The organism is Geodermatophilus sp. SYSU D00663 (assembly GCF_054050655.1).
In genome coordinates this window covers 1-54,605 of the sequence record NZ_JBJGZT010000030.1, presented here as the reverse complement: position 1 = coordinate 54,605, position 54,605 = coordinate 1, and the positions used below count along the sequence as shown (strand labels likewise).

Here is a 54,605-nt window from a genome sequence, read left to right as displayed (position 1 = left end):
GTCCCCCGGGGGTCCCGCAGGACCCCCGGAGGACGAGGAGCACCCCAGGAGCGGGGCTACGCGCGGGACCGGCGGCTCACTTGCGGCCGGGCGTCCAGTCCATGCCCCAGCCGTAGGTGCGGTCGAGCACGTCCTGGCCGCCGTGCACGTAGCGCACCTCGCGGTTGACGACGAGCTGGCCGCCCTGGTTCTCGATCATCGCGATCGCGCAGATGCGGGCGCGCGGGTCGTGCTCGTCCAGGCGCACCTCGATCTGCGGCCCGTTCGCCGGGAACATCGTGACGACGGCGTCGGCCTGCCCCCAGTTCGGCACGCCCTCGTAGATGAGCGCGAACACGAGGATCCGGCGGATCAGCTGCGTGTGCTGCAGGTCGATCATCAGGTTCTCGCCGCCGCTGTTGGCGCCCGACCGGTCGTCGCCGTCCAGCCACACGATCGACCCGCCGTTGCCCAGCGTGTGCTGCCCGCGGAAGGCGTTGCCCAGCGCCTGGATGACGCCCTTGGAGCCGTCGGCGTACTCGTAGAGGCAGCCGAGGTCCAGGTCGATCGCCCCGCCGCCGGCGGCGGAGGCCAGCCGCTTGAGGAAGCCGCCGCCCCCGCCGCCGCCACCGGGCCGGGAGTTCCAGTTCAGGTTGACCCGCAGCACGCCGGTGGTGCCGGCCGTCTTCGTCAGCGAGACCGACGGCGCCGACTTGGTCAGCGACACCTTGTTCATGTTGACCCCGCCCTGCTGCGGCGGGGCCGGGGGCTGCTGCCCGTACTGCTGGCCGTACGGGTCCTGCTGCGGCGGCTGGCCGTACGGGGGCTGACCCGGGGGCGGGTACGGCGGCTGGCCCTGCGGCGGGTACGGGGGCTGCCCCTGGTACGGCGGCTGCCCGTACGGCTGGCCCGGCGGCGGGTACGGCGGCTGCCCGGGCGGCGGGTACTGGCCCGGCGGCGGGTAGGGCGGCTGCCCCTGGTGCGGCGGCTGGCCGTAGGGCTGCCCCGGCGGCGGCTGCGGGGGCTGGTACGGCGGCGGCTGCGGCGGCGCCGGAGGGGTCTCCGGCTGCGGCGGCGGGGACTTCGGGCGCTTCGTGTAGTCGACCAAGGGAGGCCTCCCCGCAGGTTCGCCCGACCGGGCCGACCTGCGCTCTGAGCGGCGGACACGTCCTCCTGACCCTATGCGGCGCCGCTACCCTCCGGCCCATGCCGCGCGGTGTCCCCTCGCCCTCCCCTGCCGTGTACGGGATCGACCTGGGCACCACGTACAGCTGCCTGGCGCAGGTCGACGACGACGGCGCCGCGCGGGTCGTCCCCCTCCTCGACGGCGCCCCGACGCTGCCCAGCGTCGTGCTGTTCGTCGGCCCCGACGACTACGTCACCGGCGAGCGCGCCCGCGTCCTGGCCCGCGCCCGGCCCGACGACGTCTGCACGCTGGTCAAGCGGCGCATGGGCGACAGCACGTGGCGGTTCGTCAGCCACGGCCGGTCCTGGTCGGCGCCCGCGGTCAGCAGCCTGGTGCTCAAGGCGCTGGTCAGCGAGACGAGCTTCTCCACGCAGGGCCCGGTGCAGGACGTCGTCATCACCGTGCCCGCCTACTTCGGCGACGAGGAGCGGCGGGCCACCCGGCTGGCCGGCGAGTACGCGGGCCTCACCGTCCTCGACGTCATCAACGAGCCGACGGCGGCCGCGCTGGCCTACGGCTTCGCCCGCCTCGACGGCGGCGGGCCGGCCGGGCACCTCGAGGAGGTCGCGCTCGTCTACGACCTCGGCGGCGGCACCGTCGACGTCGCGGTCGTGGAGCTGGCCGACCGGCGGCTGGCCGTGGTCGCCACCGACGGCGACCACGAGCTCGGCGGCGCCGACTGGGACGAGAAGCTCGCCGTCCACCTGTCGCGCGCCTTCCTCGCCGCCCACCCCGACGCCGAGGACCCGCTCGACGACGGCGCCGGCGGCCAGGCGCTGGTGCTCGCCGCCGAGCGGGCCAAGCGCGAGCTCAGCGTCCGCGAGTCCGTCGTCGTGCCGGTCGAGCACGACGGCCGCCGGGTGGACGTGCCGGTGACCCGCGCGGAGTTCGAGCGGCTCACCGCGGGCCTGCTCGACCGCACGATGGAGCTGACCCGCGCGGCGGTCGCGGCGGCCCGCGCCCGCGGCGTCGAGCGGATCGACCGGGTGCTGCTGGTCGGCGGCTCGACCCGGATGCCCGCCGTCGCGCGGCGGCTGACCGCCGAGCTCGGCGTGCCCGCCGAGGTGCACGACCCCGACCTCGCCGTCGCCAGGGGCGCCGCCGTCTACGGCCGCAAGAAGCAGCTGGAGCGGCTGCTCACCGCCGACCTGGTCACCCGCGGGCAGCTGCGCGACGGCACGCCGCTGGAGTACGCCGCCCCCGCCGACGTCGACGCCGCCTGTGCCCGCCTCGGCGACGCCGTGGGCCTGTCCGCGGCGCAGGTGCGGCGCACGGTGGAGATCCAGGTCCTCAACACCGTCTCCCGCGGCTTCGGCGTCCTGGCGCTGGACCGGTTCGGCGAGCCGTCGGCGGTCTTCCTCGTGCACCGCGACGACCGGCTGCCGGTGGCCGTGCGCCGCTCGTTCGGCACCGTCCACGACGACCAGCGGGTGGTCACCATCCGGGTGGTCGAGCAGGGCGGCGGCGCCGAGTCCGCCCGCCCCGAGGACGCCAAGCTGCTCGCCGAGGCCTCCATCGAGGACATCCCGCCCGGGTACCCCGCCGGCACCGAGATCCAGGTCGTGCTGCGGATGGGCTTCGACGGCATCCTCGAGCTGACCGCGCTGCACGAGGGGCTGGCCGACCGGCCGCTCACCGTGCGCGTGGAGACCGGCGCGGCGCTGAGCCAGGCCGACGTCGCCCGCGAGCGCGCGCAGGTCGGCCGGGTCCGCCGCCGGCAGGACTGACCCGTGCTGCCTCCCTTCGACGGCAACGGCTACCGCAAGCGGGTCCTCGCCGCCATCGAGCGCCGCGGCGGCCCCGATGCGACCGACCCCTTCGAGGTCTACGACCTCCCGCTGGAGGCCGCGGGATCGCTGACCGACGACGAGGTCGCCCGCCGGGTCGACGACGTCTGGGCGTTCTGGCAGAAGCAGCGCGACCACCCCAAGTACCGCGGGCTGGTGACCGCGCTGCTGCGGTCCCACGACGCGCTCGCCGCGCAGCTGCGCACCCCGGGCGGGCGGCAGTGGCTGGCCGGGCAGACCCGCGCCGAGCGGGAGCGGCGGGAGGCCGCCCGCTTCGCGGCGCTCGACGCCGCGCTGGAGCGGCTGGTCGAGCGCTTCGGCGGGGTGCCGGCCGACAAGGTCGCCGGCCTGCGCGGGATGGCCGCCGCGGCCGGGCTCGACGACGCCGCCTTCGAGGCCCGGCTGCGCGGGCACCGGCTGCTCGGCGCCGAGGCCCCGGCGGCGCCCGCGGAACCGGCCGACGCCGCGGTGGTGCTGCGGCAGGTCCGCGACGGCCTCGAGGAGCTCGGCCGGATCGAGGGCGCCCGCGTGCCCAGCCTGCACGCCCTGCTGGAGCTGCCCCCGACCGCCGACCGCGAGACGGTCCGCCGGCGCCGCGACGCCCTGCTCGTGGTCAACCGGCAGCGCCGCCCCGACCGGCGGCGGGCGCTCGTCGACGACCTGCTCGCCGCCGCCGGCACGCTGCTCGTCGACGGCGACCCCGCCGTCTACCTCGACGCCCTCGCCGACGACGTCCGCGCCGCGCTGCGCCCCCGCGTCACGGCGGCCGTGCTCGTCGAGGACCGGCTCACCCCCGCCGACGCGTACCTGCTCCTGCAGGAGGCGCAGGCCGCCGGCCTCGACCCGCAGCGCGCGGCCGCCGTCGTCACCGGGCTGGCCCGCGAGGCGGGCGCCATGGGAGACGTGCCCGCGCCGCCGCCGGCCCGCGTGCCCGGCCGCGCCGACTGGCAGGCGGAGGTGTCCGCGGCGCGCGCCGCGCTGCGGGACGGGCGGCCCGCCGCCGCCCGCCGGCACGCCGATGCAGCGCTGTCCGCGGCCGGCGAGCTCCTCCCGCCGATCCGTGCCGTGCGCGACGAGGCGGCCGAGGTCGCCGCCCGCGCCGGCGCCGCCTGGCGCGGCGTGGGCCCGGCCGTCGCCGCCCGGCGCCACGCGGCGGCCGCCGCCGCGCTCGAGCAGCTGGTCGCCACGGCCGCCGACGTCCCGGGCCCGGGCGGGGAGGACGCCGCCGAGCTGCTCCGGCGGTCGCGGGAGGCGCTGGCGCTGGCCGACGCCGTCCTCGCCCCGGCCTGCACCGGCCGGGACCGGGAGGACGCGCTGCTGGCTGCCCTCGACGCCGTCGCCGACCACCCCGCCGCCCGGGCCGAGCTCGCCGCGCTGGGCGTCGCGCCGGCCACGGACGTCGTCGTCGCCCCGGCCCCCGGCGGCGCCCGGGAGGTGCGCTGGACGGCGTCCGCCTCCCCCGGGCCGGTCGAGTACCGGGTGCTGCGGGTGCGCCCGGACGGCACCCGCCAGGTGGTGGGCACGACCACGGTCACCACCCTGGAGGACGGCGGGTACGGCGAGGTCGCCGGCTACGTCGTCGTCGCCTCCCGGCTGGGCGTCGCGGCACCCGAGGCGCACGGCGGGGACGCCCGGCCGCGGCCCCCCGCCGCCTCCCTGCCGCCGGTCACCGGCGTCGTGCTGCGGGGCGACCGGCTGCGCTGGGACTGGCCCCCGGGCTGCACCGAGGTGGTCGTCGTGCTGCGGCCGGACGCGCCGCCGGTGGGCCCCGACGACCCGGCCGGCACCCGCCGCAAGGTCACCAACTCGCGCTACGAGATCGACGGCGGGCTGCCGGTCCCGGCGGCCCCCGGGCACGTCGCGGTGTTCCCGGCGACCCGGGTGGACGGCCGGCTGGTGGTGTCCGACGAGGGGGCGCGGCTGCCGCCGGCCTGACCGCCTCCCGGCAGCCAGCGGTCCCACCAGGCGAGCAGGTGCTCGAAGCGGGCCAGCCGGTGCCGGGGCCGGCCGGAGCGGGACAGCTCGTGGCCCTCGCCGGGGAACAGCAGCAGCGCGCTGGGCACGCCCTGCCGCTGCAGCGCGACGAACAGCCGCCGGCCCTGCTCCACCGGGCAGCGTTCGTCCCGCTCGGAGTGGACGACGAGGGTGGGCGTGCGGATCGACGCCGCCTGCGCCAGCGGGCTCACCGGGTCGGTGCCCATGTACGCGTCGGCGTACCACCAGCCGATGTCGCTGGAGCCGGCGAACGACGCCGGGTCGGTCACCGCCCGCTCCACGACGGCGGCGGCGAACCGGTCGGTGCGGGTGAGCAGCAGCGCGGTGAGGAAGCCGCCGTAGGAGCCGCCGTGGACGCCGATCCGCTCCGCGTCCAGCGCCGGGTCGGCCAGCGCGGCGTCGAGGAAGGCCAGCACGTCGGCGGCGTCCCGGTCGCCCCAGGCCCCGACGACGGCGCGGGCGTGCTCCTCCCCGTAGCCGGACGAGCCGCGCGGGTTGCACTGCACGACCGCGTAGCCCGCCGACACGTACACCTGCGTCTCGTCCAGCAGCGACCAGCCGTACTGGGTGAACGGCCCGCCGTGCACCAGCAGCAGCACCGGGTGCGGGCCCGGGCCCTCCGGCGTCGTCACCCAGCCGTGCACCGGGGCGCCGTCGGGGGCCGTGGCGGTGCGCTCGGTGCCGCGGTGCAGCCGGCCGGTGGCGCCGAGCGCGGCGCCGAAGCCGGTGAGCAGCCGGCGCCGGCCGGGCGTGATCGCCACCAGCTCCCCCGCCGACCGGTCGTGCGCCACGGTGGCGACGACGACCCCGCCCCCGGCCGCGACCCCGCGCACGGTGAACGGCCCCTCGACCAGCGTCTCGGGCGCGCCGCCGTCGAGGGGCACCCGCAGCAGCGCCACCGAGCCGCGCCGCTCGACGCCGACCAGCGCCGCTCCGCCGCTGAGCACCGTCGCCGGCGTCTCGTCGCCGCGGTGGGTGTCCCGCGGGTCGAGCACGGCCTCCAGCGGGCCGCCGGCGGCCGGCACCCGGCACAGCGTCAGCCCGCGCCCGGCGACGTCGAGCCCGTCGGGGCCCAGGTCCGGGCGGGCGGTGACGTAGATCCACGTCCCGGCCGGGTCGAACGCCGGCAGCCGGCACTCGCCGCGGCCGCGGGTGACCCGGCGCGGCTCGCCGCCGCCGACCGGGACCAGCCAGACGTCGCGGACGCAGTCGCGGTCGGCTCGGGCGTGCCGCGCGGAGACGAACGCGAGCGTGCCGCCGTCGGGCGACCAGGCGACGTCGGTGTCCTCGCCGCGGCCGTCGGTGAGCTGCCGGGCCTCGGGCGGGTCGCCGGTGTCGTCGAGCGGGTCGGCGGGCAGGTCGAGGACGAACACGCAGCTGGGGCGGTCGGCGGTGTACCCGACGTCGTCGACCCGGTGGCGCAGCCGGGTGACCAGCCGCGGCGGCTCGGCCTCCGGCGGCACGTCGTCGGCGGTGCCGTAGCGGCCCTCCTCGGGCACGCGGGCCACCCAGGCCAGCCGGCGGGAGTCCGGTGACCACACCGGGGCGCCGGCGCCCAGCGGCGCGTCGGTGAGCCGGCGCGGGGCGCCGCCCGCGGTGGGCAGCAGGTGCAGCTGGGGGTGCCCGCCGGGTGCGGCCGACAGGTAGGCCAGCCAGCGGCCGTCCGGGGAGAACGCCGGAGCGGAGTCGCGGGCGCCGGAGGTCAGCGGGCGGGCCGGCGCGGAGCCGTCGGTGGGGACGGCCCACAGCTGAGCGCGGTACTCGTCGGCGTCCAGGTCGGGGCGGCTGACCGCGACCACGGCCATGCGCCCGTCCGGCGAGACGGCCGGCGTCCCCGGCGTCCGCAGCAGGGCGAGGTCGGCGGGCCGCATGGCCCACCGAGCGTAGTGCAGTCGTCACCCCCGGCCGGGGTCCCGCGCGGGACCGCGGCCGGGGAGGGCTCCGTGCTGCTGCTGGGCGCGGGCGACCAGCCGCTGGCCGAGCGAGCCGGCCTGGCTGTCGGTGAGCAGCTGGGTCTGCGACTCGACCAGCCGCAGCACCGCCGGGTCCTCCCGCGCGATCTCGGAGGACTGCAGCAGGATCGTGCCCTTGCCGGTGAAGTCGTACTGCCGCTCCTCCCCCGAGGCGCGGCCGAGCGCACCGGTGAGCGCGCCGAGGAAGCTCTGCGTCATCCACTGGGCGTCGTGGTGCACCGACGGCGCCGGGCAGTCGGCCCAGCCGAGCAGCGCCTCGGGGTCGGCCCGGAACGGCGGCTCGACGAAGATCACCGGCCCGTTGGACGAGGCGATGAACTTCCCCGTCCCGATGAGGGTGACGAAGCCCGGGACGATCGACTGCTTGAGCTCCAGGTCCTTGGAGAACGCGCAGAGGTTGCTCGCCTTGATCGTCAGGTTGCCGTCGTCGAGGTCGTAGGAGTTCAGGTCGAACCCGCGGTCCCCGATGAGCACCTTGCCGTGGCCCCGGGCGACCACCCAGTCCTGCACGTAGACCGGGCTGGAGAACCGGTGGGCCACCCACGCCTGCACCGAGGAGTACTCGCTGACGGCGTCGAACTGGACGTTGCCGTAGTACGCGAGCATCGCGCCCTTGCTCATGAACCACTCGCCGTTCAGCGCGATGCAGAACACGTAGGGGTTGACGTTGTCGTCGTCGGGCAGCGACTGCGCGGTCAGCGTGCTCGGCACGCCGGCCGGCGGCCCGGCGGGGGGCTGGCCGTACCCGGGCGGCGGGGGCTGCCCGTAGCCGGGCTGCGGCGGCTGCCCGTACCCGGGCTGCGGCTGGCCGCCGTGGGGCGGCTGCCCGTACCCGGGCTGGCCGTACCCCGGCTGTCCGTAGCCGGGCTGCGGGGGCGGGCCGTACCCGGGCTGGGGCTGGCCGCCGTAGGGGTTGCCGCCGCCGTAGGGGGTGTTCGGCGGGTAGGTCATGGTCGCCGTCCTCAGAACTTCTGCTCGCTGGCCTGCACGTACACCGTGCCGTGGCCGCTGATCTTCAACTGGAAGGCCTCGCCGGAGCCGCGGCCGACCACGTCGCGGAGGCCCACCTTGGCCGCGAGGTCCACGGAGAGCTGGCCGACGTGGCCGACGTAGGCCTGCGGGTCGACGCCGACCTGCTGCCCGTTGAGCTGCAGGGGGAAGGCGCCGCCGTGGGCGAGCAGCGCGACCGACCCGCGGCCGTGGACGTTGGTGGTGAACAGGCCCTGCCCGGTCATGGCGCCGCTGATCGCGGACCTCAGCCCGCCGGAGCCGAGGAACTGCACGCTGGTCTGCAGGTTCGCGTCGTGCGCGAGCAGCCGGTCGGCCTCGCAGACCAGCGGGGCGCCGCCGTCGAGCTCGAGGACGGTGACGTGCATGCCCTTGTAGCCGTAGAGCACCTGGCCGCTGCCCTCGGTGGCCATCATCGGGTTGGACTCCCCCGACATCGCCGCGCCGACCATGCCGCCGATGCCGCGGCCCTGGCCGTGCACCGGGCGGAAGGTGACCTGCCCGGAGTAGCCGAGCATCGCGCCGCGGCGGGCGAGCACCGGGTCGGCCGGGCCGACGTGCGCGCGCACGACCTTGCTGTTGACGGTCTCGAACGGCACGGCTCAGCGCTCCGAGGACTGGACGAGCACCAGGCCGTGCCCGGTGAAGCGGAGGGAGAAGGGCTCGCCGGAGCCCTCGCCGACGAGGGACTTCCACGAGACGCCGCTGACCAGGTTCATCGACAGCTGGCCGCGGGAGCCGACGTAGGCGTCGGGGTCGACCACCAGGTCCGTGCCGGGCGCGACCTCCAGCGCCATGACCGGGCCCTCGGACACGATCGCGACCTGGCCCTGCCCGGTGACGGTCGTGGTGGCCAGGCCCTGGCCGCTGGTCACGCCGCGCAGGCCGGAGAACTGGACGTCGAGGCGCAGGTGCTCGGTGTGGGCGAGGATGTGCTCGCTCTCCACGGTGAGCGTGTCGCCGGCGAGGTCGACGACGAGCACGTCCATCGCGTCCTTGGCGAGGTACACGCGGCCGTGCCCGGTGCAGTCCATCAGCGAGATGCTCTCGCCGGCGACGGCCCGCTTGAGGGCGGCGCGCATGCCGCCGCCCCCGCCCATCCCGGAGCTCTTGAAGTCGACGTTGCCCTCGAAGGCGACCATCGAGCCGCTGGCGGCCCGGATGCGGTCCCCGTGCAGGTCGGCGTGCAGGACGCGTTTCTGGGCGGTGAGCTGTGCCAACGACGGACCTCTCGGTGCGGGGACGGGAACCGGGCGGACCGTATCCGGCTCCCCCGCCCCGCGGTAGGCCACCCGCCGCGACGCGCGGCGGCCCCGGGGCGGGCGCCCCGGGGCCGCTGGGTGACCTGCGGTCAGCTCTGGCCGGCGGGCACCTCGTCGCGCTCGCCCGGCCGGTCGGCGGCCGCGACCTCGGCGCGCTCCCGCCGCGAGACGACGATGCTGCTGATCACGGCGGCGACGATGAACAGCAGGCCGGTGAGGCCGGTGACGTACTCGCTGATGTGGAACCGCAGCTCGAGGATCATGATCGCGGCGAGGAAGCCGATGGCCCACATCGCGCCGTGCTCCAGGTAGCGGTACTCGTCGAGGGTGCCCTTGTCGACCATGTAGATGGTCAGCGACCGCACCCAGAAGGCGCCGATGCCCAGGCCCAGCGCGATGATGAAGATGTCGCTGCTGATGGCGAACGCGCCGATGACGCCGTCGAAGGAGAACGACGCGTCGAGCACCTCGAGGTAGAGGAACGCGGCGGCACCGGCGCCCGCGACCGCCTTGGTGGCGGTGCCACCGGCACCGTTGCCCGCCGTCTGCCCGGTCGGGGTGACGTCGTCGTCCTCGTCGTCGGTCTCCGGGGCCTCCATGAGCTCGTTGAGCCCGCCGATGAGCAGGTAGGTGAACAGGCCCGCGAGCCCGGACATGAGCACCGTGGCGTACTTGTCGTCGTCGGCGATCTGCGAGCCGACGTAGATGACCGCCAGGGCGATGACGATGGCGAGGTAGGGCAGCTTGCCGGCCTTGGCCAGCGGCCGCTCCAGCCACGACAGCCAGTGGATCTCCCGCTCCTCGTCGAAGAGGAAGTTCAGGAAGATCATCAACAGGAAGATCCCGCCGAAGGTGTAGATCGCCTCGGCCGCGGCCTCGACGTTCTCGGCGTAGGCCTCCTGGTCCGACAGCGCCAGGTCCCACACCTCGGGGATGGACAGCTGCGCCGTCACCGAGACCAGGACGATCGGCAGCAGCAGCCGCATGCCGAACACGGCGATGAAGATGCCGACGTAGAGGAACAGCTTCCGCCACAGCGGGCTCATGCGGCGCAGCACCTTGGCGTTGACCACGGCGTTGTCGAAGGACAGGCAGACCTCGAGCACGCCGAGGACGGCGACGGCCAGCAGGGCCGCCGGCCCGCCGAAGAACACGGCGGTGACGAGCGCGGCCACCGTCAGACCGACGGAGAAGCCGAAGTAGCGGAGCATCAGGTGTTCCTCTCCGCCGCCCGGGGGGTCAGGCGACGACGACGACAGGGACGAGCGGGCCGGATCGGGCGGGAGGCGGGCCGGTGGTCCAACGGACCCCGGCGGGTCCCGGTTCCCGCCGGCCCGCGGCGGGGCGGCGGGAGCGGGGCGTTCAGCGGACCGGGCGGCGCCGGCCGCCCGTGCCCACGTGCGCGGTCCCGGCGTGGTATCCACGGGCCTCCGGACCGCGCAGGTGCCGGACCGCCCCGCCGGACGCGGGCCACGGCGAGGGGAGGCGGTCGTGAGCGCACCCGGCGGCACCTCCTGGTGGCGGCGCGACCGCGACGCCCCCCGGCGGGAGGCCGCGGCGGCGCGGGAGGCCGCGGCCGCGGCGATGCTGGAGCTGGACGCCGCGCTGGCCGACCTCCCGGACGCGGTCGCCGCCGCGGAGGAGGCGGGTCCGCCCGCGGGTGGGCGACGGGCTCACCACCGCATCCCCGCCCCCGACTCCTTGACCCGCGACTGGCGGGACCTCTCCACCCACGCGGACGCCGTCATCGGACACTACCTGCAGGCGCTCTCCGGCCACGACCCCGCGGCGGACGCCGAGCCGGGCGCGGCCCGCGCCGCCGCCACGGAGCTGGGCGCCGCGGCCGCCGCGCTGCGCGAGGTGCACGGCCAGGTCCAGCGCTTCCGCGACCAGTACGGCGAGGTCCTCGCCGCCGCCTCCCGCGCCCGCGCCGCGGCCGCCCGCGCGGTGTCCGCGACCCGCGACGCCGTGGCGACCGCCCGTGCGGCACTGGACGCCGCCGGCGCCGCCGGGCTGGCCGACCCCGGCCTGGACGGCGTCCTCGCCGACGCCGAGCGCCTCGCCGCCGGTGCCGCCGCCGACCTGGCCGCCCGGCGCGCCGCGCCCGCGCTGGATGCCGCCGAGAAGGGCCGCCGGGAGGCCGAGGCGGCGGCCGCGCGGGCGCGGGCGCTGCCGGAGCGGGCCGCGGAGGTCCGCCGCGGCGCCGCCTCCGTCCGCACCCGCCGCGAGGCGCTGGGCACCCGGCACGAGCGCCTGGCGCCGGTGATGAGCGAGCTGCGCCGCCGCTACCCGCTGACCGCGTGGTCCGACGTCGAGCGCGCACCGCAGCGGGCCGCCGAGGCGCTCGCCGAGGCCGACGAGGCGCTGACGGCGCTGGAGGGGGCGCTCGGCGCGCCGGTCCTCGACGTGCCCGCGGCCGCCGCGCTGCTGGCCCGGGTGCGGGCGGCCGCCGGCCGGGTCGACGACGAGGTGCGCGCCGCGACCGGGCGGCTGCAGCGGCTCGACGCCGTCGCCGCCGACCCCGGGTCGCTGCTCGGCGAGGTGCAGCGCGCCGTCGTCGACGCCCGCCGGTTCCTCGGCGGGCTGCCCGAGGAGCGGGCCCGCCGCTTCCGCCGCACGTTCGAGGACCTCGCCCGGCGGCTGCCGCCGCTGGAGGAGGCGGCCCGGGGCCGCCGCCCGGACTGGGGCGCGGTGCTGCGCGAGGCACAGTCGATCGAGGACGGCCTGGACCGGCTGGTGCGGACCGCGCGGGCGGACTAGCCCGCGCGGTCGAGCAGCCAGCGGACGATCTCCTCGCCCGCGGCGGCGCCGCTGGCCGCGGTCACCGCGACCCGCGCGCCGGTCCAGCCCTGCTCGTGCAGCTCTCCGTGCGCGGGGCGGACGGCGGCGTCGGCGGCGAGCAGCATCGGCGCGTCGAGCAGGCTGTCGCCGGCGCACAGCAGCCGCGGCGCGGGCCCGCCCCCCGCGAGCAGCCGGCGCAACCGGAGCAGCCCGGCGGCCTTGGACAGCCCGGCGGGGACGACGTACACCTTGCGGCCCTGCACCGACAGCGTCGCCCCGGCGGCGGCGACGGCCGCGCCGGTCCCGTCGAGCCAGTCCCGCGGGATCGCCTCGCGGGCGTGCGCGACCAGGTAGCAGAACAGCCCCTCGGCGGCGCGCACGGTGCGCACCCACGGTTGCCCGGCCACCGCCTCGAGCAGGCCGAGCAGCTCCGGCAGCGGCGCGGCCTGCGCGGCGGTCGCCGCCGCCCAGTCGTCCCACCCCGGGTCACGGACGCCGTCGGCGAGCAGCACCCCGCCGTTGGCGCACAGCGCGTACCGCGGGACGACGGGCAGCCGCACCCGCCCGTACTGCGCCACGGTGCGGGTGGTGACCGGGACCAGCAGCGCCCGCCCGGCCAGCTCGGCGAGCAGCCGCCACGACGCCGGCGTCGCGTGCGACAGCGGGGCGCCGTCGAGGTGCTCGACGACCTCCAGCCCCTCGGTCGTCCCCGCCGCGGCCGCCGAGTAGATGAGCGTGCGGTCGAGGTCGACGGCGGCCAGCGTCGCCGTGAGGACCGCGGTCACCGGCCCACCGGCCGGATCAGGCCGACGCAGGAGTACGGCAGGTCCGGCACCTCGACCAGCGGCACGCCGCGGGCCCGGGCCAGCGCGGCGACGTGCCGCAGGTCCTCGGCGCGGTCGGGGCGGACCAGCACCTGCCAGGGCACCCGGCGCAGCAGCACCCGCGTCGTCTCCCCCACCCCGGGCTTGACCAGGTTGACGTCGGCGATGCCGTGCTCGGCGGCGATCCGCTCCACCGCCGCCCACCCGGCCCAGGTCGGCCGGCGGTCGGCCGCGGGGACGTCGTCGGCCGGCGGCCGCGCCGGGAACGCGGCCGCGACGGTGTCGACGAACAGCGCGGAGACGTCGGCGCCGGCGAGCTCGGCGTAGTACTTCGCGCCGTGGAACATGCCGGGGCCGATGAGGTCGTCGCGCAGCACCGTCCGCGACACCAGCCCGGACACCGTGCTGTTGAGGCAGGCGCTCGGGATGAGGAAGTCGTCGCGGGTGCCGTACAGCTCGGTGCACAGGCCCGGGTCGGCGAGGACGGCGAGCCGGTCGTCGAGGGCGGCGTCCTCCGGGTGCGCGGCCCGCCAGCCGGCGACGGCCTCGGTGAGCTGCCGCTGGATCGCGCCCTTGCCGGTCCAGCCGTCGACGAAGCGCACCGCCGACGCCGGGTGCCGGGCGAGCACGTGCGCCGTCGCGACCTGGTCGATGCCGCGGCCGCGGATGATCGAGACGGTGTAGTGCGGCACCGCGACGCCGCGGGAGGCGAGGAACCAGCGGCGCAGCAGCACGCCGATCGGCGTCCCGGCGCGGGCCAGCGACACCAGCACCGGCGTCTGCCCGTGCGCGGCGGCGGCGTCCCAGACCAGCTCGCCGACCCGGGCGACGGCGTCGGCGAGCCGCCCGGCCGACTGCTCCAGCGCGGCGGTGAACAGCGCCAGGTAGTCGTCGTCGGGCTGGTACTCGACCGGCAGCATCTCCGAGTAGTGGGTGCCCGACTGGATCGCCTCCTCGCGGTCCTCGGTGCCGCGCTCCAGCGCGACCGAGGACAGGTCGGTGAGCAGCCAGGTCACCTCCTCGGGCGCGTAGGAGCCGAACCGGCCGGGGACGGCGGGCGCGAGGCCCGGCTGCACGGCGGTCACGGGGCCGGCTCCGCGAGCGGCACCGTCACCAGGTGCACGGCGCGGGTGGCGAACGGGCGCAGCGCCTGCACCATCGGCGCGCAGTCCTCCGCCGGGGCGTCCACGACCACGACCACGTCGTCGGCGCGCTGGTCGGCCCAGCGGCCGTCCGCGGGGACGGCGGCGGGGTCGGCCAGGTTGTGCACGCGGGAGACGCGGGCGGGCTCGTCGGGCGCGGGGAAGGACAGGCTGCGACGCAGGGCGTAGCCGGGGTCGTCGGCGGCGTGCACGGGGCTCCGGGTGGTCGACTGGGTGGTGACGGGGACGCCGGGCAGCCGCCCGGCCAGGCGTGCCGCGACCACGGTGGGCGCGTGCATGAGCTCCTCGGTGCCCAGCACCAGCACCCCGCGGCTGCCGGCCAGCTCCGGCGCGAGCGCGGCCGCGACGGCGTCGGCGGCGGCGGCGAGCCGGGCGCTGCCGGCGGGGGTCAGGCCGTGGCGGGCGGTGGTCGGGACGCCGGCCGGCCACAGGCCGGCGTGCGTCCGGACGGCGCCGGGCGCACCGGCCGGGACCGGCGCCGGGCCGGGCAGGGCGGCGCGGGCGGCCGCGGCCCGGTCGAGGACGTCGGCGGGCAGGGCGAGCTCCGTGGTGAGGACGGCGGCGACGTCGACCCGCACCCCCAGGGCCTGCGCGCGCCCGGCGAACGCGGCGCGGGCGGCCGGGGTGCGCGCGTCGAGCAGCGTGGCGACGACGTAGTGCTCGCGCGGCCAGCGGGCGTGCAGCTCGGCGACGGTGTTGAGCGCGGTGCGGCCGGAGGTGAGCTCGTCGTCGACCAGCACCAGCGGGCCGGGCGCGTCCAGCGTCACCGGCCCGGCCGGCTGCAGGGCGTGCGCGACCGCGTGCGAGTGCTCCTCCTCGAACGCGGCGGCCACCGGCACGCCCGGGTGCACGCGGCGGGTGGTGTGCAGGTAGGCCGCGCCGAGCCGGTCGGCGGCGGCGTGGCCGAGGCCGGTCGCCGTCTCGCAGTAGCCGATGACCAGGCCGGGTGCCTCGCCGTCCAGGACCGCGGCGACGGCGTCGCCCACCGCGGCCCCGGCACCGAGGACGGCGGCCGGTGCGACCGGCACGTGCTTGCCGAGCACGCGGGAGACGACCAGGTGCGCCCGGCGCGGGTTGTCCCGCAGCGCCAGGCCGCACAGGTCCGCGAAGCGGGCGGGGTCGGCGGCGGTGACGTCGAGCAGGCGGGAGACGGTGCCGTCGAGGCCAACGGCACCGGGGAGGGTCGCGGTCACGCGCGCTGCGCCTCCCCGCCGGCGAACACCTCGGCCAGCCGCCGCTGCCCCGCGGACAGCAGGTCGACCAGCGCGGCCTCGTCGGCGACGACGCCGTAGACCGCGGCGCGGCGGCTGATCAGCTCCGCCCACAGCGCGTGCGGGCCGATCTCGTTCATCCGCCCGTTCCCGGACACCGCGATGCCGCCCTGCCCGCGGGCCATGAGGATCTCGAGGGCGTCGTCGTACTCCGAGCGGGAGACGGTGAGCAGCGCGTTGACCACCGAGACGTGCGCCGGGTGGATGACGGTCTTGCCCAGCACGCCGTTGGCCTTGTCGAGGGTGACCTCGCGGATCAGCCCGTCGAGGTCGCCGGCGATCATCCGCTGCCGCAGACCGCCCTCGTGCTGGTCGCTGAACGGCGTCTGGCGCAGCTGCGGCTTGAACAGCCGGGGGCCCGGGATGTGCTCCCAGACCGCGCCGGTGACCACGTGCTCGCCGCCGCGGGTGAAGGTGTTGACCACGTCGGCCAGGCAGTCCCGGACGACGGCGACGTCCCAGATCGTGGTGTCGCGGTCGCGGCGCAGGCCGAACAGCCCGGACAGGTCGGTGCCACCCACCCGCAGGCACAGCACGGACTCGCGGTGCGCCTCGACCACCGCGGCCAGCGCGCCGAGCGCCTCGGCGCGGGTCTCCCGCCAGGCGAGGTCGGGCGTCTCCAGGATCGGCATGCCGTACAGCGGCTGCCCCAGCACGGCGGCGACCTCCTCGACCGCCGCGAGCATCGGCGCGAGCGTGGCGCCGGTGGCCTTGGGCAGGCTGAACCCGGTCAGCCGCGCCAGCGCCGGCCCGGCGGCGCGGGCCACCGAGCGGATCTGCTCGGGCGTGCGCACCCGCACGAACAGCAGCGGCAGCGCCGGCTGCTCCCCCTCGGCGGCGCGCCGGTCGACCCGCTGCAGCGCGGCGACGACGTTGGCCTCGGCGTCGGGGACGGCCGCGTGCGGGATGGCGTCCTCGAGGCACCAGACCATGCTCGTGGCGCCGACCGCGGCCGCGCGGGCGGCGTCGGCGTCCAGCGCCGGCCGCGTGCCCGGGCTGTAGAGCGTGGCGCCCAGGGCCAGCGCGAGCATGCCGCGCGGCGTCGCCGGGCCGACCTCGCCCGGGGGGACGGCGAACAGCTGCTCGCGCTCGCCGTCGGTCAGGTGGGAGAAGTGACGCACGGTCGGTCCCTCCTGCTGGGCGGTCACCGGAGCAGGCCCTGGGCGCGCGCCCGGCGCAGCCAGTCGGGGTACTCGGTCATGAGCCGGTCGAACAGCGCGTCGTCGCTGATCGGCCGCCGGCCCATGAGGTCGCCCTCGCTGACCGCGAAGAAGTCGGCGTTGTCGGTGTAGCGGCCCTCGAGGTCGTCCAGGCGCTGCAGGTAGCTGAACTGCCGCTCCGGGCCGATGCCCATGAACTGCCAGAACACCGGCTCGAAGGACGCCGCCTTGAGCTGCTTGGTCGCGACCGACTTGTCGCTGGGCGCGCCGTCGGTCAGGAACATGACGTAGACCGGCACCTGCGCCGGCTGCGGCTCCACCCGGTCGCGGCTGTCGCCGAAGTAGGCCTTGCGCACGGCGGCCATCGCCGCGCCGTAGCGGGTGTCGTACTCCAGCCGGTACTGCCGGGTGAGGTCGGCGATGTACTGCTGGTGGCCCTCCAGGCGCAGGCCCGGGGGCTGGTGCACGTCCTTGCCGAACAGGAAGACGTCGACGACGCCGTCGTCGTCGAAGCGCAGGCCGAGGGCGAGGACCCGCTCGGCCAGCCGCTGCACGGCGCCGGTGCGGTAGAGCTCGGCCATCGAGCCGGAGATGTCGAGGACCAGCGCGACCCGGGCGGTGTGCTCGCCGAGGCCGCGCTTCTCCAGGCTGACGCCGGCGGTCTTGACCAGCGAGAGCATCTGCGGGGCCGAGGACGACAGCTTCTTCTCGAGGTCGACCAGCCGCTTCTTCTCCATGCTGACCGGAGGAGCGGCCGGCGGCGGGGCCGCGGCGGGCGCTGCAGGGGCGGCGGCCGCGGGGGCGGGCTCGTCGTCGACGCTCACGCCGACGTCGGTGGCCATCCCGGCCAGGCCGGTGGTGAAGCCCTGCCCGACGGCGCGCACCTTCCACTCCGCGCCGCGGCGGTAGACCTCGGCGAACACCAGTGCGGTCTCGGGGCCGGCGGCGAGCTCGCAGCGGATCGCGGGCGCCGGGGCGCCGTCGGCGGCCACCTCGACGGCGAGCCCGGACAACCCGCCGAAGGTGCCCGCGCCGTCGAGGGAGGCGCCGATGACGACCTTCTCGACGTCGGCGGGCAGCGCGGCCGGGTCGATGCGGACCTGGTCGACGGTGGCGCCGCCGCGGGCGGTCTTGCCGAGGTGGCGCACCGCGCCGCCGGCGCCGCTGGGCTGGTTGTAGAAGACGAAGTCGTCGTCGCTGCGGACCCGGCCCGCCGCGGTGGTGAGGAACGCCGACAGGTCGGCGTCGACGCCGGGGGCCGGCGTCCAGGTGAGCGTGACGACGACGGGGCCGGTCAGGCCGGCCTGGGCCAGCCCGACGTTGCCGCCCCGGGTGAGGACGTGGACCACTCCGGTGCCGCTCAGACAGACCTGGCGGCGGCGGTCACGGGGCGGGTGCGGTCGGGCATGACGACGGGGACCTCCGGCTTCTCGGGGGCTGGTGCTTCTCGGGGGCGGGTACGGGCAGGGCGGGACCCCGGCGGGCGGGGTCCCCGCACCGCCGGGGGTGGGGGGGGCGGGGGGGGGGGGGGGGGGCGGGGGGGGGCGGCCCCCCCCCCCCGCGGGGGGTGCGGGGCCCGGACGGGCGTCCGGGCCCGGCGGGGATCAGCCGACGTTGACGCCGAAGTCCTGGGCGATGCCGCGCAGGCCGGAGGCGTAGCCCTGGCCGACGGCGCGGAACTTCCAGTCGGCGCCGTTGCGGTAGAGCTCGCCGAAGACCATGGCGGTCTCGACCGAGGCGTCCTCGGTGAGGTCGTAGCGGGCGATCTCCTGGCCGTTGGCCTGGTTGACCACGCGGATGAACGCGTTGCGGACCGCACCGAAGTTCTGCTTGCGGTTGTCGGCGTCGTAGATGGACACCGGGAAGACGATCTTGTCGCAGGTCGGCGGCACGCCGGCCAGGTTCACCTGGATGACCTCGTCGTCGCCCTCGCCCTGGCCGGTGAGGTTGTCACCGACGTGGACGACCGAGCCGTCCGGGCTGCGGAGGTTGTTGAAGAAGACGAAGCCCGAGTCGTCGGGGGTGACCTTGCCGTTGGCGTCGAGCATGATCGCCGACGCGTCGAGGTCGAAGTCGCCCCCGGAGAACGTGTTGACGTCCCAGCCGAGGCCGACGTTCACCGCGGTCAGGCCCGGCGCCTCCTTGGTCAGCGAGACGTTCCCGCCCTTGGAGAGGCTGACACCCATCAGTTGGACTCCCATGTCACCGTCGGGGAGCGCAGCGGCGGTCGCCGCTGCACCGGACACCGGATGGACCGGCGCCGCCGGGGGACGCGGGCGGTGTGCCCGGCGCGTCCCCCGGCACCGCTGCGCGGGGTGCCGGTCGGGCACCCAGCGGAGCGGACGTGTCCTGGATCGTGCCGCACGATCACCGGGAGCAACAGGCACACCGGCGTCGTCGGCCTGCCGTCCTCCCGGTGGTCACCCGCGCGTCACCCGGAGCGGCCGTCCGTGCGCTGCGCCGGCGCCGCGGCGGGGCGCTCACCCGGCTCGTGCTGCACCGTCGGCACGCCGGTCTCCCCGGCGACCGCGGCGGCTCCCCGCCCGGCCTCGGCGTGCGGCACGGCCTCGCGGGCGTCGCGGCGGCTGCGGGCCAGGCTCGCGACCGTGGTGACCAGCAGGGTGACGACGATGACCGACAGCGACAGCCAGGTCGGGATCTCCGGGATGGCCGTGACGTGCTCGCCGCCGTTGATGAACGGCAGCTCGTTCTCGTGCAGCGCGTGGATCAGCAGCTTGATCCCGATGAAGCCGAGGATGACCGCCAGGCCGTAGTGCAGGTACACCAGTCGGTCGAGCAGGCCGTCGATGAGGAAGAACAGCTGCCGCAGGCCCAGCAGCGAGAAGGCGTTGGCGGTGAAGACGAGGAAGGTCTCCTCGGTCAGCCCGAAGATCGCCGGGATCGAGTCGACGGCGAAGAGGATGTCGGCGCTGCCGATGGCGACCAGCGCGATGGCCAGCGGGGTGATGTGGCGCTTGCCGTCCAGCCGGGTGGTCATCCGGTCGCCGTGGTAGTCCGACGTCGTCGGGATCACCCGGCGGACCAGCCGCAGGAAGCCGTTCTCCTTGAACTCCTCGTCCTCGTCCCCGCCGGCCCGCGCCTGGGCGACGGCGGTGTAGATGAGGAACGCGCCGAACAGGTAGAAGACCCAGCTGAAGTTCTCGATCGCCGCGGCGCCGAGGAAGATGAAGACGGTCCGCAGGACCAGGGCGAACGCGATGCCGAACAGCAGCACCTTCTGCTGCAGCTCCCGGGGCACCGCGAAGCTGGCCATGATCAGGACGAAGACGAAGAGGTTGTCGACCGACAGGCTCTTCTCGGTGATGTAGCCGGCGAAGTACTCCCCGCCGTACGTCCCGCCGGCGAAGACCCACACGCCGATGCCGAACAGCACCGCGATGGCGACGTAGACCGCCGACCAGGTCGCCGCCTCCTTCAACGACGGGGCGTGCGGCGTCCGCACGTGGCCGACGAAGTCGAAGACGATCATGGCCACGATCGCGGCGATCGTGATCGCCCAGACGAAGAAGGGGACGTCCAAAGTGGTTACCTCCGGTCCACTGGCAACAGTCAGCACCGGAGGTCTCTCCCACCGGCCGCGACGGCGGCCGGCCGGTGGCGCCGGGGTACGCGTACCCGTGCTGACGACGCCACCGCGGGCGGGATACTCCCCTCCACGGCTCCGCGGGCACGGCGCAGCGCACCCGGCGGAGTCACAGGGCAGAACGGACGAGGGGCGCCCGGGGTTCCCGGACGCCCCTCTCCCCGTCGACCGGGGTCAGCTCACCCCCGCGCCGGCCGCCGCTGGCTAGGCGTGGGCGGCGTCGAACTGGCGCAGCTCCTTCTTGAGCTCGGCGAGCTCGTCGCGCAGCCGGGCGGCCACCTCGAACTGCAGCTCCCGGGCGGCGGCCAGCATCTGCTCGTTCATCTGCGTGATGAGGTCGGCCAGCTCGGCGCGCGGCAGGCCCTGGACGTCGATCGCGCCGGCCTTGGACCGGCCCTTCGACGACAGCCCTGGCACCGGCGCCTTCCCCCGCGACTGCTGCCGGCCCGACCCGCCGATCAGCTCGGTGGCGGCCTCGGCGTCCTCGGACTCGCGGTAGATGCCGTCGAGGATGTCGACGATCTTCTTGCGCAGCGGCTGGGGGTCGATGCCGTTGGCGGTGTTGTAGGCGATCTGCTTCTCGCGGCGCCGGTTGGTCTCGTCGATCGCCTGCGCCATCGACGGGGTGACCTTGTCGGCGTACATGTGCACCTCGCCGGACACGTTGCGCGCCGCGCGGCCGATGGTCTGGATCAGCGAGGTGGTCGACCGGAGGAAGCCCTCCTTGTCGGCGTCGAGGATCGCCACCAGCGACACCTCGGGCAGGTCGAGGCCCTCGCGCAGCAGGTTGATGCCGACCAGCACGTCGTACTCGCCCTGCCGCAGCTCGCGCAGCAGCTCCACCCGGCGCAGCGTGTCGACCTCCGAGTGCAGGTAGCGGACCTTGATGCCGAGCTCGAGCAGGTAGTCGGTGAGGTCCTCGGCCATCTTCTTGGTGAGCGTGGTGACCAGGACGCGCTCGTCCTTCTCGGTGCGCTCGCGGATCTCGCCGACCAGGTCGTCGATCTGGCCCTTGGTCGGCTTGACCACGACCTCCGGGTCGACCAGGCCGGTGGGGCGGATGACCTGCTCGACGAACTCGCCGCCGGTGCGGCCGAGCTCGTAGGGGCCCGGGGTGGCCGACAGGTAGACCGTCTGCCCGATCCGGTCGGTGAACTCCTCCCACTTCAGCGGGCGGTTGTCCATCGCCGAGGGCAGCCGGAAGCCGTGCTCGACCAGCGTGCGCTTGCGGCTCATGTCGCCCTCGTACATGCCGCCGATCTGCGGCACGGTCACGTGCGACTCGTCGATCACGAGCAGGAAGTCGTCGGGGAAGTAGTCGATGAGGCAGGCACCCGCGCTGCCCGGCGCCCGCCCGTCGATGTGCCGGCTGTAGTTCTCGATGCCGGAGCAGAAGCCGACCTGGCGGATCATCTCGATGTCGTAGGTGGTGCGCATGCGCAGCCGCTGCGCCTCCAGCAGCTTGCCCTGCTTCTCCAGCTCGGCCAGCCGCTCCTCGAGCTCGGCCTCGATGGTGCGGATCGCCCGCTCCATCCGCTCCGGGCCGGCGACGTAGTGGCTGGCCGGGAAGACGAACAGCTCCTGGACCTCGCGCACGACCTCGCCGGTGAGCGGGTGCAGGTAGTACAGCCGCTCCACCTCGTCGCCGAACATCTCGATCCGGACGGCGAGCTCCTCGTACACCGGGAAGACCTCGATCGTGTCGCCGCGCACGCGGAAGGTGCCGCGGGTGAACGCGAGGTCGTTGCGGGTGTACTGCTCGGTGACCAGCGTGCGCAGCAGGTCGTCGCGGTCGCGCTCCTCCCCCACCCGGATGCGCAGCGCCCGGTCGACGTACTCCTCCGGGGTGCCCAGGCCGTAGATGCAGGAGACGGTGGAGACCACGACCACGTCCCGCCGGGTGAGCAGGCTGTTGGTCGCCGAGTGCCGCAGCCGCTCGACCTCCTCGTTGACCGAGGAGTCCTTCTCGATGTAGGTGTCGGTCTGCGGGACGTAGGCCTCGGGCTGGTAGTAGTCGTAGTACGACACGAAGTACTCGACGGCGTTGTCCGGCAGCAGCTCGCGGAACTCGTTGGCCAGCTGCGCGGCGAGGGTCTTGTTCGGGGCCATCACCAGGGTGGGCCGCTGGACCTGCTCGATCAGCCACGCCGTGGTGGCCGACTTCCCGGTGCCGGTGGCGCCGAGGAGCACGGTGTCCGTCTCGCCGGAGTTGACCCGCTCCGCGAGGGCCTTGATCGCCGCCGGCTGGTCGCCCGAGGGCTGGAACTCGCTGACGACGCGGAAACGCCCCTGGGTGGGCCGGATGTCGGAGGTCGCGCGCACGGGGACGACGGTACGACCGCCCGGTGACAGGACGCCGCGAGTGACGGGTGGTGATCACGGGACCGACGGGGCGTGTCGCTTGCGGACGCGTCGCCCTCGTGCTCGTGCTCGGCCCCCGGACCCGCTAGCGTGCCCTCCTGCAGGCGCGGTGCCGCGCCGGGGACCAGTGCCACCCGGGATGCCCGGACGAGGTCGGACCCCGGCGCCCCGCGCCTCGGTACCTGGTGTGCCCGGCCCCGCGCCGGGGCGCCGGACCCGCACACGACGCCCTCCGCGGCCTCCGCCGCGGAGGGCGTCGTCGTCCCCGGGCCCCCTGCCGGGCCGCCGCCGTGATGTCCGCCGCGTCAGGTGTGGAGCCGCCCGGTTGGGGCTAAGGAGCCCGCGGGCACCCGTGTGCCCCGACCCCCCTCCGACGGCCGCGGCGGGGGGCCACCGCGCCCTGGACCACCGAGGGGCGCCCGCGCAGGAGGAAACACGTCGATGACCCAGGTGTGGCCTGGAAACGCCTACCCGTTGGGTGCCACGTACGACGGCACCGGGACCAACTTCGCCCTGTTCAGCGAGGTCGCCGAGAAGGTCGAGCTGTGCCTGTTCGACGAGCAGGGCAACGAGGAGCGCATCCGGCTCCCGGAGATGGACGGCTACGTCTGGCACGCGTTCCTGCCCGGCATCCAGCCCGGGCAGCGCTACGGCTACCGCGTGCACGGCCCGTACGACCCGGAGAACGGGCAGCGCTGCAACCCGAACAAACTGCTGCTCGACCCCTACGCCAAGGCGATCGACGGCGCGATCGACTGGGACGAGGCCTGCTTCGGCTACCGGTTCGGCAGCGGCGAGCGCAACGACGACGACTCGGCGCCGCACATGCCGAAGTCCGTCGTCATCAACCCGTACTTCGACTGGGGCGTCGACCGCCCGCCGAAGACCCCCTACAACAAGACGGTCATCTACGAGGCCCACGTCAAGGGCCTGACCATGACCCACCCGCGGATCCCCGACGAGCTGCGCGGGACCTACGCCGGCATCGCCCACCCGGCGGTGATCGAGCACCTCCAGTCGCTGGGCATCACCGCGATCGAGCTCATGCCGGTGCACCAGTTCGTGCAGGACGACACGCTGCTGCAGAAGGGCCTGCGCAACTACTGGGGCTACAACACGATCGGCTTCTTCGCGCCGCACAACGAGTACGCCCAGGCCACCGACGGCCAGCAGGTGCAGGAGTTCAAGGGCATGGTCCGGACCCTGCACGAGGCGGGCATCGAGGTGATCCTCGACGTCGTCTACAACCACACGGCCGAGGGCAACCACAACGGCCCGACGCTGTCGTTCAAGGGCATCGACAACCGGGCCTACTACCGGCTGGTCGAGGGCGACGAGCAGTACTACATGGACACCACGGGCACCGGGAACTCGCTCAACGTCCGGCACCCGCAGTCGCTGCAGCTGATCATGGACTCGCTGCGGTACTGGGTCACCGAGATGCACGTCGACGGGTTCCGGTTCGACCTCGCCTCCACGCTGGCCCGCCAGTTCCACGAGGTGGACCGGCTGTCGGCGTTCTTCGACCTGGTGCACCAGGACCCGGTGGTCAGCCAGGTGAAGCTCATCGCCGAGCCCTGGGACGTCGGCGACGGCGGCTACCAGGTGGGCAACTTCCCGGCGCTGTGGACCGAGTGGAACGGGAAGTACCGCGACACCGTCCGCGACTTCTGGCGCGGCGAGGACGCCACCATCGGCGAGTTCGCCAGCCGCATCTCCGGCTCGGCCGACCTCTACAAGCACTCCGGGCGCCGGCCGGTGGCGAGCATCAACTTCGTCACCGCGCACGACGGGTTCACCCTCAACGACCTCGTCTCCTACAACGAGAAGCACAACGAGGCCAACGGCGAGGACAACAACGACGGCGAGAGCCACAACCGCAGCTGGAACTGCGGCGTCGAGGGGCCGACCGACGACCCCGAGGTGCTCGAGCTGCGCGCCCGGCAGCGGCGCAACTTCATCGCCTCGCTGATGCTCAGCCAGGGCGTGCCGATGCTGCTGCACGGCGACGAGCTCGGCCGCACGCAGCAGGGCAACAACAACGGCTACTGCCAGGACTCCGAGCTGACCTGGATCGACTGGGAGTCGGTCGACGAGGGGCTGCTGGAGTTCACCAAGCTGGTCACCCGGCTGCGCACCGAGCACCCGACCTTCCGCCGCCGCCGGTTCTTCCACGGCCGCCCGGTGCGCCGCGAGGAGGGCGACCCGGTGCAGGACGTCGCCTGGTTCACCCCGTCCGGCGAGCTGATGAGCGACGAGGACTGGGACGCGGGCTTCGCCAAGTCGCTGGCCATGTACCTCAACGGCCACGGCATCCGGGAGACCGACGAGCGCGGCGAGGACGTCCTCGACGACTGCTTCTACCTGGCGTTCAACGCCCACCACGAGCCGATCGACTTCACCGTGCCGCCGTCGGAGTACGCCGAGGGCTGGACGGTCGTCGTCGACACCGCGGAGCTGGGCGAGGTCGAGCCGGTGCAGGTGAAGGCCGGCGACGTCGTGACCGTGGCCGCCCGCGCCACCGTCGTGCTGCAGGCGGCCCCGTGAGCCAGGCCGACGACGACCTCGAGCGCCGGCGGGCCACCCCCGCGGCGACCTACCGGCTGCAGGTGACCGCCGAGTTCACCCTCGACGACGCCGCGGCCGTGGCCGGCTACCTCGCCGACCTGGGTGTCACGCACGCCTACTCCTCCCCGCTGCTGCGCTCGGCCGCGGGCAGCACGCACGGCTACGACACTGTCGACCACGCGCACGTCGACGAGCCGCGGGGCGGGCAGGAGGGCTTCGACCGGTTCGTCGCCGCGCTGCACGAGCACGGGCTGGGCCTGGTGCTCGACCTGGTGCCCAACCACATGGGCGTGGCCGACCCGGCCGAGGCGCCGTGGTGGTGGGACGTGCTGCAGCACGGGCGCGACAGCGCGCACGCGTCGGCGTTCGACGTCGACTGGGACTTCGGCGGCGGGCGCATCCGCATCCCGGTGCTGGGGTCGGCCGACGACGTCGAGAAGCTCGAGGTCGTCGACGGCGAGCTCCGCTACTACGACAACCGCTTCCCGATCGCGCCCGGCACCGGCGAGGGCACCCCGCAGGAGGTGCACGACCGGCAGCACTACGAGCTGGTCGACTGGCGGCGCGCGGACGCCGACCTCAACTACCGGCGCTTCTTCGCCATCAACACCCTCGCCGGGCTGCGCGTGGAGGACCCGGAGGTCTTCCGGGCCACCCACGAGCTGGTGCTGCGGCTGGTGGCCGACGGCGCCGTCGACGGGCTGCGCATCGACCACCCCGACGGCCTGGCCGACCCCAAGGAGTACCTGGACCGGCTGGCCGAGGCGTCGGGCGGCCGGTGGACGGTGGTCGAGAAGATCCTCGAGCCCGGTGAGGACCTGCCGGAGAGCTGGCGGGCGGCCGGCACCACCGGCTACGACGCGCTGGCCGAGGTCGACGACGTCCTGGTCGACCCGGCCGGCGAGGCGGCGCTGACCGCGCTGGACACCGAGCTGTCCGGCCGGGCGGTCGACTACGGGCAGCTGGTGCACGACTGCAAGCGCGAGGTGACCGACGGGATCCTCGGCTCCGAGGTCGCCCGGCTGGTGCGCGTCATCGGCGAGCTGCCGGGCGTCGACGTGGAGACGGAGAAGGAGGCGCTGGCCGAGCTGCTGGCCTCCTTCTCCGTCTACCGCACCTACCTGCCCGACGGCCGCGAGCACCTCGACGCCGCCGTGGGCGACGTCCGCGACCGCCGTCCCGACCTGGTCGCCGCGGTCGACGCGCTGCACCCGGTCCTGGCGCAGGCCGGCACCGAGGCGGCCACCCGGTTCGAGCAGACCAGCGGCCCGGTGATGGCCAAGGGCGTCGAGGACAGCGCCTACTACCGGTGGGCGCGGTTCGTGGTGCTCAACGAGGTCGGCGGCGACCCGGCGCGCTTCGGCAGCACCCCGGAGGAGTTCCACGAGGCGCAGGCGCGGCGGCTGGAGCGCAAGCCGGAGTCGATGACGACGCTCACCACGCACGACACCAAGCGCAGCGAGGACACCCGGGCGCGCCTGGCCGTCCTCGCCGAGGTGCCGACGGAGTGGGCGGACCTGGTCCGCGGCTGGCTGTCCCGCCACCCGCTGCCCGACCGGCCGCTGGCGCACCTGGTGTGGCAGAACCTGGTCGGCGCGTGGCCGCTGTCCCGCGAGCGGGCGCACGCCTACGCGGAGAAGGCGGCCCGGGAGGCCGGGCAGTCGACGACGTGGACCGACGTCGACGAGGCGTTCGAGGCGCAGCTGCACGCGATGGTCGACGCCGCCTACGACGACGAGGCCACGAACCGCGAGATCGAGGCCTTCGTCGCGCGGATCGGCCCGGCGGGCCGGTCCAACGGGCTGGCGCAGAAGCTGCTGCAGCTGACGATGCCCGGCGTCCCGGACGTCTACCAGGGCACCGAGCTGTGGGACCACTCGCTCGTCGACCCCGACAACCGCCGCCCGGTCGACTACGACGAGCGGCGCGCGCTGCTGGCCCGGCTCGACGGCGGGGAGGTGCCGGAGGTCGACGACACCGGCGCGGCCAAGCTGCTCGTCGTGTCGCGGGCGCTGCGGCTGCGGCGGGACTCCCCGGAGCTGTTCACCGGCTACACCCCCGTGGCGGCCACCGGGTCCGCCGCGCAGCACGTCGTCGCCTTCGACCGTGGGTCCGGGGAGCAGGGCGGCGCGGTGACCGTGGCGACCCGGCTGCCGGTGGCGCTGGCCGCCACCGGCTGGGGCGACACCGCGCTGACGCTGCCGACCGGTGCGTGGCGCGACGTGCTCACCGGCACGCGGGTCGTCTCCGACGCCGGCGGAGCGCCCGTCGGCGAGCTGCTGGCCCGGCTGCCGGTGGCCCTGCTCGTCCGGGACTGAGACGGAGGTCACGGCGGCGCCTGCCGGCGCCGCCGTGACCTGCGGCCCCTGCCGGCGATCTCGTGCGCGCCGCCCGGCACGGGCCGGGCGACACGCCGTGACGGGTGGTGCCGGTGTGCCGTCTCGTGATGCTCCCGTTACCTTTGCGACCGCACGCGGGCCAACCGACTGCCGCGTGCCGGAGCCGGTCCGCCGAACCCCGTCCGCCGGGCTCCGTTCCTCGAGCACAGCCAGGACGGGGGTGGGGGACCCACTTCGGCGCCTGCACCGCGGTCACGGGGGGACCGGACGCAGCGCCTCGGGGTGAAGCCGCACGCCGTGCGGCCGGGGCACCGATCGCTCCGAACCCGACAGCTCACCTCGCAGGCGGCGGATCGGAGATCCCCCATGCGCACGTCCACGTCCCTGCTCCGCCGTGCCCTCGTGACGACCGGCGTGGCCGCGGCCGCGATCGGCGTCACCGCCGGCCCGGCCTCGGCCGCCGCTCCCAACGACTGGGACGCCGTCGCCCAGTGCGAGTCCAGCGGCAACTGGAGCATCAACACCGGCAACGGCTACTACGGCGGCCTGCAGTTCAGCCAGTCCACCTGGGCGGCCTTCGGCGGCACCGAGTACGCCGCGCGCGCCGACCTGGCCACCAAGGCGCAGCAGATCGCCGTCGCCGAGCGCACGCTCGACGTCCAGGGCCCGGGCGCCTGGCCCACCTGCGGCAAGGGCCTGGACCCGGGCGCCCCGGAGGCCGGCTCGCCGGCCGCCGCGCCCGCCGCCGCACCCGCGCCGGCCGAGCCGGACACGGCCGCCCGGGCCGGGGAGTCCGCCGCCGGGGCGTCCGGCGGCTCGTACACCGTGCGGTCCGGCGACACGCTGGGCACGATCGCCCGGGACCAGGGCGTCGAGGGCGGCTGGAAGGCCCTCTGGTCGGCCAACAGCGGCACCGTCAGCAACCCGGACGTCATCCACGTCGGGCAGGTCCTGCAGCTGCCGTGACCCGAGGCGGCAGCCGGGGGACCCGCTCCCCCGGCTGCCGCTCGCGGTTGACCGCGCCCGCAGCGGGCAAGAGGGACCGGTCAGCCGCACTACCGCTGGGAGGCCCCCGCATGTCCGCACCCGTCGAGTTCGCCGTCTGGGCGCCCGTGCCCGAGCGTGTGCGCCTGCAGGTCGACGGCACGGTGCACGACATGCGCCGCGACGACGACGGCTGGTGGCGGGCCGAGGTCGAGGCCGGCCCGGAGTCCGACTACGGCTACCTGCTCGGCGACGACGACACGCCGCGCCCCGACCCGCGCTCGCGTCGCCAGCCCGACGGCGTGCACGGCCTGTCCCGCCGGTTCGACCCGTCGGCGTACGCCTGGGGCGACACCGCCTGGACCGGGCGCCCGCTCGCCGGCGGCGTCGTCTACGAGCTGCACGTCGGCACGTTCACGCCCGAGGGCACCCTCGACTCGGCCATCGACCGGCTGGGCCACCTCGCCGACCTCGGCGTCGACTTCGTCGAGCTGCTGCCGGTCAACGGCTTCGACGGCACGCACAACTGGGGCTACGACGGCGTCCTCTGGTACACGGTGCAGGAGAGCTACGGCGGCCCCGCGGCCTACCAGCGGTTCGTCGACGCCTGCCACCAGCGCGGGATCGGCGTCATCCAGGACGTCGTCTACAACCACGTGGGCCCGTCGGGGAACTACCTGCCCCTGTTCATGCCGATCTTCTCGGAGGGCGGCGCGAACACCTGGGGCGAGTCGGTCAACCTGTCCGGGCCGGACTCCGACGAGGTCCGCCGCTACATCCTCGACAACGCCCTGATGTGGCTGCGCGACATGCACGTCGACGGGCTGCGGCTGGACGCCGTCCACGCGCTGGTCGACGAGCGCGCCACGCACGTGCTCGAGGAGATGGCGCAGGAGGTCGACCGGCTCTCGGTCGCCGTCGGCCGGCCGCTGACGCTCATCGCCGAGAGCGACCTGAACGACCCCCGGGTGGTCACCCCCCGGGTGGCCGGCGGCACCGGCATCCACGCCCAGTGGAGCGACGACTTCCACCACGCGCTGCACGCGACGCTCACCGGGGAGGGGCAGGGCTACTACGGCGACTTCGCCGAGGCCGGGCTCGCCGGGCTGGCCAAGACCCTCACCGGCGCCTTCTTCCACGACGGCACGTGGTCCAGCTTCCGCCGCCGCTCGCACGGCCGGCCGGTGGACACCGCGCGGCTGCCGGGCTGGAAGTTCCTCGGCTACCTGCAGGACCACGACCAGATCGGCAACCGCGCCATCGGCGACCGCGTCTCGGCGACGCTGTCCCCCGGCCTGCTCGCCGTCGGCGCGACCCTGGTGCTGACCGGCCCGTTCACGCCGATGCTGTTCATGGGCGAGGAGTGGGGGGCCTCGACGCCGTGGCAGTTCTTCACCAGCCACACCGACCCCGACATCGGCCGCGCGACGGCCGAGGGCCGCAAGAACGAGTTCGCCGAGCACGGCTGGGACGCCGACGAGGTGCCCGACCCGCAGGACCCGGAGACCTTCCGCCGCTCGAAGCTGGACTGGTCCGAGCCCTCGCGCGAGCCGCACGCACGGCTGCTGGAGGTGCACCGGACGCTGCTGGCGCTGCGCCGGCAGCACCCGGACCTGGTCGACCCGGACCTGTCGGCGGTCGAGGTCGGCTGGGACGACGACGACCGCGTGCTCGTGCTGCACCGCGGCGCGCTGCGGGTGGTGGCCAACCTGTCCGGGCAGCCGCAGCAGGTGGAGCTGGACCGGCCGGCCACCGGGGTGCTGTTCGCGACCGCCGACGAGCCGTCCGTGGACGGTGCGACGGTGACGGTCCCGGCCGAGAGCGCGGCCGTCGTCACCACCTGATGCGCCGGCTGCTCCCCTCCCCCGGCGGGGCGGACCTGACCGACGACGACCTGGCCGACGCCTACGCCCTGCCGCCGGGGCGCTCGTTCCGCGTCGACTTCGTCGCCTCGCTGGACGGCGCGGTCACCGTGGACGGCGTGAGCGCCGGGCTCGGCTCGCCCGGCGACCGGCGGGTGTTCTCGACGTTGCGCGCGCTGGCCGACGTCGTCCTGGTCGGGCACGGGACGGCGGCCGGCGAGGGCTACCGCCCGGTGGCGGCGGGCTCGCCGGTCGGGCGGCGGCGCGCCGCGCTCGGCCGGCCGCCGGAGCTGCCGATCGCGGTGGTGTCGCGCCGGGCCTCGCTCGCGCCCGGGGACCGGCTGGCCCGGCCCCCGACGCTGCTGGTGACGTGCGCCGCGGCCGACGCCGGCCGACGGGCCGCGCTGGCCGACGCCGGGGTGGACGTGCTGGTGTGCGGGGACGCCGACGTGGACCTGCCGCTCGCGGTCGACCGGCTCGCCGGGCGCGGGTTCGAGCAGGTGCTGTGCGAGGGCGGGCCGGCGCTGCTGTCGGCGGCGCTGGACGCCGGCGTCGTCGACGAGCTGGACCTCACCGTCTCCCCCGCGCTGGTCGGCGGCCAGGCGCGGCTGCTGGACCGGGCGCTGCGCGACGTCGTCCGCCCGCGGCTGGTGCAGGTGCTCGAGGAGGACGGCGTCCTGTTCACCCGCTACGCGGTGGACTGAGTCCCGACCGCGTGCGCGGACGCCGCGTTCCGGCTCTCCGATGCGGCGCCGGCGCACACCGCCGCCACCCGTCCGGTCGACGGTGGTCTGCCGGTGCGGGAGGCCGCTGGTTGACTGACCTGCATGGACCTGCCCGTGCTCCCGCCGGTCAAGCCGATGCTGGCCAAGGCCACGACGAAGCTCCCGACCGGGGACGGGCTGTTCTACGAGCCCAAGTGGGACGGCTTCCGCTGCATCGTCTTCCGCGACGGTGACGAGGTGGAGCTCGGCAGCCGCAACGAGCGCCCGCTGACCCGCTACTTCCCCGAGGTCGTGGCCGCGGTCAAGGAGGCCCTGCCCGAGCGCTGCGTCGTCGACGGCGAGATCGTCGTGCCGCAGGGCGACCGGCTGCACTTCGAGTCGCTGCTGCAGCGCATCCACCCCGCCAAGTCGCGGGTGGACCTGCTCGCCGAGCAGACGCCGGCGCACTTCGTCGCCTTCGACCTGCTGGCCCTCGGGGACGAGTCGCTGATGGAGACGCCGTTCGCGCAGCGCCGGCAGCGGCTGCGCGAGGTGCTGGACCGCCGGCACGAGCGGGTGCACGTCACCGCGGTCACCCGGGACGCGGCGATCGCGCAGCGCTGGTTCGACGAGTTCGAGGGCGCGGGCCTCGACGGCGTCGTCGCCAAGGACGCCGACCTGCCCTACGGCCCCGACCAGCGGCTGATGACCAAGGTCAAGCACGTGCGCACCGCCGACTGCGTGGTCGCCGGGTTCCGCTGGCACAAGAGCGGGCCGGTCGTGGGCTCGCTGCTGCTCGGCCTCTACGACGACGGCGGGCTGCAGCACGTCGGCGTCGCGGCGTCGTTCCCCATGGCGCGGCGGGCCGAGCTGGTCGAGGAGCTGGCGCCCTACCGGGCCCAGGCACTCGACGGGCACCCGTGGCAGGACTGGGCGAACGCCGAGGTCCAGGAGAACGGCGAGCACCGGATGCCCGGCGCGCAGAGCCGGTGGAACGCGAAGAAGGACCTGTCCTGGGTGCCGCTGCGGCCCGAGCTCGTCGTCGAGATCAAGTACGACCAGCTCGAGGGACGGCGACTGCGGCACACCGGGCAGTTCCTCCGCTGGCGGCCCGACCGGGAACCGCGCAGCTGCACCTACGACCAGCTCGAGGTCCCGGTCCGCTACGACCTGGCCGAGGTGTTCAACGGGTGACCGGCACCTGCGGGGCGGCCGGCCTGCCGCGCCTCCTACCGTCGTGACCATGCGTCTGCGCCGCGGCCTGCTCGCCGCCTCGACCGGACTGCTCGTGGCGGTCGCCGGCTGCAGCTCCTTCTCGGACCCGGACGCGTCGTCGGCGGACTCCTCGTCGGCCGCCTCCTCGACGCCGGCCGAGCCGGAGGCCGCGCCGATCACCTGGACCGACTGCGACGCGCAGATCACCGAGCTCGTGGCCGGCACGCCCGGCAGCGAGCGCGACCTCGCCTTCGAGTGCGGCCGCACCGAGGTGCCCATCGACCACGACGAACCCGAGGGCGCGACGCTGCCGCTGTTCCTCGTCCGCGCGACGCTGGCCGGGCAGAGCGACCGGATCGGCTCGCTGCTGGTGAACCCGGGCGGCCCCGGCGTCTCGGGGGCCGACCTCGGGCTGAGCCTGGCGCTGTCGCTGCCCGAGGACGTGCTGCGCCGCTTCGACGTGGTCGGATTCGACCCACGCGGCGTCGGCCTGTCCACGCCGGTGGAGTGCATCCCCGCCGAGCTCAAGGACCGCATGACCGCCGCGGAGCCCCGGCCGACCGACCAGCAGCAGATGGACGACGTCCTCGCGCTCAAGGACGAGGCGGCCGACGCCTGCGCCGAGGAGTACGGCGACGCGCTCGGCACCTTCAACACCGTCGCCACCGCGCGCGACATGGACCTGCTGCGCGAGTCGCTGGGCGACGAGCAGCTGACCTACCTCGGCTACTCCTACGGCACCACGCTCGGCTCCACCTACGCCGAGCTGTTCCCGGAGAACGTGCGCGCGATGGTGCTCGACGCCGCGGTCGACCCCGACGCCGACCCGCAGGCCGACGCGGAGGCGCAGGCCGCGGGGCTGGAGGCCGGGTTCGACGCGTTCGCCGCCAACTGCGTGGGCCTGGTGTCCGGGTGCCCGATCGGGGGCGACCCCCGGACGTTCGTGCAGGACCTGCTGACCGTGGCGGCCACGACGCCCATCCCGAGCAGCCGGCCCGGGGAGACCCGCACCGCGACACCGGGCGTCGTCCTCACCGCCGTCACCGCGGCCCTCTACGACACCGGGTCGTGGCCGCAGCTCTCGCAGGCGCTGGCCGCCGCGCGCAACGGCGACTCGGCGGGCCTCTTCTCGATCGCCGACCCCTCCGCCGGCCGGCTCCAGGACGGCACGTACACCAACCGGCTCGACGCCGACTTCGCGATCAGCTGCGCCGACACCCCCGAGGACGAGACGTTCTCCGAGGAGGAGGTGCTGCAACTGGCCCAGGAGTGGTCGCAGCGGTACCCGCTGTTCGGCGCCAAGGTCGCCTCCAGCCTCTACACCTGCGGCGTGTGGGACGCCGCGCGCACGCCGCTGCCCGAGCGGGACGCCGAGGGCAGCGCGCCGATCCTCGTCGTCGGCACCTCCGGGGACCCGGTGACACCGCTGCCCGGCGCCGAGGACATGGCCGAGGACCTCACCGCCGGCACGCTGCTGGTCTGGCAGGGCCAGGGGCACACCGCCTACCCGAAGACCGACTGCGTCACCGCGGCGGTCAACGCCTACCTGATCGACCTCACGGCGCCGCAGGACGGGCTGACGTGCCCGGCCTGAGCCGCCCCGGACCGGGGAGCTGAGCAGATGGCGAGCAGCAGGGACGCGGTCACGCTGACCGTCGACGGGCACGAGGTGCGGGTCTCCAACCCGGAGAAGCCGTACTTCGCCGAGCGCGGCATCCGCAAGATCGACGTCGTCGAGTACTTCGTCAGCGTCGGCGAGGGCATCCTGTTCGCCCTGCGGGACCGGCCGACGACGCTGGAGCGCTGGCCCGGCGGCGTCTTCGAGGGCGCGCGGCTGTCGACCCGGATGGACAACACCGGCGACGCCTTCTACCAGAAGCGGGTGCCCAAGAACGCGCCCGACTGGGTGCCGACGGCGCACATCACCTTCCCCAGCGGGCGGACCGCGGACGAGATCGCGCCGGACTCGGTCGCCGTCGTCGCGTGGTGCGCGAACCTCGGCACGCTCACCTTCCACCCGTGGCCGGTGGACAAGACCGACGTCGAGTCACCGAACCAGATCCGCATCGACCTGGACCCGCAGCCGGGCACCGACTTCGCCGACGCCGTGTGGGTCGCGCCGCACGTGCGGGAGCTGCTGCACGAGCTCGGCATGGAGGGCTGGCCGAAGACCTCCGGCGGCCGCGGGGTGCACGTGTACGTGCCGATCCAGCCGCGGTGGACGTTCACCGACGTGCGCCGTGCGGTGATCGCGTTCGGCCGCGAGCTGGAGCGCCGGCTGCCCGACCGCGTGACGATGTCGTGGTGGAAGGAGGAGCGCGGCGAGAAGATCTTCATCGACTACAACCAGATGGCCCGGGACCGCACGATCGCCTCGGCGTACTCCATCCGGCCCAAGCCGCACGCGCCGGTGAGCGCGCCGCTGGACTGGGACGAGCTGCCCGACGTCTCGCCGTCCGACTTCACCGCGCTCACCATGCCGGAGCGCTTCCGCGCGGTCGGTGACAAGCACGCCGGGCTGGCCGGGCACGCCTACTCCATCGAGCCGCTGCTCGAGCTCGCCGAGCGCCAGGCCGCGGACCAGGGCCTGGGCGACCTGCCCTATCCGCCGGACTACCCGAAGATGCCGGGCGAGCCGATGCGGGTGCAGCCCAGCCGCGCCAGGCGGCCTGCCGGTGCAAACGAGTGATCCGGCGCTCGACGCAAGCGAAGCGCAACGCTCACTCGACAGGCACCCCCCGTCCTCCGGTGCTGCTCGCGTACCCCCCCCGTCGCTCCGTCGCACACCTCTCCCCCCGGAGGTCGCCATGGATCTCAGAGACCGTCTGCTCCGGTCCGCGATCGCGGCTGCCGCGGCCGTCGCGGCCGGCCTGCTGACCCGGTCGATGGTGAAGGCCGTCAGCGCTCCCGAGGACGCGACCATCGGCTCCCCTCCTCCCGAGTGATCCCGACCGAACGACCGGCATGGTCCGCGTGTCAGGGGGCACGACCTCACGGGTGGAGGACGACTGGAGAAGCCTGCTGGCGGGCCTACCGCTCGAGCAGCGCCTGAAGGCGCTCGCCGTGTACGAACTGGCAAGAGATCGAGCGATGGGCCAGCCACCCGAGACGGCGGCAGCGACCCTGCGCGCCGCAGCTACCGCCGAGGGACTCGATGCCAGTCACGACTGGATCCCGGCGGCCGCGGCCCGCATCAGCGCTGACACGGGCCCGTGACCACGCAAGGCCGGCTGACCGCCGCCCGGCGGCGCGGTGGGGAGGGAGGGATCAGGCAGCCTTCCGACTGCTCTTGGCGAGCACCTTGTCGGCCTTGTCCAGCTTGACCAGGCGGCGCTTCTTGACCGTGTAGCCCGGCGGGAGCGTCCCCTCGGCGAGGGCGCGGAGGGGACACCGCTTGCAGCGCGGCCTGTCCTGGCAACACTTCTTCTTGGGCATGCCCGCCGACTTGGCCACCCGGTGAGGCTAGCCTTCCCTTTGCGGGTGATCCACGGGCACCGGAGGGTCACCGGTTAACGTCCGGTGACCGCCACCGCACACGTCCGGGAGTCCCGATGGCCGCCCCCGCCTTCGTCGAGCTGCTGAACACGCAGATCGGCAACGAGTTCGCCGCGCACCAGCAGTACGTCTCCTGCGCGGTGTACTTCGACCAGCTGACCATGCCCCGGACGGCGCAGCTCTTCTTCGACCAGGCGCTCGAGGAGCGGCAGCACGCCATGATGATGGTCCGCTACCTGCTCGACTCCGACGCGCCGGTGCGCATCCCCGCCGTCGCGGCCCCGGTCAACGAGTTCCCCGACGTCGTCGCGCCGGTCGCCCTGGCGCTGGAGCAGGAGAAGCGGGTCACCGAGCAGATCGGCGCGCTGATCGGGATCGCGCGGCGGGAGAACGACTTCGCCTCCGACCAGTTCATGCAGTGGTTCATCAAGGAGCAGATCGAGGAGGTCAGCAAGATGAGCGACCTGCTCACGATCGTGAAACGCTCTACCCACGACCTGGAGACCATCGAGGACTACGTGCTCCGGGAAGTCACGACCGAGGCGGCCGACCCCACCGCACCACCGGTGGCAGGGGCCTGAGCCGAGGGCATCCCGCTGACCGACCTGTTGGCCCCGGTACGCATCCTCGTCGCGCTCGTGCCGGCGTTCGTCCTCGTGCAGACGTTCTCGTCGTACGAGGACACCACGACGCCGCCAACGACGAGGCCGGCGCCGTGGCGACGGAAGCCGGAGGGGCGGCGCTCCTCCCGTCGCCGACCGGTCCCGACCTCGGCGGCCTGCTGCGCTGCCATGCCCGCGCCGTCGCACGGCCGAGACGGGGCCCGCGACGTGCTGCACACCCGCGCCGCGCAGGCCGGGGTCGCCGACGTCCACCCACACCGGTTCCGGCACACCTTCGCCCACCGGCGGCTGGCCGGAGGAGGACGGGAGCGGGACCTGGTGATGCTGGCCGGCTGGCGCAGCGACGACATGCTGTCCCGCTACGCCGCCTCGACCGCCGTCGAGCGGGCCCAGGCTGAGGCCCACCGGCGCCTCAGCCTGGGCGATCGACGGTGAGTCGGCGGACTACTCGTTGACGTCCGCGATGCCGTTGCCGTTGGCATCCGCGCCGGGTCCGAAGCACTCCTCGACCGTGGCCGTGCCGTCGGAACACCGCACCTCCAGGTCGTTGATCTCAGCGTCCTGCTCCGGGCTGCACCCGTAGCCGATGCACTCCTCCTCGACGACGGTCGCCTCCTCACCGGCCGCCGCCTCTGCCGCGACAGCCCGGGCGGCCGCTGCTGCCGCCTCCGCCTGTTGCTGCTGGTCTTCAGCCGCTCGTCGCTGCTCCTCCAGAGTTGCCCGCGCCTCCTCTTCTGCTTCGACCTCCAGACCCGACGGGCCCTCGAACAGCGCCCACGTAGGCGTGGTCGGGGTCGCTGTCGGAGCGGCGGATGGAGCCGCCTCAGTACAGGCGGACAGCAGGAGAACACCGACTGTCAAGGTGCCGATCATCGTCAGGCGCATCCGTTGCCTCTCGCGCGGGGTCGCCTCGAGGAGGCTCCTTGCGCTTGGTTCCATCGGCACACCTGGACCCCGCTTGAGCGGAGCGACGGGCCACCCCAGTCGTCGACGGCTCGTCCGGCTGGTTGATCTTGGGGTCGTCGGCAGCGGTAGATCGGCGATGAACGTTCGGGTGAGCGACCGGTCACGCCGTCGCTTGACGTTGGTCATCGTCGGGCGTCGAGAGGGGTTCGTTGGTCTAAAGCTGGTCGCGGAGCTTCGTCGCCTCACCGCGACAGAGCCGGATTCGTCCAACTCGCGCGTCGGTCGCAGACGCGAACGGCTCCCCGTCGCGCGCCCAGGGCTCCGGAGCGGATCAGCTCCCGGGTCAGTCCGACCAGACCGGTGGTCGTCTGCCGAGGAAGGCGGCCAGTCCCTCGCGGAAGTCCGCCGTCGCGCCGAGCGCCACCGCCTCCTCCCGCTCGATGGCCAGGCCCGCCTCGAAGGGCAGGTCGAAGCCCTCGGTGATGCAGCGCCGGATCGCCGCCAGCGCCCGCGCCGGCTTCCGGGCCAGCCCCTCGGCGTAGCCCTGCACCTCCTCGCGGAGCCGCTCGTCAGCCACCACGACGTCCACGAGGCCGATGGCGGAGGCCTCCTCTGCGCTCAGCAGGGTGCCGTCGTAGAGGAACCGCAGCGCCTGAGGCCGGCCCAGCAAGCGGGCCAGCGCCTGCGTCGCGCCGACCGGCGGGATGAACCCGATGCCGATCTCCGGCTGCCCGAGCCGGGCGGTACGCGCGGCGAAGCGGATGTCGCAGTGCAGCGCCATCTCCAGGCCGCCCCCGACCGCGGTGCCGTGCACGGCCGCCAGCAGCGGTTTCGGCGACGCGCGCATCCTGCGGACCAGATCGTGGCACACGTCCACCCAGCGACGCATGCCTCCGTCGTCCATGTCGGCAAAGACCCGCAGGTCCGCGCCGACGCTGAAGTGGGTGTCGAGGGCGCTGCCGATCACCACCACCCGGACGGTGGGGTCCGTAAGGTGTCGCTCCAGGGCCTCCGGCACCTCGCGGAGCATCTCCCAGTGGAAGGCGTTGACCGGCGGGCGGTCGTACTCGATCCACCCCACCCGGTCGTGCACCGTGACTCGCAAGAAGTCGACCATCCGCCCCCACCTTCACACCGTTGACCGACCCTGGAAGCCAGGCTCGATCCAGGGTCGCGGCCGGGCGGAGCTTCGAGCAAGGAGAACGAGCAACAGCTCCCCGATGCCTTACCGAAGGTCCTACGGCCGTCAAGACCGGTTGGGCCGGGGTGCCCGCTGGTGCGGTGAGCGGACATCTCTTGCCCGGGACGGGGTCGAGCCGTCCTGTGGCCCACACCGTGTGGCCGTCGTCCGTTGCCTCACGACCAGGACCTCCCGCTGTGGCCTCGCTGCTACGTTGCCCTGCCATCGATCGGGCCCAGCGGACCCGAGCAGCACCTGAGGCACCGGTCCAGCCCTGGCAGCCGAGGGGGCGTCTCCGACGGCCGTTCGGTTCTCAACACCACTGTGATTGCAGCGCGGGCACCCTTCGACAACCGGACAGAGCCCAGCAGCCATCCAGGACACCGTTGGATGCCGTCCTGCACGGTCCGTGCGTCCACGAGCCACCGGACCTGCTCCGCGCTCGACGTCGTGGTCAGGAAGCGACGACCTCGATCGGCAGCGCCAGAGACGAGCGACGGTCTGTCCGACCGACATGCTCCTACTCCCTCGTCAAGCGACGAGGACGTGCTGCATTCTCCGGGCGATGTAGCGCTCGAGGCAGCGGATGATCTCGAGGTCGCTCAGGCCATCGGCTCGTCGGCATGTCGCATAGCCCTGAGTCGCTTGGTGAGGCGACAGCCGGACCAGAGCGATGATGTGCAGGGCGCAGTCGGCGTGCCGGTCCCCGCCGCGGTCGAGCCGATGGCGGATGGTGCGGCCACTGCTGCCCTGTAGTGGCGCAGGGTCGCAGAGTTGGGCGCAGGCGGCCTCGGAGCGCAGCCGCTGGGGTTGTCCCCGGCGGTCACCAGCAGCTGGGCGGCGACTCCAGTGCCGACGCCGTGGACTGCCCGGTCAGCGCCGGCGCCAAGGGGTGCCGGCGAAGCGCAGGTCTCGGCTCCGTTGGATTCGGACGTGCCGGACATCGTATTCGTCAGCCCGTGGCGCGACTCCGGCAATCGTCAGTGGCACTACCGGGTCGAGCTGCTTGGCTTCCCGGCCGACACGGTGGTCGAGATCAGCGGCCATGACATCTACGTCAACGTCCAGGTGGCTCCGCTGGCTCCAACCGCGGCGGAGAGTTCATAGCACCCGTTCACCGCCCGCTGCGGGCGTCTTCGACCGCGCGGTGTTCCTCGGTCGCCGCGACGAGGTGGTGCCGAGGCTGCTGCCGACACCGGCGTACGGGTGTCGGAGCTGTGTGGGCCGGACCTGACCGACGTCGACCCGGACCGGGAGCCGGCCCGCGTCACCGGCAGGGGCTCCCGTCCGCGGGTCGTGCCGTTCGGCGCGAAGACCGCCCAGGCCGTGGGCCGCTACCTGCGGGTACGCGCGCTGCGCCCGTATGTCCGGTCCCGACGGCTGCTGCTCGGCCGGCGCGGCTCGATGCCCCCCCGCCGGCGGGCTCGGTCCGGGCGATCGCCTCGAGCCGGCAGTGCAGGTCCACGCGAGTGCCGAACCAGAGTTCGGCCTCACGGGGTCGGGCTCGAGCCGCATGGTCCTGCGAGTCGATCCCGTGCGGGGTGGCGGATGGTGGTCAGCATCGAACGTGCAGCTGAAAGGGGTCGCTCCTCAACGGAGGTGGCGGGCTGTCGTCGGCTCCCGAGCGCCGTTCGTCGGTCGCGAGTCGGTCGCGCCGAGCCCCGTCGTACCCGTCATGGGCCGGCCGTCGCGTGGTGGCCGGTCGGCGCGTCGGCCGCACATACCGTGGAGGCGTGCCCACCTGGCCTCCGAACCGCTCCATGCCGTACGCACGCATCCCGCAGCGGGCCTGGCGCGCGATCGCGGGGACCAGCCCGCCGACCGCGCCGATCGGCCTGCGGGCCCAGGCGAGCCGGATGGACGACCTCACCGCGCACGCCGCGCTGGGGCTGGCGCTGCGCATCGGGGCGTCGATGCTGGCCGTCGGGGCCTCAGCGGCCGACGCGACCGCGACGGTGCTGCGGGTCGCTGCCGCCTACGGGCTCACCAGCTGCCAGATCGACATCACCTTCACGTCGATCACGGTCAGCTACGACCGCGAGAACGCGGTACCTCTCACCGCGATGCGGATCGTGCAGACGAGCCGGCTCGACTACACCCGCCTGCAGGGCATCACCGACCTGGCCCGTGCGGTCGGCGCCGGCGACCTCGACGTCGAGGAGGCGCACCGCCGGCTGGACCGGGTGGTCTCGGCGCCCGCCACCTACCGCCGGAGCGTGACCGCGCTGGGCTGGGCCGGCGTCGCCGGGTGCTTCGGGCTGGTCCTCGGCGGCGGCTGGCGGGAGGCCCTCCTCGCGGCGCTGACCACCGCTCTGGTCGAGCAGGTGATGCGCGCGCTCAACCGGCGGAGCCTGCCGCTGTTCTTCCAGCAGGTGGCCGGGGCCGCGCTGGCTACCGGGGTCGCCGTTCTCCTGCTCACCTGGGACGTCGACGTGCAGACCTCCCTGGTCGTCGCCGCCGGCATCGTCGTGCTGCTCGCCGGGTTGTCCCTGGTCAGCGCGGCCCAGGACGCCATCAGCGGCTTCCCGGTGACCGCCGGGGCGCGGGCCTTCGAAGTGGTGACCCTGACCGCCGGCATCGTCGTGGGCATCGCCGGCGTCCTCGATCTGGCCCAGCGCGCCCAGCTCCCGCTGACCGTCATCGACACCTCTCCCGCTCCCGTGCCGTTCGCCGTCGCGCTGGCCGCGTCGGCCGGGATCGCCGGGTTCTGGGCCCTGGCCACCCATGCCCGGCCGCGCGCCGTCGGTCTGGCCGCGGTGGCCGGAGCGCTGGCCTGGGCGACGTTCTGGGCAGCCGGCGAGCTGGGCGCCGGTCCCGCGCTGGCCGCCGGGGTCGCGGCCGTCGTCCTGGGGTCGTGCGGTGAGGCGCTGACCGAGCGGCTCCGGGTCCCACCGCAGCTCGTCGCCGTCTGCGGCATCGTCCCGCTGCTGCCCGGGCTGGCGGTCTACCACGGCCTGTTCACCATCGTCGTCGAGGCACGGATCGACGACGGGCTCGGCGCCCTCGTCGGGGCCGGCGCCGTCGGGCTCGCCCTCGCTGCCGGCGTCACGCTGGGCGAGTACCTCGGCAGGCCCCTCAGCGGCGAGCGCGACCGCTACGACGAGCGCGTCCGCCGCCGGGCGATGACCATCGAGTGAGCAGTGCCCTGAGCAGGGCCCGCGGCCGGGCGAGCCCCCTCACCCGCCGGACCACGCTGCGGCCCGAGCTCCTCCTACAGGTGCCGGTGGACGCGGTCGAGCGCGGGCGACGGCACGCCCGCCGTCGCGGTCGGCACCAGAGCTCTCGCGGCCGGGTCAGCGGAAGACGACGGTGCTGTGCCCGTTGAGGAGCACCCGCTGCTCGCTGTGCCACCGGACGGCGCGCGACAGTGCCAGGGCCTCGGCGTCCTGGCCGACCGTGGCGAGGGCGCGCGGGTCGTAGGTGTGGTCGATGCGGATGACCTCCTGCTCGATGATCGGCCCCTCGTCGAGGTCGGGGGTCACGTAGTGGGCCGTCGCGCCGACCAGCTTCACCCCGCGGTCGAATGCCTGGTGGTAGGGCTTGGCGCCCTTGAAGCCGGGCAGGAAGGAGTGGTGGATGTTGATCGCCCGGCCGTGGAGGGCGGCGCAGGCCTCGTCGGAGAGGACCTGCATGTAGCGGGCGAGCACGACCAGGTCGGCGCGGTGCTCGTCGACCAGCTCGAGCAGTCGCACCTCGGCCTCCCGCTTGGTACCCGGCGTCACGGGCACGTGGTGGAACGGCAGCCCGGCCGCCTCCGCCATCGGGCGCAGGTCCTCGTGGTTGGAGACGACGGCGACCAGCTCGGCGCCGAGGCTGCCGGCCCGCCAGCGGAAGATCAGGTCGTTGAGGCAGTGGCCCAGCCTGGAGACCAGGACGAGCACGCGCTGCGGCTGGTCGCCGGAGACCTGGTAGGACATGCCGAACTCGTCGGCCACCGCACGGAAGTCCGCCGTCAGCCGGGCGGCGTCGGTGTCCTGCGAGCAGACGAACGCCGTCCGCAGGAACAGCTGGCCGCGGACGGCGTCGTCGAACTGCTGGTGCTCGACGATGTCGCAGCCCTGCTCGAACAGGAACGTGCTGACCGCGTGCACGATGCCCGGGCGCTCCTGGCAGCTCAGCGTGAGGGTGAACGGGTGGGACACGGGTGCCTCCTCAGCACTCGACGACGTTGAGCGCCAGCCCGCCACGGGCGGTCTCCTTGTACTTGTCCTTCATGTCCGCGCCGGTCTCGCGCATCGTCTTGATGGCCTTGTCCAGGGGGACGTGGTGCCGTCCGTCCCCGCGCACGGCCATCCGGGCCGCGGTGACGGCCTTGACCGCGCCGACGGCGTTGCGCTCGATGCACGGGATCTGCACCAGCCCGCCGACCGGGTCGCAGGTGAGGCCGAGGTTGTGCTCGATGCCGATCTCGGCGGCGTTCTCCACCTGCTCCGGCGTCCCCCCGAGGACCTCGGCGAGGCCGGCGGCCGCCATGGAGCAGGCCGAGCCGACCTCGCCCTGGCACCCCACCTCGGCACCGGAGATGGAGGCGTTCTCCTTGAACAGCAGGCCGATCGCCGCGGCGGTGAGCAGGAACCGCACGACACCGTCCTCCGAGCAGGAGTCGACGAAGTCGCGGTAGTAGTGCAGGACCGCCGGGACGATGCCGGCGGCACCGTTGGTCGGCGCGGTGACCACCCGCCCGCCGGCGGCGTTCTCCTCGTTGACCGCCAGGGCGTGGAGGGTCACCCACTCCACGGCACGCATCGGGTCGTCCTCGTCCGGGTGGTCCTCCAGCTGGGTGCGCAGTGCGGCCGCGCGCCGGCGGACCTTCAGGCCACCGGGCAGGACGCCGGTGGTCCGGGTGCCGCGCTCCACGCACTCCTGCATCACCGACCAGATGTGCAGCAGGCCGGCGCGGACCTCGGTCTCGGTGCGCCAGGCGAGCTCGTTGGCCAGCATCACGTCGCTGATCCGCAGTCCGGTCTCCCGGGTGTGCGCCAGCAGCTCCCTGCCGGTGCGGAAGGGGTGGCGCACCGGCGTGCGGTCCTCGACGACCACCGGGTTGCCGGCCTCGTCCTCGTCGAGGACGAAGCCGCCGCCCACCGAGTAGTACTCGCGGCGGGAGAGTTCTCCCCCGGCGGGGTCGAGGGCCGTGAAGAGCATCCCGTTGCTGTGGAACGCCAGGCGCCTGCGCCGGTGCAGCACGACGTCGTCGTCCACCGAGAAGGCGATCGGGTGTTCGCCGGCCAGCCGGAGCTTCCCCTCGCGGCGGACGGCCTCCACCCGCGGCCCGGCCGCGACGGGATCAACGACGTCGGGCTGCTCGCCCTCCAGACCGAGGACGACGGCCCGGACGCTGCCGTGGCCGTGCCCGGTGGCGCCGAGCGAGCCGAACAACTCGCACCGGACGCCGGCCACCCGTTCGAGCAGCCCCTCCTCGGACAGCCGCGCGACGAAGGTCGCAGCGGCCCGCATGGGACCGACGGTGTGGGAGCTGGACGGACCGATCCCCACCTTGAACAGGTCGAAGGCGCTGGTGGTCACCCGTGCCTCCCTCTTCCGCTGCCGGGATGACGACCAACTGCGGAGGCAGGTACACAGTTGGTATATCAGATGTACGCTGACGGTATGTCGATCCCTCTCACGAGGCAAGAGCCGGTGGCCACCAAGCCGTACGATCTCCTGGTGGCCCTCGCTCCCCTGGATCTCGACCCGTCGGCCGCCACGTCCCTGGCGGACAGGGCCTACGTGGCGATCCGGGACCGGCTGATCATGCTCGACATCCGCCCGGGCGACCCGATCGACGACGACGAGCTGGCCAAGGACCTGGACGTGGGCCGGACGCCGGTCCGCGAGGCGCTGAAGCGGCTGGAGGGCGACCGACTGGTGGTGTCCTACCCGCGGCGCGGCACGTTCGCCTCGGGCATGGACATCTCCGACCTGGCGCACATCTCCGACATCCGCGCCCAACTGGAGCCGCTGGCCGCCCGCCGGGCCGCCGAACGCGCTCCCCGGACGAGGCAGCCCGACCTGGAGGAGCTGGCCGCACACATCGCGCAGCTGGACGTCACCCGGGTCGACCGGACCGAGCTGATGCGCTGGGACCTGGCGGTGCACCGGGCGATCTACCGGGCCGCGGGCAACCCGCACCTGGAGGACGTCCTGATCCGCTACGACAACCTGGCCACCCGGATCTTCTGCCTCTTCCTCGATCGGCTGCCCACGGTCGACGCGCACGTCCGGGAACACGTGGAGCTGCTCCGGGCGATCGCCGCCGGCGACGCCGACCGGGCCGACGACCTCGCCCGTGAGCACGTCCTCGGCTTCGAGAAGGCGATCCGCGAGGTGATCTGACAGGACCGGTCAGGGAACCGTCGCCCCCGTGCGGACGGCGTCCCGGACGGCCAGGACGTCGCGCGCGGCGGCGTCGTGCACGCGCACCACCGACGCGCCGCGCCGGACCGGGACGAGGGCCGCGGCCAGGGAGCCGGGCAGGACGGAGTGCGGGGGACCGGGTCGACCCGGACGTGCTCGAGGTGGACGCCAGCGTCGAGGCACGCAGCAGTGCGTGCGGCGAGGAGGGGCCCACCCCGGGCCGCGAGGTGTCCACCGACAGCGGCACGGTGACCTGCCGGGCGAGGGCCTCGACCACCGGGACGACCCCGCCCGGTACCGCGGGGGCGGGCTGCTCCAGGAACGTCTGGAGGGTGCCGGTGCGCACGGGCGGGTCCTGCTTCAGCCCCGGATCCGGGACATCCCGGGGTCGACCAGCGGTTCGGCGGCGACGGTCGCGCGGATGCGGGCCCCGAAGTACTCGATCTCGACGCTCGTGCCGACGGTCGCGGAGGCCGGCAGCCAGGCGTAGGCGACCGGCCGGCCGACGGTGTGCCCGAAGGCCGCGCTCGTCACGTAGCCCGCCGGGCGGCCATCGACGAACACCGGCTCGTGGCCGAGGACGACGCTGCGGCCGTCGTCGACCGTCAGGCAGGACAGCCGGCGGCTCACCGTGTCGTCGCCCCTCCCGGCGAGGGCCTGCCGTCCGACGAAGTCGGCGGTCTTCTGCTTGCGCACCGCGAACCCGAGACCGGCCTCGTAGGGGTCGTGCTCGGTGGTCATGTCGTGGCCCCACGCGCGGTAGCCCTTCTCCAGCCGCAGGCTGCTGAACGCCGCCCGGCCCGCGGCGACGACGTCGAGGTCCTGGCCGGCCCGCCACAGCACGTCCCACAGCCGCTGTCCGTGGTCGGCGCTGGTGTAGAGCTCCCAGCCGAGCTCCCCGACGTAGGACAGCCGCATCGCCGTCACCGGCACTCCCCCGATCCGGACCCGCTTGGCGCGGAAGTACCTCAGCCCGTCGTTGCTGAGGTCGTCGGCACAGACCCGCTGCACCAGGTCGCGGGCCCGCGGGCCCCACAGCCCGATGCAGCAGGTGCCGCCGGTGACGTCCCGGACCTGCACGCTGCCGTCGTCCGGCGCCTCGCGCAGCAGGAGGTCGTGGTCGAGGGGGCCGTTGGCGCCGACCTGGAAGAGCTGCGCGCCGAGCCGGGCGACGGTGAGGTCGCTGCGGATGCCGCCGGCCTCATCGAGGGCGAGCGTGTAGGTCACCGACCCGACGGACTTGTCCATCTCCCCGGTCGTGAGCCGCTGCAGGAGGTCGAGGGCGCCGGGGCCGCTGACCTCGAGCCGCTTGAGGGGGGTCATGTCGTACAGCGCCACGGCGGTGCGGGTCCGCCACGCCTCCGCGGCTGCGATCGGGGACCAGAACCGCCCGGCCCACGCGTCGCGCTCCGGCGGCACCCACTCCGCGGGCAGCTCGTCGACCAGGTGCGCGTTGGCCTCGTACCAGTGCGGCCGCTCCCAGCCGGCGGCCTCGAGGAAGACCGCGCCGAGCTCCTGCTGCCGGGCGTGGAAGGGGCTGACCCGCAGGTCGCGCGGGGACAGCCGGGGCTGCAGCGGGTGGATGACGTCGTAGACCTCGACGAAGTTCTGCTGCGAGGTCTCGCTGACGTACTCGGGCGTGAGCTGGACGTCCTCGAAGCGGTGCACGTCACAGCCGTGCAGGTCCACCTCGCTCCGGCCGTCGACCAGCAGCTGGGCCACCGACCGGGCGACGCCGGCCGAGTGCGTCACCCAGACCGCCTCGGCGATCCAGAAGCCCGCCACGTCCCGTGACTCCCCGATCAGCGGGCCGCCGTCCGGGGTGAAGGAGAAGACCCCGTTGAAGCCGGAGTCGATCTTCGAGGACCGCAGCGAGGGCAGCAGCAGCCGGCTCTCCTCCCACGCGGCGGCGAAGTCCTCCTCCGTGAAGGGCAGCATCGAGGGCATCGACGACTCCCGGACGCCGTCCCCCTGCGGCAGCTCCCCCAGGTCGACCGGCATCGGCCGGTGCGCGTAGGAGCCGATGCCGAGGCGGTCGGCGCGCTCCCGGTAGTAGAGGTCCTGGTCCTGGTGGCGCAGGATCGGCAGGCTCGCCTCGCTCAGCTCGTCGTTGCGGCCGACCAGGCCGGGCACCTGGCCGGTCCAGACGAACTGGTGGGCCAGCGGCAGCAGCGGCACGCTCATCCCGACCATCGCGCCGAGCTCCTGCCCCCAGAAACCGGCGCAGGAGACCACGACGTCGGCGGGGATGACGCCGTCCGGGGTCCGGACGCCGGTCACCCGGCCACCGGCCTGCTCGATGCCGGTCACCCGGGTCGAGCCCTGGAAGCGGGCGCCCCGCGCCTCGGCGCGGCGGGCCAGCGCGACGACCGCCCGCGACGCCTTGGCCAGGCCGTCGCTGGGGACGTGCAGGCCGCCGAGGATGCGGTCGCGGTCGACCAGCGGGTGCAGCCGCACGCACTCGTCGACGTCGACCACCTGCGCCTCGACGCCCCAGGAGGTGGCCCAGCCCTGCTTGCGGTGCAGGTCGGCGAGCCGCTCCGGCGTGGTGGCGACCTCGAGGCCGCCGACCTGGTTGAAGCACCAGGCACCGTCGACGTCGATGTCCTTGAGCTTCTCCACCGTGTAGCCGGCGAACGCCGTCATGGTCTTCGAGGCGTTGGTCTGGAAGACCAGCCCCGGCGCGTGCGACGTGGAGCCCCCGGTCAGCGGCAGGGGCCCCTGGTCGACGACGGTGACGCGGTCCCAGCCACGGGCGGTCAGCTCGTCGGCCAGGTTGGCACCGACGATCCCCGCTCCGATGACGACCACGCGAGGGGTGGTGGACATTGCTTCGCTCCTGACGTGCCGGTGGGACCCGGGACTGCCGACGGGGCCGGTCAGCCGTGGGGGGTCGGGGTGAACTCGAGGGCCGCGTCGAGCAGCCAGTCGGCGAGGTAGCCGGCGAAGGAGGACCGGACGAGGACGACGAAGTCGTCGGCGGCGTCGGAGAGGGCCAGCAGCACGACCCCGGCCTGGCCGAGCGTCGTCTGCGCGCTGCGCCCCCGGCCGAACACCCGCGGGTGCAGGTCGATCGAGCAGCCCTTGGCCAGGACGTCGCGCACTCGCGCGCCCGTCAGCCGGAGACCGATCCGCTGCGCGGAGACGTCGGTCGCGGAGCCGCCCAGCGGGAGGACGGCGGCGCGGACCCGGGCCTCCAGCTCGTCCGGCGCGTCGGTGGTGCTGGTGAGCAGCCACTCGTCGGGGCCGAGCCACACGGCCCGTCCGGTGCCGGCCGCCACCCAGGTGTTGGGGACCACCGGCAGCTCGACGCCGAGCGCCGCCGCCGCCGCGGCGCCGCCCGCGCCGAGCCGGACGTCGACCATCGCGACGAACGGCTCGACGGCGACGGCCACGGTGTCGGGCAGGCGCTCGAACGCGGTGTTCCAGGCCGTGAGCGGGTGGGTGCGCAGCAGCTCAGCCATCGCGACGGGCTCCTTCGGGATCGACCAGCACCGAGCCGGTGACCTCGACCGGGACGAGGGTGCCGTTGACGGGGACGTGGACGGTGTCGCCGATGCGCGACCGGCCGCCCTTGACCAGGGCGAGGGCGAAGGGGCGGGCGAGCTCGGCACTGCGGTAGCTGGACGTGACGTGCCCCAGCATCGGGACCGGCGGGGGCGGCAGCCGGCCGTCGGCGCGGAACTCCACGATCTGCGAGCCCTCGGGCAGCACGGTCTGCCGGTCGACGGGCAGCAGCCCGACCAGCTGCTTGCGCAGCGGATCGGCGTTGGCCTGGCGGGCGAAGGAGCGCTTGCCGATGAAGTCGGGCTTCTTCTTCGACACCGCCCACGCCATGCCCAGGTCGTGCGGGGTGACGGTGCCGTCGGTGTCCTGCCCGATGATCGGGTAGCCCTTCTCCGCGCGCAGGACGTGCATGGTCTCCGTGCCGTACGGGGTGATCCCGTACGGCCGGCCGGCCTGGAGCAGCCGCTGCCAGACCGCGACCGCGTACCAGGAGTTCACGTAGACCTCGAAGGCGAGCTCGCCGGAGAAGCTGATCCGGGCCAGCCGGACCGGCACCCCGTCGAGGGTGGTGTCCCGCCAGGTCATGAACGGGAAGGCCTCGTTGGAGACGTCCACGCCGGGGAAGACCGCACCGACGACGTCGCGGGAACGGGGGCCGACGACGGGGAAGGTGACCCACTGCTCGGTGACCGAGGTGCAGTGCACCCGCAGGTCCGGCCACTCGGTCTGGACCCACTCCTCCATCCAGTCGAGGACCTTCGCCGCTCCGCCGGTGGTGGTGAGGACGAGGAAACGGTCCTCGGCCAGGCGCAGCACCGTGCCGTCGTCGATGACCATGCCGTCCACGCCGCACATGACGCCGTACCGGACCGAGCCGACCTTCAGGCTGCTGATCAGGTTCGTGTAGAGCCGGTCCAGCAGGACCGCGGCGTCGGGACCCTGGACGTCGATCTTGCCGAGGGTCGAGCCGTCGAGGATCCCGACACCGGTGCGGGCCGCGGCGCACTCGCGCAGGACCGCGGCCTCGATGTCCTCGCCGGGCCGCGGGTAGTAGCGCGGGCGCTTCCACTGGCCGACGTCCTCGAAGACGGCCCCGGCCGCCACGTGCCACTCGTGCAGGGCGGTGACCCGCTCGGGGTCGAAGAGCCGGCCGCGGTCGCGCCCGGCCAGTGCGGCGAAGGCGACCGGGGTGTAGGGCGGCCGGAAGGTGGTGGTCCCGGTGTCCTGCACCGGGATCCCGAGCAGCTCGGCGGTGATCCCGGAGGCGAGGACGCCGGAGGTCTTGCCCTGGTCGTGCGCCGTCCCGATGGTCGTGTAGCGCTTGACGTGCTCGATGGAGCGCAGCCCGGCGCCGACCGCGCGGGCGATGTCGGCGACCGTCGCGTCGCGCTGCAGGTCGACGAACGAGGTGGTGCCCTCGGCGCCGGAGGTGTCCGGCACCCGCCACAGCACCAGGGACGCCGCCGGGACGACGGACTCCGGGGCGCTGGGCAGCCGGTCCTCCCCCGCCGGCGCGATCGCCAGGGCGGCCAGTGCCGCGCGGGCCACCCGCTGCCCGTCGGCCAGGCACCCCGCCAGGTCGAACACGCCGGCGGCCGAGCCGGCCACCGACAGGCCGTCGAGGTCCTCCCCGGGGACGAACGCGCCGAGGGTCTCGTCGTAGCGCAGCCGGCCGCGGGCCTGGCTGAACAGGTGCACCGCCGGGTTCCAGCCGCCGCTGACCAGCAGGAGGTCGCAGGCGATCGCGGTGGCGGCCCCCACCTGCCCGTCCACGAAGGGGGCGACGAGGGCGTGCGTGACCCGCCCGCTCCCCCGCGTGCCGGTGACGACGGCCCCGGGGAGGACGCGGATGCCGGCACGCTCGCACTCCGCACGCCGCTGCGGGGAGCCCTCCGGCCGCGCGTCGACCACCGCCTGCACCCGCATGCCGGCGCGGGACAGGTCGAGGGCGGCGTCGTAGGCGCTGTCGTTGGTGGTGAACACGACGGCCTCACGGCCGGGCAGCACGCCGTAGCGGTGCAGGAAGGTCCGGGCGGCGCCGGCGAGCATGGTGCCCGGTCGGTCGTTGTCGGCGAAGACGACCGGGCGCTCGTGCGCTCCGGTGGCGATGACGACGGAGCGCGCGCGCAGGCGCCACACCCGCTGGCGGGAGATGCGCCGGGGCGCGGCGGCGCCGAGGTGGTCGGTGCGCCGCTCCAGCGCCAGGACGAAGCCGTCGTCGTAGCCGCCGAACGCGGTGGTGCGCTGCAGGTGCAGCACCTCCGGGTGCGCGGCCAGCTCCGCGACCGCGTCCGCCACCCACTCCGGCGCCGGGACCCCGTCGAGGCGGTCGGTGCCCGACAGCAGCGAGCCGCCGGCCTCGGACTGCTCGTCGACCAGCGCCACACGGGCCCCCGCCCGGGCGGCGGTGAGCGCGGCGGCCAGACCCGCGGGCCCGGCCCCCACGACGAGGACGTCCACGTGGTGGTGGACGGCGTCGTAGCGGGCGGAGTCGGGGACCTCGGCGAGGCGACCCTGCCCCGGCAGGCCGTGGGCGACCAGTCCGTCGTGGAGCTCGACGGTCGTGGCCAGCAGCATGGGCTCGGGGAAGGGCTCCTCGATCTGCACGAGGCCACCGGGGTCCTCGGCCCAGGCCGCGGCGATGCCCCGCGGGCGGCCGAACGTGGTGCTCGTGGCGACCTGGTGCCGGCCGGAGGCGAGCAGTGCCGAGGCCAGCGTGTCGCCGGGGTGGCCGGTGAGGGTCTGCCCGTCGAAGGTGAACTCGAGGGTGGTGGCGCGGTCGATGCGCCCCCCCTCGGCGGTGCGGAAGGGACTGGTCACGGGGTCACCGGCTTCGGGTCATCGAGGCGGTAGACGCGCTCGAAGCGGTAGGTGGCGGTGTCGCGGATCGCGTTGAACCAGCGCCGGCAGCCGGCGCTGTGGTGCCAGCGCTCGGCGAAGCGGCCCTTGGGGTTGTCGCGGAAGAAGACGTAGTGCGCCCACTGCTCGTCGGAGAGCGCGCCGGGGGCGTCCGGGTACGGGACGTGGGCCTGGCCGCCGTAGCGGAACTCGACCTCCTCGCGGGGGCCGCACCACGGGCATTCGATGAGTTGCACGGAGGGCTCCCCGGGGTCAGTGGGCGACGGCGGCCGCGCCGTGCTCGTCGACGAGCGCGCCGGTGACGAACCGGTCGAGGGTGAACGGCGCCACGGTGGGGTGGGGCTCGTCGTGGGCGATGGTGTGCGCCAGGGCCCAGCCGATGCCGGGGGTGGCCTTGAACCCGCCGGTGCCCCAGCCGCAGTTGAGGTAGAGGTTGTCGTAGGGGGTCCGGCCCACGATCGGTGAGGCGTCCGGGCTGACGTCGACGATGCCGCCCCAGGTGCGCAGCAGGTGCGCCCGCGCGAACACCGGGAAGAGTTCGACGGCGGCGGCCATCTGGCGCTCGATGACGTGGAAGGCGCCGCGCTGGCCGTAGCCGTTGTAGGAGTCCACGCCGGCACCCATGACGAGCTCGCCCTTGTGCGCCTGGGAGACGTACACGTGGACGGCGTTGGACATGACCACGGTGGGGTGCACCGGCTCGAGCAGCTCGGAGACCAGCGCCTGCAGCGGGTGGCTCTGCAGCGGGACCCGGATGCCGAGCATGTCCGTGAGCACGGAGGTGTGGCCGGCCGCGCAGAGGGCCACCCTGCCGGCGGCGATGGTGCCGCGGGTGGTCTGCACCCCGGTGACCCGGTCGCCGTCGGTGGCGAACCCGGTGACCTCGCAGTCCTGGATGAGGTCGATGCCGGCCCGGTGGGCCCGGCGGGCGAAACCCCAGGCCACGTAGTCGTGCTTGGCGATGCCGGCGCGCGGCTGGTACGTCGCGCCCAGGACGGGGTAGCGGATGTCGCCCGACGTGTTGACGACCGGGCAGATCTTGCGGACCTCGTCGGGCTCCAGCCACTCCGCGTCGACGCCGTTGAGCTTGTTGGCCTCGACCCGGCGCACGCTGTCGCGGACGTCCTGCAGGGTGTGGGCGAGGTTGAGCACGCCGCGCTGGCTGAACAGGATCGGGTAGCCGAGGTCCTCCTCGAGCCCCTCCCACAGCTTCAGCGCGTGCTCGTAGATGGCCGAGCTCTCGTCCCACAGGTAGTTCGAGCGGATGATCGTGGTGTTGCGGGCCATGTTGCCGCCCGCCAGCCACCCCTTCTCCAGCACCGCGACGTTCGTGATGCCGTGGTTCTCGGCGAGGTAGTGCGCCGTGGCCAGGCCGTGCCCGCCGCCGCCGATGACCACCACGTCGTAGGAGCGCTTCGGCTCGGGGTCCCGCCACAGGAAGTCCGGGTGCTCCGGCAGGTCGGCGCCGGGGGTGCGGGGGCTCATCGGGGGACCTCCGTCAGGTCGGGGTAGAGCGGGTGACGGTCGGCCAGCCGGGTGACCCGCCCGCGGAGCCCGGCGAGCTCGGCCTCGCCGACCGAGGGCCGCAGCGCGGCGGCGATCACGTCGGCGACCTCGGCGAAGTCGTCGAGGGTGAAGCCGCGCGCCGCCAGCGCCGGCGTGCCGATGCGCACCCCGGAGCTGACCATCGGCGGGCGGGGGTCGAAGGGCACCGCGTTGCGGTTGACGGTGATCCCGATGGAGTGCAGCCGGTCCTCGGCCTGGCGGCCGTCGAGCTCCGACTCGCGCAGGTCCACGAGGACCAGGTGGACGTCGGTACCGCCGCTGACCACGCCGATGCCCGCCGCGCGGGAGTCGGCGGCCAGCAGCCGGTCGGCCAGGATCCGGGCGCCGGCGAGGGTGCGCTCCTGCCGCTCGCGGAACGCGGGCTCCCCGGCCAGCTTGAAGGCGACGGCCTTGGCGGCGATCACGTGCTCCAGCGGGCCGCCCTGCTGGCCGGGGAAGACGGAGGAGTTGAACTTCTTGGACAGCTCTGCGGTGGCCAGGATGACGCCGCCCCGCGGCCCGCCGAGGGTCTTGTGGGTGGTCGAGGTGACGACGTGGGCGTGCGGGACGGGCGAGGGGTGCAGTCCGGCGGCGACCAGGCCGGCGAAGTGGGCCATGTCGACCATCAGGTAGGCGCCGACCTCGTCGGCGATCCGGCGGAACGCGGCGAAGTCGAGCTGCCGTGGGTAGGCCGACCAGCCGGCGATGATCAGTCCGGGTCGGCGCTCGTGGGCCAGCCGCTCGACCTCGGCCATGTCCACGCGGTGGTCGTCGGGCCGCACGTGGTAGGCGGCGACGTCGTAGAGCTTGCCGGAGAAGTTGAGCTTCATGCCGTGCGTCAGGTGACCGCCGTGCGCCAGGTCCAGCCCGAGGATGGTGTCGCCGGGGTGCAGCAGGGCCGCCATCGCCGCGGCGTTGGCCTGGGCGCCCGAGTGCGGCTGCACGTTGGCGTACTCGGCGGCGAACAGCGCCTTCAGCCGGTCGAGGGCCAGCTGCTCGACGACGTCCACGTGCTCGCAGCCGCCGTAGTAGCGCCGGCCCGGATAGCCCTCGGCGTACTTGTTGGTCAGCACCGAGCCCTGGGCCTGCATGACCGCCACCGGCGCGAAGTTCTCGCTGGCGATCATCTCCAGCGTGGTCTGCTGCCGGACCAGCTCCGCGGAGACGGCCTGGTGGACCTGCGGGTCGGTGTCCGCAAGCGACCGGTCGAGCACGCGGTCGGGAACGGTCGGGGCCTGGGGCGCTGCGTCGACCTGGACGACCATGCCGGGTCCCTCCTGTAAGGAAATGACGCTGAGGACTGGTATATCAGTCGTGCAACACCGTAGGGTCGGCGCTGCGCGGGGTCAAGGGGCGACCGGGGGCGGATGTCCCGCCACTCCCCCGATCGCCCGCGACCCGCACAGCAGGGACCACCGCGTCCGCTTCGCACATCCCGAGAGGAACCACCGGCATGGCCTACGAGGTGAGGGGCGTCGTCGCCCGCGGCAAGGGAGAACCGGTCAGCGTCGAGACGGTCCTGGTGCCCGATCCGGGGCCGGGGGAGGCGGTGGTCGACGTCGCGGCCTGCGGCGTCTGCGCCACCGACCTGCACTACCGCCAGGGCAACATCAACGACGACTTCCCGTTCCTGCTCGGCCACGAGGCCGCCGGCACCGTGGCCGCGGTCGGCGAGGGCGTCACCGACGTGGCCGTCGGCGACTTCGTCGTCCTCAACTGGCGGGCGGTGTGCGGTCAGTGCCGCGCCTGCCGCAAGGGCCGGCTGCAGTACTGCTTCAACACCGCCAACGCCACGCAGACGATGACTCTCACCGACGGCACCGCGCTGTCGGCGGCGCTGGGCATCGGCGCGTTCGTGGAGAAGACGCTGGTCGCCGCCGGCCAGTGCACCAAGGTCGATCCGGAGGCGCCGGCCACCGCCGCCGGGCTGATCGGCTGCGGCGTGATGGCCGGGGTGGGCGCGGCGATCAACACCGGCGCGGTGCAGCGGGGGGAGTCGGTGGCGGTGTTCGGCTGCGGCGGCGTCGGCAACGCCGCGATCGCCGGGGCGAGGCTGGTCGGCGCGACGACGATCGTCGCCGTCGACGTCGACGACCGGAAGCTGGCG

Annotated in this window: 43 protein-coding genes, 1 pseudogene and 1 riboswitch; of the genes and pseudogenes, 18 read left to right on the top strand and 26 right to left on the bottom strand. The window is 74.4% G+C overall.

Going from position 1 to position 54,605, the window contains the following annotated elements; genetic code table 11:
• Positions 1-76: 76 nt before the first annotated feature.
• Positions 77-1,087, bottom strand: coding sequence for a TerD family protein (locus ACI79Z_RS19815; RefSeq protein ID WP_456903579.1), 1,011 nt, complete (start codon positions 1,085-1,087; stop codon positions 77-79).
• Between the two features lie 98 nt (positions 1,088-1,185).
• On the opposite strand from ACI79Z_RS19815, the gene ACI79Z_RS19810 reads away from it, so the two are divergent.
• Complete coding sequence (locus ACI79Z_RS19810) at positions 1,186-2,892, top strand: Hsp70 family protein (RefSeq protein ID WP_456903578.1); 1,707 nt, start codon at positions 1,186-1,188, stop codon at positions 2,890-2,892.
• A 1,871-nt stretch (positions 2,893-4,763) separates the two neighbouring features.
• Here the strand turns inward: ACI79Z_RS19810 and ACI79Z_RS19805 are convergent.
• From ACI79Z_RS19805 to ACI79Z_RS19785, 5 genes are all read right to left on the bottom strand, one after another.
• A complete protein-coding gene (locus ACI79Z_RS19805) occupies positions 4,764-6,818 on the bottom strand; it encodes a prolyl oligopeptidase family serine peptidase (protein WP_456903577.1) in 2,055 nt (684 codons plus the stop codon).
• A 24-nt stretch (positions 6,819-6,842) separates the two neighbouring features.
• Positions 6,843-7,871, bottom strand: coding sequence for an AIM24 family protein (locus ACI79Z_RS19800; protein ID WP_456903576.1), 1,029 nt, complete (start codon positions 7,869-7,871; stop codon positions 6,843-6,845).
• A gap of 11 nt (positions 7,872-7,882) precedes the next feature.
• Positions 7,883-8,527 carry an AIM24 family protein gene (locus ACI79Z_RS19795; RefSeq protein ID WP_456903575.1) on the bottom strand — a complete coding sequence of 215 codons (645 nt, stop codon included), beginning with the start codon at positions 8,525-8,527 and terminating at the stop codon, positions 7,883-7,885.
• Positions 8,528-8,530: 3 nt separating this feature from the next.
• The gene (locus ACI79Z_RS19790) at positions 8,531-9,148 is read right to left on the bottom strand and encodes an AIM24 family protein (protein WP_387994452.1); all 618 of its coding nucleotides are present in this window, start codon (positions 9,146-9,148) and stop codon (positions 8,531-8,533) included.
• Between the two features lie 131 nt (positions 9,149-9,279).
• Positions 9,280-10,401, bottom strand: coding sequence for a DUF475 domain-containing protein (locus tag ACI79Z_RS19785; protein WP_387994455.1), 1,122 nt, complete (start codon positions 10,399-10,401; stop codon positions 9,280-9,282).
• Between the two features lie 280 nt (positions 10,402-10,681).
• On the opposite strand from ACI79Z_RS19785, the gene ACI79Z_RS19780 reads away from it, so the two are divergent.
• Positions 10,682-11,950, top strand: a complete 1,269-nt coding sequence (locus ACI79Z_RS19780) for a hypothetical protein (RefSeq protein ID WP_456903574.1) — start codon at positions 10,682-10,684, stop codon at positions 11,948-11,950.
• Here the strand turns inward: ACI79Z_RS19780 and ACI79Z_RS19775 are convergent.
• The 8 genes from ACI79Z_RS19775 to uvrB form a co-directional block, all read right to left on the bottom strand.
• Complete coding sequence (locus ACI79Z_RS19775; protein ID WP_456903573.1) at positions 11,947-12,756, bottom strand: hypothetical protein; 810 nt, start codon at positions 12,754-12,756, stop codon at positions 11,947-11,949. The genes ACI79Z_RS19780 and ACI79Z_RS19775 overlap by 4 nt on opposite strands.
• Positions 12,753-13,880, bottom strand: coding sequence for a cysteine protease StiP family protein (locus tag ACI79Z_RS19770; protein ID WP_387993517.1), 1,128 nt, complete (start codon positions 13,878-13,880; stop codon positions 12,753-12,755). Before ACI79Z_RS19770 ends, ACI79Z_RS19775 begins: the two co-directional genes overlap by 4 nt.
• Positions 13,877-15,151, bottom strand: coding sequence for a phosphoribosyltransferase domain-containing protein (locus ACI79Z_RS19765; protein ID WP_456903572.1), 1,275 nt, complete (start codon positions 15,149-15,151; stop codon positions 13,877-13,879). Before ACI79Z_RS19765 ends, ACI79Z_RS19770 begins: the two co-directional genes overlap by 4 nt.
• Positions 15,148-16,350 carry an HpcH/HpaI aldolase/citrate lyase family protein gene (locus tag ACI79Z_RS19760; RefSeq protein ID WP_387993523.1) on the bottom strand — a complete coding sequence of 401 codons (1,203 nt, stop codon included), beginning with the start codon at positions 16,348-16,350 and terminating at the stop codon, positions 15,148-15,150. Before ACI79Z_RS19760 ends, ACI79Z_RS19765 begins: the two co-directional genes overlap by 4 nt.
• Before the next feature lie 23 nt (positions 16,351-16,373).
• The gene (locus tag ACI79Z_RS19755) at positions 16,374-17,738 is read right to left on the bottom strand and encodes a VWA domain-containing protein (protein ID WP_387993526.1); all 1,365 of its coding nucleotides are present in this window, start codon (positions 17,736-17,738) and stop codon (positions 16,374-16,376) included.
• A 255-nt stretch (positions 17,739-17,993) separates the two neighbouring features.
• Entirely contained in the window at positions 17,994-18,590 is a 597-nt protein-coding gene (locus ACI79Z_RS19750; protein ID WP_456903571.1) for a TerD family protein, read from the bottom strand.
• Positions 18,591-18,820: 230 nt separating this feature from the next.
• On the bottom strand, positions 18,821-19,930 hold the full coding sequence (locus ACI79Z_RS19745; protein ID WP_387993529.1) for a TerC family protein: 1,110 nt from the start codon (positions 19,928-19,930) through the stop codon (positions 18,821-18,823).
• Positions 19,931-20,197: 267 nt separating this feature from the next.
• The gene (gene uvrB / locus ACI79Z_RS19740) at positions 20,198-22,315 is read right to left on the bottom strand and encodes an excinuclease ABC subunit UvrB (protein WP_387993532.1); all 2,118 of its coding nucleotides are present in this window, start codon (positions 22,313-22,315) and stop codon (positions 20,198-20,200) included.
• 480 nt (positions 22,316-22,795) lie between these two features.
• On the opposite strand from uvrB, the gene glgX reads away from it, so the two are divergent.
• The 10 genes from glgX to ACI79Z_RS19690 all read left to right on the top strand — a co-directional run bounded on the left by glgX (position 22,796) and on the right by ACI79Z_RS19690 (position 35,242).
• Positions 22,796-24,901, top strand: a complete 2,106-nt coding sequence (gene glgX / locus ACI79Z_RS19735; RefSeq protein WP_387993534.1) for a glycogen debranching protein GlgX — start codon at positions 22,796-22,798, stop codon at positions 24,899-24,901.
• Complete coding sequence (treY, locus tag ACI79Z_RS19730) at positions 24,898-27,240, top strand: malto-oligosyltrehalose synthase (protein WP_456903570.1); 2,343 nt, start codon at positions 24,898-24,900, stop codon at positions 27,238-27,240. Before glgX ends, treY begins: the two co-directional genes overlap by 4 nt.
• Before the next feature lie 249 nt (positions 27,241-27,489).
• A riboswitch (cyclic di-AMP (ydaO/yuaA leader) is annotated at positions 27,490-27,624 on the top strand.
• A 3-nt stretch (positions 27,625-27,627) separates the two neighbouring features.
• Complete coding sequence (locus ACI79Z_RS19725; protein ID WP_456903569.1) at positions 27,628-28,227, top strand: transglycosylase family protein; 600 nt, start codon at positions 27,628-27,630, stop codon at positions 28,225-28,227.
• 110 nt (positions 28,228-28,337) lie between these two features.
• On the top strand, positions 28,338-30,089 hold the full coding sequence (gene treZ, locus ACI79Z_RS19720; RefSeq protein ID WP_456903568.1) for a malto-oligosyltrehalose trehalohydrolase: 1,752 nt from the start codon (positions 28,338-28,340) through the stop codon (positions 30,087-30,089).
• The gene (locus ACI79Z_RS19715; protein WP_456903567.1) at positions 30,089-30,811 is read left to right on the top strand and encodes a dihydrofolate reductase family protein; all 723 of its coding nucleotides are present in this window, start codon (positions 30,089-30,091) and stop codon (positions 30,809-30,811) included. The genes treZ and ACI79Z_RS19715 overlap by 1 nt, the downstream gene beginning before the upstream one ends.
• Positions 30,812-30,934: 123 nt before the next feature.
• Positions 30,935-32,005, top strand: coding sequence for an ATP-dependent DNA ligase (locus ACI79Z_RS19710; protein ID WP_456903566.1), 1,071 nt, complete (start codon positions 30,935-30,937; stop codon positions 32,003-32,005).
• A gap of 49 nt (positions 32,006-32,054) precedes the next feature.
• Positions 32,055-33,620, top strand: a complete 1,566-nt coding sequence (locus tag ACI79Z_RS19705) for an alpha/beta hydrolase (RefSeq protein ID WP_456903565.1) — start codon at positions 32,055-32,057, stop codon at positions 33,618-33,620.
• A 27-nt stretch (positions 33,621-33,647) separates the two neighbouring features.
• Positions 33,648-34,715 carry a DNA polymerase domain-containing protein gene (locus tag ACI79Z_RS19700; protein WP_456903564.1) on the top strand — a complete coding sequence of 356 codons (1,068 nt, stop codon included), beginning with the start codon at positions 33,648-33,650 and terminating at the stop codon, positions 34,713-34,715.
• Between the two features lie 118 nt (positions 34,716-34,833).
• Positions 34,834-34,971, top strand: coding sequence for a hypothetical protein (locus ACI79Z_RS19695; RefSeq protein WP_387993574.1), 138 nt, complete (start codon positions 34,834-34,836; stop codon positions 34,969-34,971).
• 52 nt (positions 34,972-35,023) lie between these two features.
• A complete protein-coding gene (locus ACI79Z_RS19690) occupies positions 35,024-35,242 on the top strand; it encodes a hypothetical protein (RefSeq protein ID WP_387993576.1) in 219 nt (72 codons plus the stop codon).
• Positions 35,243-35,293: 51 nt separating this feature from the next.
• On the opposite strand, the gene ACI79Z_RS19685 is transcribed toward ACI79Z_RS19690, so the two are convergent.
• Complete coding sequence (locus tag ACI79Z_RS19685; RefSeq protein WP_110910195.1) at positions 35,294-35,479, bottom strand: hypothetical protein; 186 nt, start codon at positions 35,477-35,479, stop codon at positions 35,294-35,296.
• A gap of 98 nt (positions 35,480-35,577) precedes the next feature.
• On the opposite strand from ACI79Z_RS19685, the gene ACI79Z_RS19680 reads away from it, so the two are divergent.
• Both ACI79Z_RS19680 and ACI79Z_RS19675 read left to right on the top strand, forming a co-directional pair.
• Positions 35,578-36,102 carry a ferritin gene (locus tag ACI79Z_RS19680; protein ID WP_387993581.1) on the top strand — a complete coding sequence of 175 codons (525 nt, stop codon included), beginning with the start codon at positions 35,578-35,580 and terminating at the stop codon, positions 36,100-36,102.
• A 249-nt stretch (positions 36,103-36,351) separates the two neighbouring features.
• A complete protein-coding gene (locus ACI79Z_RS19675) occupies positions 36,352-36,579 on the top strand; it encodes a tyrosine-type recombinase/integrase (protein WP_456903563.1) in 228 nt (75 codons plus the stop codon).
• 9 nt (positions 36,580-36,588) lie between these two features.
• Here ACI79Z_RS19675 and ACI79Z_RS19670 read toward each other — a convergent pair whose 3' ends face one another.
• The 3 genes and pseudogenes from ACI79Z_RS19670 to ACI79Z_RS19660 all read right to left on the bottom strand — a co-directional run.
• On the bottom strand, positions 36,589-37,017 hold the full coding sequence (locus ACI79Z_RS19670; protein WP_456903562.1) for a hypothetical protein: 429 nt from the start codon (positions 37,015-37,017) through the stop codon (positions 36,589-36,591).
• Between the two features lie 376 nt (positions 37,018-37,393).
• Complete coding sequence (locus ACI79Z_RS19665; RefSeq protein ID WP_387993589.1) at positions 37,394-38,167, bottom strand: enoyl-CoA hydratase/isomerase family protein; 774 nt, start codon at positions 38,165-38,167, stop codon at positions 37,394-37,396.
• A 594-nt stretch (positions 38,168-38,761) separates the two neighbouring features.
• A pseudogene (locus ACI79Z_RS19660) lies at positions 38,762-39,034 on the bottom strand (IS110 family transposase); the annotation flags it as partial.
• Positions 39,035-39,163: 129 nt separating this feature from the next.
• Here ACI79Z_RS19660 and ACI79Z_RS19655 point away from each other — a divergent pair.
• Complete coding sequence (locus ACI79Z_RS19655) at positions 39,164-39,337, top strand: hypothetical protein (RefSeq protein ID WP_387993592.1); 174 nt, start codon at positions 39,164-39,166, stop codon at positions 39,335-39,337.
• 626 nt (positions 39,338-39,963) lie between these two features.
• Positions 39,964-41,367, top strand: a complete 1,404-nt coding sequence (locus ACI79Z_RS19650) for a threonine/serine exporter family protein (RefSeq protein ID WP_387993595.1) — start codon at positions 39,964-39,966, stop codon at positions 41,365-41,367.
• 156 nt (positions 41,368-41,523) lie between these two features.
• Here the strand turns inward: ACI79Z_RS19650 and purU are convergent, their stop codons facing one another.
• On the bottom strand, positions 41,524-42,372 hold the full coding sequence (gene purU / locus ACI79Z_RS19645; RefSeq protein WP_387993597.1) for a formyltetrahydrofolate deformylase: 849 nt from the start codon (positions 42,370-42,372) through the stop codon (positions 41,524-41,526).
• 10 nt (positions 42,373-42,382) lie between these two features.
• Positions 42,383-43,756 carry an L-serine ammonia-lyase gene (locus ACI79Z_RS19640; protein ID WP_456903561.1) on the bottom strand — a complete coding sequence of 458 codons (1,374 nt, stop codon included), beginning with the start codon at positions 43,754-43,756 and terminating at the stop codon, positions 42,383-42,385.
• 141 nt (positions 43,757-43,897) lie between these two features.
• On the opposite strand from ACI79Z_RS19640, the gene ACI79Z_RS19635 reads away from it, so the two are divergent.
• Positions 43,898-44,566: a GntR family transcriptional regulator gene (locus tag ACI79Z_RS19635; protein ID WP_387993602.1), complete on the top strand. Its 669-nt coding sequence runs from the start codon at positions 43,898-43,900 to the stop codon at positions 44,564-44,566.
• 381 nt (positions 44,567-44,947) lie between these two features.
• Here ACI79Z_RS19635 and ACI79Z_RS19630 read toward each other — a convergent pair whose 3' ends face one another.
• The 6 genes from ACI79Z_RS19630 to glyA are packed head-to-tail and all read right to left on the bottom strand — an operon-like array spanning position 44,948 to position 53,763.
• The gene (locus ACI79Z_RS19630) at positions 44,948-47,416 is read right to left on the bottom strand and encodes a GcvT family protein (protein WP_456903560.1); all 2,469 of its coding nucleotides are present in this window, start codon (positions 47,414-47,416) and stop codon (positions 44,948-44,950) included.
• A gap of 50 nt (positions 47,417-47,466) precedes the next feature.
• A complete protein-coding gene (locus ACI79Z_RS19625) occupies positions 47,467-48,051 on the bottom strand; it encodes a sarcosine oxidase subunit gamma (RefSeq protein ID WP_456903559.1) in 585 nt (194 codons plus the stop codon).
• Entirely contained in the window at positions 48,044-50,914 is a 2,871-nt protein-coding gene (locus tag ACI79Z_RS19620) for a 2Fe-2S iron-sulfur cluster-binding protein (protein WP_456903558.1), read from the bottom strand. Before ACI79Z_RS19620 ends, ACI79Z_RS19625 begins: the two co-directional genes overlap by 8 nt.
• Positions 50,911-51,189, bottom strand: a complete 279-nt coding sequence (locus ACI79Z_RS19615; RefSeq protein ID WP_387993616.1) for a sarcosine oxidase subunit delta — start codon at positions 51,187-51,189, stop codon at positions 50,911-50,913. Before ACI79Z_RS19615 ends, ACI79Z_RS19620 begins: the two co-directional genes overlap by 4 nt.
• A gap of 16 nt (positions 51,190-51,205) precedes the next feature.
• Positions 51,206-52,438 carry a sarcosine oxidase subunit beta family protein gene (locus tag ACI79Z_RS19610; protein WP_387993619.1) on the bottom strand — a complete coding sequence of 411 codons (1,233 nt, stop codon included), beginning with the start codon at positions 52,436-52,438 and terminating at the stop codon, positions 51,206-51,208.
• Entirely contained in the window at positions 52,435-53,763 is a 1,329-nt protein-coding gene (glyA, locus tag ACI79Z_RS19605; protein WP_456903557.1) for a serine hydroxymethyltransferase, read from the bottom strand. The genes ACI79Z_RS19610 and glyA overlap by 4 nt, the downstream gene beginning before the upstream one ends.
• Positions 53,764-53,951: 188 nt before the next feature.
• Between glyA and ACI79Z_RS19600 the strand changes: the two genes are divergently transcribed.
• A partial coding sequence (locus ACI79Z_RS19600) for an alcohol dehydrogenase catalytic domain-containing protein (protein ID WP_456903556.1) occupies positions 53,952-54,605 on the top strand: 654 nt, incomplete at its 3' end.

Bases quoted from the DNA above. Each gene is read 5' to 3' on its own strand.
- ACI79Z_RS19700 (WP_456903564.1), top strand. From the start codon at position 33,648: ATGGCGAGCAGCAGGGACGCGGTCACGCTGACCGTCGACGGGCACGAG.
- ACI79Z_RS19705 (WP_456903565.1), top strand. From the start codon at position 32,055: ATGCGTCTGCGCCGCGGCCTGCTCGCCGCCTCGACCGGACTGCTCGTG.
- ACI79Z_RS19695 (WP_387993574.1), top strand. From the start codon at position 34,834: ATGGATCTCAGAGACCGTCTGCTCCGGTCCGCGATCGCGGCTGCCGCG.
- ACI79Z_RS19610 (WP_387993619.1), bottom strand. From the start codon at position 52,438: ATGAGCCCCCGCACCCCCGGCGCCGACCTGCCGGAGCACCCGGACTTC.
- ACI79Z_RS19630 (WP_456903560.1), bottom strand. From the start codon at position 47,416: ATGTCCACCACCCCTCGCGTGGTCGTCATCGGAGCGGGGATCGTCGGT.
- ACI79Z_RS19710 (WP_456903566.1), top strand. From the start codon at position 30,935: ATGGACCTGCCCGTGCTCCCGCCGGTCAAGCCGATGCTGGCCAAGGCC.
- ACI79Z_RS19625 (WP_456903559.1), bottom strand. From the start codon at position 48,051: ATGGCTGAGCTGCTGCGCACCCACCCGCTCACGGCCTGGAACACCGCG.
- ACI79Z_RS19680 (WP_387993581.1), top strand. From the start codon at position 35,578: ATGGCCGCCCCCGCCTTCGTCGAGCTGCTGAACACGCAGATCGGCAAC.
- ACI79Z_RS19800 (WP_456903576.1), bottom strand. From the start codon at position 7,871: ATGACCTACCCGCCGAACACCCCCTACGGCGGCGGCAACCCCTACGGC.
- ACI79Z_RS19810 (WP_456903578.1), top strand. From the start codon at position 1,186: ATGCCGCGCGGTGTCCCCTCGCCCTCCCCTGCCGTGTACGGGATCGAC.
- treZ (WP_456903568.1), top strand. From the start codon at position 28,338: ATGTCCGCACCCGTCGAGTTCGCCGTCTGGGCGCCCGTGCCCGAGCGT.
- ACI79Z_RS19725 (WP_456903569.1), top strand. From the start codon at position 27,628: ATGCGCACGTCCACGTCCCTGCTCCGCCGTGCCCTCGTGACGACCGGC.
- ACI79Z_RS19805 (WP_456903577.1), bottom strand. From the start codon at position 6,818: ATGCGGCCCGCCGACCTCGCCCTGCTGCGGACGCCGGGGACGCCGGCC.
- ACI79Z_RS19785 (WP_387994455.1), bottom strand. From the start codon at position 10,401: ATGCTCCGCTACTTCGGCTTCTCCGTCGGTCTGACGGTGGCCGCGCTC.
- ACI79Z_RS19750 (WP_456903571.1), bottom strand. From the start codon at position 18,590: ATGGGAGTCCAACTGATGGGTGTCAGCCTCTCCAAGGGCGGGAACGTC.
- ACI79Z_RS19665 (WP_387993589.1), bottom strand. From the start codon at position 38,167: ATGGTCGACTTCTTGCGAGTCACGGTGCACGACCGGGTGGGGTGGATC.
- glgX (WP_387993534.1), top strand. From the start codon at position 22,796: ATGACCCAGGTGTGGCCTGGAAACGCCTACCCGTTGGGTGCCACGTAC.
- ACI79Z_RS19670 (WP_456903562.1), bottom strand. From the start codon at position 37,017: ATGATCGGCACCTTGACAGTCGGTGTTCTCCTGCTGTCCGCCTGTACT.
- glyA (WP_456903557.1), bottom strand. From the start codon at position 53,763: ATGGTCGTCCAGGTCGACGCAGCGCCCCAGGCCCCGACCGTTCCCGAC.
- ACI79Z_RS19715 (WP_456903567.1), top strand. From the start codon at position 30,089: ATGCGCCGGCTGCTCCCCTCCCCCGGCGGGGCGGACCTGACCGACGAC.